This window comes from Fibrella arboris (assembly GCF_041321095.1).
In the GTDB taxonomy this organism is placed as follows: domain Bacteria; phylum Bacteroidota; class Bacteroidia; order Cytophagales; family Spirosomataceae; genus Fibrella; species Fibrella arboris.
In genome coordinates this window covers 230,686-281,406 of the sequence record NZ_JBGGWE010000009.1, presented here as the reverse complement: position 1 = coordinate 281,406, position 50,721 = coordinate 230,686, and the positions used below count along the sequence as shown (strand labels likewise).

41 protein-coding genes are annotated in these 50,721 nt (G+C 54.7%); 21 read left to right on the top strand and 20 right to left on the bottom strand.

Translation table 11 applies throughout. From position 1 onward, the window contains the following. From ACAW75_RS17285 to ACAW75_RS17270, 4 genes are all read left to right on the top strand, one after another. On the top strand, positions 1–313 hold a 313-nt coding region (locus ACAW75_RS17285), incomplete at its 5' end, for a hypothetical protein (protein ID WP_370729995.1). Beyond that, the gene (locus ACAW75_RS17280; protein WP_370729994.1) at positions 303–1,781 is read left to right on the top strand and encodes an MFS transporter; all 1,479 of its coding nucleotides are present in this window, start codon (positions 303–305) and stop codon (positions 1,779–1,781) included. The genes ACAW75_RS17285 and ACAW75_RS17280, both read left to right, overlap by 11 nt. 79 nt (positions 1,782–1,860) lie before the next feature. After that, entirely contained in the window at positions 1,861–3,033 is a 1,173-nt protein-coding gene (locus ACAW75_RS17275; protein WP_370729993.1) for an acetyltransferase domain-containing protein, read from the top strand. 66 nt (positions 3,034–3,099) lie between these two features. After that, positions 3,100–4,293, top strand: coding sequence for an acetyltransferase domain-containing protein (locus tag ACAW75_RS17270; RefSeq protein ID WP_370729992.1), 1,194 nt, complete (start codon positions 3,100–3,102; stop codon positions 4,291–4,293). Positions 4,294–4,469: 176 nt separating this feature from the next. Here the strand turns inward: ACAW75_RS17270 and ACAW75_RS17265 are convergent, their stop codons facing one another. The 3 genes from ACAW75_RS17265 to ACAW75_RS17255 all read right to left on the bottom strand — a co-directional run bounded on the left by ACAW75_RS17265 (position 4,470) and on the right by ACAW75_RS17255 (position 7,175). Beyond that, complete coding sequence (locus tag ACAW75_RS17265; RefSeq protein ID WP_370729991.1) at positions 4,470–4,856, bottom strand: DUF779 domain-containing protein; 387 nt, start codon at positions 4,854–4,856, stop codon at positions 4,470–4,472. 131 nt (positions 4,857–4,987) lie between these two features. Next, positions 4,988–6,502 carry an aldehyde dehydrogenase family protein gene (locus ACAW75_RS17260; RefSeq protein ID WP_370729990.1) on the bottom strand — a complete coding sequence of 505 codons (1,515 nt, stop codon included), beginning with the start codon at positions 6,500–6,502 and terminating at the stop codon, positions 4,988–4,990. A 118-nt stretch (positions 6,503–6,620) separates the two neighbouring features. Then, on the bottom strand, positions 6,621–7,175 hold the full coding sequence (locus tag ACAW75_RS17255; protein WP_370729989.1) for an OsmC family protein: 555 nt from the start codon (positions 7,173–7,175) through the stop codon (positions 6,621–6,623). A 269-nt stretch (positions 7,176–7,444) separates the two neighbouring features. On the opposite strand from ACAW75_RS17255, the gene ACAW75_RS17250 reads away from it, so the two are divergent. Beyond that, a complete protein-coding gene (locus tag ACAW75_RS17250; protein WP_370729988.1) occupies positions 7,445–8,377 on the top strand; it encodes an AraC family transcriptional regulator in 933 nt (310 codons plus the stop codon). Positions 8,378–8,389: 12 nt separating this feature from the next. On the opposite strand, the gene ACAW75_RS17245 is transcribed toward ACAW75_RS17250, so the two are convergent. Together ACAW75_RS17245 and recF are read right to left on the bottom strand one after the other, a co-directional pair. Continuing rightward, positions 8,390–10,561, bottom strand: a complete 2,172-nt coding sequence (locus ACAW75_RS17245; RefSeq protein WP_370729987.1) for a glycoside hydrolase family 9 protein — start codon at positions 10,559–10,561, stop codon at positions 8,390–8,392. 245 nt (positions 10,562–10,806) lie between these two features. Beyond that, a complete protein-coding gene (recF, locus tag ACAW75_RS17240; protein WP_370729986.1) occupies positions 10,807–11,898 on the bottom strand; it encodes a DNA replication/repair protein RecF in 1,092 nt (363 codons plus the stop codon). A 228-nt stretch (positions 11,899–12,126) separates the two neighbouring features. Here recF and pdhA point away from each other — a divergent pair, with 228 nt between their 5' ends. From pdhA to serS, 7 genes are all read left to right on the top strand, one after another. After that, the gene (gene pdhA / locus ACAW75_RS17235; protein WP_370729985.1) at positions 12,127–13,176 is read left to right on the top strand and encodes a pyruvate dehydrogenase (acetyl-transferring) E1 component subunit alpha; all 1,050 of its coding nucleotides are present in this window, start codon (positions 12,127–12,129) and stop codon (positions 13,174–13,176) included. A 135-nt stretch (positions 13,177–13,311) separates the two neighbouring features. After that, positions 13,312–14,004: a tetratricopeptide repeat protein gene (locus ACAW75_RS17230; RefSeq protein ID WP_370729984.1), complete on the top strand. Its 693-nt coding sequence runs from the start codon at positions 13,312–13,314 to the stop codon at positions 14,002–14,004. 175 nt (positions 14,005–14,179) lie between these two features. Further along, positions 14,180–14,674: a 6,7-dimethyl-8-ribityllumazine synthase gene (ribH, locus tag ACAW75_RS17225; protein ID WP_370729983.1), complete on the top strand. Its 495-nt coding sequence runs from the start codon at positions 14,180–14,182 to the stop codon at positions 14,672–14,674. A gap of 112 nt (positions 14,675–14,786) precedes the next feature. Next, positions 14,787–16,130, top strand: a complete 1,344-nt coding sequence (locus ACAW75_RS17220) for an aspartate kinase (RefSeq protein ID WP_370729982.1) — start codon at positions 14,787–14,789, stop codon at positions 16,128–16,130. A 65-nt stretch (positions 16,131–16,195) separates the two neighbouring features. Beyond that, entirely contained in the window at positions 16,196–16,504 is a 309-nt protein-coding gene (locus ACAW75_RS17215; protein ID WP_370729981.1) for a nucleotidyltransferase domain-containing protein, read from the top strand. Continuing rightward, positions 16,501–16,893: a HEPN domain-containing protein gene (locus ACAW75_RS17210; RefSeq protein ID WP_370729980.1), complete on the top strand. Its 393-nt coding sequence runs from the start codon at positions 16,501–16,503 to the stop codon at positions 16,891–16,893. Before ACAW75_RS17215 ends, ACAW75_RS17210 begins: the two co-directional genes overlap by 4 nt. Continuing rightward, positions 16,893–18,185 carry a serine--tRNA ligase gene (gene serS, locus ACAW75_RS17205; RefSeq protein ID WP_370729979.1) on the top strand — a complete coding sequence of 431 codons (1,293 nt, stop codon included), beginning with the start codon at positions 16,893–16,895 and terminating at the stop codon, positions 18,183–18,185. The genes ACAW75_RS17210 and serS overlap by 1 nt, the downstream gene beginning before the upstream one ends. A 59-nt stretch (positions 18,186–18,244) precedes the next feature. Here serS and ACAW75_RS17200 read toward each other — a convergent pair whose 3' ends face one another. The 3 genes from ACAW75_RS17200 to ACAW75_RS17190 all read right to left on the bottom strand — a co-directional run bounded on the left by ACAW75_RS17200 (position 18,245) and on the right by ACAW75_RS17190 (position 21,085). Next, complete coding sequence (locus ACAW75_RS17200; protein WP_370729978.1) at positions 18,245–19,372, bottom strand: hypothetical protein; 1,128 nt, start codon at positions 19,370–19,372, stop codon at positions 18,245–18,247. Positions 19,373–19,417: 45 nt separating this feature from the next. Next, positions 19,418–19,669, bottom strand: a complete 252-nt coding sequence (locus ACAW75_RS17195) for a hypothetical protein (RefSeq protein WP_370729977.1) — start codon at positions 19,667–19,669, stop codon at positions 19,418–19,420. A gap of 135 nt (positions 19,670–19,804) precedes the next feature. After that, positions 19,805–21,085 carry a DUF349 domain-containing protein gene (locus tag ACAW75_RS17190; protein ID WP_370729976.1) on the bottom strand — a complete coding sequence of 427 codons (1,281 nt, stop codon included), beginning with the start codon at positions 21,083–21,085 and terminating at the stop codon, positions 19,805–19,807. Positions 21,086–21,155: 70 nt separating this feature from the next. On the opposite strand from ACAW75_RS17190, the gene ettA reads away from it, so the two are divergent. Further along, complete coding sequence (gene ettA, locus ACAW75_RS17185) at positions 21,156–22,823, top strand: energy-dependent translational throttle protein EttA (RefSeq protein WP_370729975.1); 1,668 nt, start codon at positions 21,156–21,158, stop codon at positions 22,821–22,823. 63 nt (positions 22,824–22,886) lie between these two features. Here ettA and ACAW75_RS17180 read toward each other — a convergent pair whose 3' ends face one another. From ACAW75_RS17180 to ACAW75_RS17170, 3 genes are all read right to left on the bottom strand, one after another. Beyond that, the gene (locus tag ACAW75_RS17180) at positions 22,887–24,152 is read right to left on the bottom strand and encodes an isochorismate synthase (protein ID WP_370729974.1); all 1,266 of its coding nucleotides are present in this window, start codon (positions 24,150–24,152) and stop codon (positions 22,887–22,889) included. 136 nt (positions 24,153–24,288) lie between these two features. Beyond that, positions 24,289–25,245, bottom strand: a complete 957-nt coding sequence (locus ACAW75_RS17175) for a DUF4349 domain-containing protein (protein WP_370729973.1) — start codon at positions 25,243–25,245, stop codon at positions 24,289–24,291. 96 nt (positions 25,246–25,341) lie between these two features. Then, a complete protein-coding gene (locus ACAW75_RS17170) occupies positions 25,342–25,740 on the bottom strand; it encodes a DUF1573 domain-containing protein (RefSeq protein ID WP_370729972.1) in 399 nt (132 codons plus the stop codon). Between the two features lie 305 nt (positions 25,741–26,045). Between ACAW75_RS17170 and ACAW75_RS17165 the strand changes: the two genes are divergently transcribed. The 4 genes from ACAW75_RS17165 (at position 26,046) to ACAW75_RS17150 (ending at position 31,694) form a co-directional block, all read left to right on the top strand. Continuing rightward, positions 26,046–27,350 (top strand): sensor histidine kinase, encoded by a 1,305-nt coding sequence (locus ACAW75_RS17165; RefSeq protein WP_370729971.1) that lies wholly within the window; start codon positions 26,046–26,048, stop codon positions 27,348–27,350. 42 nt (positions 27,351–27,392) lie between these two features. After that, a complete protein-coding gene (locus ACAW75_RS17160; RefSeq protein ID WP_370729970.1) occupies positions 27,393–28,112 on the top strand; it encodes a response regulator transcription factor in 720 nt (239 codons plus the stop codon). An 88-nt stretch (positions 28,113–28,200) separates the two neighbouring features. Further along, complete coding sequence (locus ACAW75_RS17155; RefSeq protein ID WP_370729969.1) at positions 28,201–29,466, top strand: WD40 repeat domain-containing protein; 1,266 nt, start codon at positions 28,201–28,203, stop codon at positions 29,464–29,466. A 170-nt stretch (positions 29,467–29,636) separates the two neighbouring features. Next, complete coding sequence (locus ACAW75_RS17150; protein WP_370729968.1) at positions 29,637–31,694, top strand: beta-L-arabinofuranosidase domain-containing protein; 2,058 nt, start codon at positions 29,637–29,639, stop codon at positions 31,692–31,694. 79 nt (positions 31,695–31,773) lie between these two features. Here the strand turns inward: ACAW75_RS17150 and ACAW75_RS17145 are convergent, their stop codons facing one another. The 3 genes from ACAW75_RS17145 to ACAW75_RS17135 all read right to left on the bottom strand — a co-directional run bounded on the left by ACAW75_RS17145 (position 31,774) and on the right by ACAW75_RS17135 (position 39,236). Then, a complete protein-coding gene (locus tag ACAW75_RS17145) occupies positions 31,774–36,714 on the bottom strand; it encodes an Ig-like domain-containing protein (RefSeq protein ID WP_370729967.1) in 4,941 nt (1,646 codons plus the stop codon). 158 nt (positions 36,715–36,872) lie between these two features. Further along, the gene (locus ACAW75_RS17140) at positions 36,873–38,426 is read right to left on the bottom strand and encodes an ABC transporter permease/substrate-binding protein (protein WP_370729966.1); all 1,554 of its coding nucleotides are present in this window, start codon (positions 38,424–38,426) and stop codon (positions 36,873–36,875) included. A 63-nt stretch (positions 38,427–38,489) separates the two neighbouring features. Continuing rightward, the gene (locus ACAW75_RS17135) at positions 38,490–39,236 is read right to left on the bottom strand and encodes an ABC transporter ATP-binding protein (RefSeq protein WP_370729965.1); all 747 of its coding nucleotides are present in this window, start codon (positions 39,234–39,236) and stop codon (positions 38,490–38,492) included. Positions 39,237–39,465: 229 nt separating this feature from the next. Between ACAW75_RS17135 and ACAW75_RS17130 the strand changes: the two genes are divergently transcribed. The 3 genes from ACAW75_RS17130 to ACAW75_RS17120 all read left to right on the top strand — a co-directional run bounded on the left by ACAW75_RS17130 (position 39,466) and on the right by ACAW75_RS17120 (position 44,345). Then, entirely contained in the window at positions 39,466–42,396 is a 2,931-nt protein-coding gene (locus tag ACAW75_RS17130; RefSeq protein ID WP_370729964.1) for a hypothetical protein, read from the top strand. Between the two features lie 316 nt (positions 42,397–42,712). Beyond that, a complete protein-coding gene (recA, locus tag ACAW75_RS17125) occupies positions 42,713–43,798 on the top strand; it encodes a recombinase RecA (protein WP_370729963.1) in 1,086 nt (361 codons plus the stop codon). Between the two features lie 145 nt (positions 43,799–43,943). Then, the gene (locus tag ACAW75_RS17120; protein ID WP_370729962.1) at positions 43,944–44,345 is read left to right on the top strand and encodes a hypothetical protein; all 402 of its coding nucleotides are present in this window, start codon (positions 43,944–43,946) and stop codon (positions 44,343–44,345) included. Positions 44,346–44,376: 31 nt separating this feature from the next. On the opposite strand, the gene rnc is transcribed toward ACAW75_RS17120, so the two are convergent. Together rnc and ACAW75_RS17110 are read right to left on the bottom strand one after the other, a co-directional pair. Next, complete coding sequence (gene rnc, locus ACAW75_RS17115; protein WP_370729961.1) at positions 44,377–45,144, bottom strand: ribonuclease III; 768 nt, start codon at positions 45,142–45,144, stop codon at positions 44,377–44,379. 147 nt (positions 45,145–45,291) lie between these two features. Beyond that, on the bottom strand, positions 45,292–45,531 hold the full coding sequence (locus ACAW75_RS17110) for an acyl carrier protein (protein ID WP_085412421.1): 240 nt from the start codon (positions 45,529–45,531) through the stop codon (positions 45,292–45,294). 264 nt (positions 45,532–45,795) lie between these two features. On the opposite strand from ACAW75_RS17110, the gene kdsA reads away from it, so the two are divergent. Continuing rightward, complete coding sequence (gene kdsA / locus ACAW75_RS17105; protein ID WP_370729960.1) at positions 45,796–46,605, top strand: 3-deoxy-8-phosphooctulonate synthase; 810 nt, start codon at positions 45,796–45,798, stop codon at positions 46,603–46,605. A gap of 191 nt (positions 46,606–46,796) precedes the next feature. Here the strand turns inward: kdsA and ACAW75_RS17100 are convergent, their stop codons facing one another. The 4 genes from ACAW75_RS17100 to ACAW75_RS17085 all read right to left on the bottom strand — a co-directional run bounded on the left by ACAW75_RS17100 (position 46,797) and on the right by ACAW75_RS17085 (position 50,547). Continuing rightward, entirely contained in the window at positions 46,797–47,117 is a 321-nt protein-coding gene (locus ACAW75_RS17100; protein WP_370730000.1) for a DUF5615 family PIN-like protein, read from the bottom strand. A 29-nt stretch (positions 47,118–47,146) separates the two neighbouring features. After that, a complete protein-coding gene (locus ACAW75_RS17095; protein ID WP_370729959.1) occupies positions 47,147–47,383 on the bottom strand; it encodes a DUF433 domain-containing protein in 237 nt (78 codons plus the stop codon). Positions 47,384–47,420: 37 nt separating this feature from the next. Further along, on the bottom strand, positions 47,421–49,910 hold the full coding sequence (gene thrA, locus ACAW75_RS17090; RefSeq protein ID WP_370729958.1) for a bifunctional aspartate kinase/homoserine dehydrogenase I: 2,490 nt from the start codon (positions 49,908–49,910) through the stop codon (positions 47,421–47,423). A 220-nt stretch (positions 49,911–50,130) separates the two neighbouring features. After that, complete coding sequence (locus ACAW75_RS17085) at positions 50,131–50,547, bottom strand: hypothetical protein (protein WP_370729957.1); 417 nt, start codon at positions 50,545–50,547, stop codon at positions 50,131–50,133. Positions 50,548–50,721: the final 174 nt, after the last annotated feature.

Sequence of the window (50,721 nt, the reverse complement as noted above, 5' to 3'; positions counted from 1 at the left end):
GGGGCGGGGGTGGAGGAACGTTTGGTATGTTGCTACCGAGGTGGTGCCCCTGACGGCCCCCGGTTTACATCCCCGCCCCAATCGTTCCTCCACCACCGCCCCGTCAAGGGCATCACCTCGGTACCCCCCGGCCCCGTTCCGCCACCTCCGCCCCGTCAGGGGCGCAACATCGGTAGCACCGTCCCAATCGTTCCATCCCCCGCCCCGTCAGGGGCACCACCTCGGTGGCAACCTGTTCCTCATCACCCAAACATCGGAGTGGATTGAGGGGTTACAAACTAACCCCTCAATTGATTTATTCCGTGGTAACTGATACAACCCTTTCTCCACCCGTAACGCCTAACAAATGGCTGGTGCTGGCTACGCTGGCCTTCGGTACGTTCATGGCTACGCTCGATAGCAGCATTGTCAACATTGCGTTACCCACCATTCGCCGCGACCTGAACGCGGGCGACAGCGTTGAGTGGGTCGTTCTGAGCTACCTGCTCACCACCACCAGCACGTTGCTCATCATGGGGAAACTGTCTGACTGGCTGGGACGACGACCCATGTACATCACCGGCTTCGGCATCTTCGTGCTGGGCTCGCTCCTGTGTGGTTTGTCGTGGAATATTCTGTCGCTGGTCGGCTTTCGGGTCATTCAGGGGTTGGGTGCAGCCATGATTTTTGCCATTGCCCCGGCTATCATTTCCGATACGTTTAGTCCGAAAGAACGCGGTCAGGCCCTGGGGCTGATGGGCGCTATTGTGGCGGCGGGGTCGAGCACAGGGCCGGTCGTAGGCGGTTTGCTGCTGGGCAAATTTGGCTGGTCGAGCATTTTCTTCGTGAACGTCCCCATCGGGCTCATTGCCATCTGGCGGGCCTCGGTGGTCCTGCCCCGCAGCCCCAAACTACCCCGCCAGCCGTTCGACCTGGTCGGGGCGGGGTTGTTTCTGGTTGGTGTAACCACGCTGCTGACGGGCCTCGACTTTGGCCCCGAAGCTGATTATGGCTGGCAGCACCCGCTGGTGTTGGGCCTGCTGGGTAGTGGATTCGTGTTGCTGGGGCTATTTTTTTATTGGGAAGGGCGCACACCCGTACCCATGCTGCAACTGAGCCTGTTCAGGATCCGGCCCTATACATCGGCGATCCTGGCGGCCTGGCTGGGCTTTGTGGCCTCGGGCGGCAACCTGTTCATTATCCCGTTCTTTCTGCAACAGCTACTCGGTTTTTCACCACAAACAGCCGGACTGGTGCTCTTATCGGGCCCGCTGACGCTGAGCATTGTGGCGCCCATTGGGGGCTACCTGTCCAGCCGGGTCAGCACGCGCTGGCTGGCGAGTACGGGTCTGCTGATAACGGCAATAGGCTACTTCTCGTTTTCGTTTCTGGAAACCGGCTGGAGCTGGCACAACGTGGTCTGGCGCAGTTCGCTGGTCAGTCTGGGGTTTGCCCTGTTCCAATCGCCCAATAGCAGCAGTGCACTCAATGCGGCTCCACTCGCGCAACGGGGGGTGGCCAGTAGTGTCATTGCCTTCATGCGCAACATGGGGCTGGTGGTGGGTATTGCGCTCTCGGCGGCGGTTTGGTATAGCGCCCGAAACTACTACGCCCAAACGTACCACGTCGATGCCATGAGCCCTGTAGCGCAACTAACCGGTATGCGACTGGTCTACTGGGTCATGACCGGCCTGATTCTGACGGCGGCGGCTGTTTCCTTTTCGCGTGGGAAAGCCACTGTGGAACCGGAGCCGCACCACCCCAACGAACCTGGCGAAAGCGTGTCGACGCTGGCGGGGTAAGTACGTCAAAAACAAATTCGGTTCATCCCGTACATCCTGTCAAAACCTTTTGAATCTTGTCGATCCTATTCCAATCGACATGAAACGAATTGCTACAATTGATACGGTTCGCGGGTTGGTCATGGTCATCATGGCGCTCGACCATGTCCGTGATTTCATCCACCTGCCCGCCGTCGCCCAGAATCCGCTGGATTTAAGCACCACGACCGTACCTGTTTTTCTTACCCGGCTAATTACGCATCTCTGTGCGCCAACGTTTGTTTTCCTGGCCGGCACGTCGGTGTACCTATCGCTCAACGCAGGCGAAACGCAGGAAGAACGTCTGCTCGAAAAAAGTCGGTTTCTACGGAAACGGGGCCTCGTATTGATTCTGCTGGAGGTGACGTTGATTAACCTGGCCATCTGGTCCGACATTCAGTATCGGACCCTGATGCTACAGGTCATTTTTGCAATCGGTGCCGGGTTGATCTTATTGTCGTGGCTGCACCGGTTCCAGGTACGTTACCTGGCCGTGATTGCTTTGGCTATCATCGTCTTGCACGATCTGCTCAGGCTGGTGCCGCCGTTCGCCAACGAACCAGCCCGACTGGTTTGGGCGCTGTTGTTCAGGCAGGATTTCTTTGCCATTAGCCCTGACTTCGGCTTGCTGCTGGCCTATCCGGTTGTGCCGTGGTTCGGGATCATGTTGCTGGGCTACTGCTGCGGTCCGTTGCTTAGCCAGCCGCAAGCCGGTCGGAAAGCGTTGTTTCTCCGAATTGGGCTGGGTACTGTAGGCCTGTTTCTGTTGCTTCGGTTGCTGAATAGGTACGGTGATGCCCGTCCCTGGGCGGTTCAAAACGATCAGGTATTTACCCTGCTTTCGTTTCTGAACGTTTCTAAAAATCCGCCCTCGCTGATTTTCACAGCCTTCATGCTTGGCCTCATGTTCGTGCTGCTTTCCTTTTTCGACGGACGTAAAAGCTGGCTGGCTCAGCGGTTGGAGGTGTATGGGAAAGTGCCCCTGTTTTATTACCTCATTCACTGGTATCTGGCGAAGGGAGCCATGATCGGGATGTTTCTGATGCAGGGCTATTCGTTCAGAGATATGCCGCTGGGTACGTTGAACCTGGGTAGGCCGGAAGGGGCGGGGGTATCGTTGCCAATGACCTACGCTGTCTGGCTCATGCTGGTTGTGGCTATGTACCCGCTCTGCGTCTGGTATGGCCGCTACAAGGCTGAACGCCCCGAAGTGACATGGACCAGGTACGTGTGAAAAATAAGCTAGTGGGGAAATCAGATTTCGTGTATGTTGCTGCTCTAAACCCTGTTTTTCAGCAGCATGAAGCGACTCGCTACAATTGACACGGTTCGGGGACTGGTTATGGTCATTATGGCACTGGACCACGTTCGTGATCTGCTCCACATTCCAGCCTTGACGCAGAATCCTACGGATCTGGCCACTACCACCGCGCCCATTTTCCTGACGCGCCTGGTTACGCATCTGTGTGCGCCCACGTTCGTATTTCTGGCAGGTACGTCGGTGTATCTGTCTGTTCAGAAAGATGCTGAACTAGACACAGCGGGTAACAGGGCTGGTCGGAGTCTGGCCGAGCGAGGTCGCTTTTTGTTGAAGCGAGGACTTGTATTGATTCTGCTGGAGGTAACCCTGATCAACTTCGCCTTCTGGACCGACATTCAGTTTCGGTCGATGATGTTGCAGGTGATCTTCGTGATCGGCGCGGGGCTGGTGCTGCTGTCGTGGCTAATCCGGTTCCAGGTACGTAGCCTGCTTATGGCAGGTCTCTTCATCGTTTTCCTGCACGATCTGTTGCTGCTGGTGCCGACGTTTACCAATCCGGCGGCACGGCTGGGCTGGGCGCTGCTGTTCCGACTCGACTTCTTTGCCGTCAGCCCCAACTTCTCCCTACTTGTTGGCTACTCCATCGTACCGTGGTTTGGCATCATGCTGCTTGGCTACGGTTGCGGTCCGTTGTTTGCCAAACCGCTGGCAGAGCGGAAGGCGCAATTTTTAACGATCGGTTTGAGTTCGCTTGCCTTATTCCTGCTGCTGCGCTTCCTGAATATATACGGCGATGTTGCGCCCTGGTCGGTGCAGAAAAGCGGGGTGTTCACGGCGTTGTCGTTCCTGAATGTCAGCAAATATCCGCCGTCGTTATTGTACACAGCGTTTACCCTCGGCATTATGTTCCTACTGCTTGCCCTGTTCGATGGTAGCAGGAACTGGCTGGCTCGTCGGCTGGAGGTGTACGGAAAGGTACCCCTGTTTTATTACCTCCTTCATTGGTATCTGGTGAAAGGGGCCATGATCATCATGATCCTGCTGCAAGGCTATTCGATCAGCGATATGCCGCTTGGACCTATGAGCTTCGGGCGACCAGCCGCCGCAGGGCTAGACCTGCCCGCCGTATACGCCGTGTGGCTGGCGCTGGTCATCGCCCTCTACCCGCTCTGTGCCTGGTATGGCCGCTACAAAGCCGAACACCCCGAAGTGACGTGGACGAGGTATGTGTGAAGGGGAGGAAAGGGAGGAAAGGGAGGATGGAGGAAAGGGAGGATGGAGGAAAGGGAGGATGGAGGAAGGGGAGGATGGAGGAAGGGGGGCTCTGCAATGGATCGTTCTGGTCTGCAAAGCTACCCTCTCCTCCATCCTCCCTTTCCTCCCTTTCCTCCCTTTCCTCCCCCCACAACTTAATTCCCCCCAAGTCGGATGGGCGTTAACTGCGCGAGTTCGTCTTCCTCAAAAAGGCGTGAGCGAATCAGGAAACGAACGCCCATCGGAATCTCGAGCGAGAAACTGGCTCCGCGGCCAGGCGTGACGTCGATGGTCAGGTGCGTGTGTTGCCAGTAGTCAAACTGACTTTCGGCCATCCAGAAATCGCAGCCTTCGATCTCGCCCAGCCACACATCTGACTGCCCAACGATAAAGTCGCCTTTCTCGAAGCACATGGGTGAGGAGCCATCGCAGCAGCCACCGCTCTGGTGAAACATCAACTCGCCATGTTGTGCCTTCAGTTTGGCAATAACATCGGCCGCCGCCGGGGTAATATCAATGCGGGAAATCGTTTGGGTGGTCATAACGAAAGGGGTAAGAAATAAGGCGGAAAGGGAGTAAGAGGGAAAGGAGGAAAGGGAGGCTCTGCTACGGATCGTTTTTATGCGCAGAGCTTCCCCTTCCTCCTTTCCCCCCTTACTCCCTTTCCGCCTTATTAAAAGAATCCCAGTTTTTGTTTGCTGTAGGAGATCAACAGGTTTTTCACCTGGCGGTAGTGGTTCAACATCATCAGGTGGTTTTCGCGGCCAAAGCCTGATTTTTTGTAGCCGCCGAAGGGTGCGTGCGCCGGGTAATCGTGGTAGCAGTTCACCCACACACGACCCGCCTGAATCTGCCGGGGAATGGTGTATAGTTCGTGCGCATCGCGTGACCAGAAGCCCGCGCCAAGACCGTAAAGCGTGTCATTGGCGATGGCAACCGCTTCGTCGGCATCTTTGAACGTCGTTACCGACAATACCGGCCCGAAGATCTCTTCCTGAAAAATCCGCATTTTGTTGTTGCCTTTGAAGATCGTTGGCTGAATGTAATAACCGCCTTCAACACTGTCGGCCGGGCCACCACCGGTCAGCACTTCGGCACCTTCCTGCTTGCCGATATCGATGTACGACAGAATTTTCTCGTACTGATCGTTGCTGGCCTGCGCACCCATCATGGTGTCGGGGTCGAGCGGATGACCGAGTTTGATAGCTTTGGTGCGGGCAATAACGCGCTCGATGAACTTGTCGTAGATGGCCTCGTGGACGAGCAAGCGCGACGGACAGGTGCAGATTTCCCCCTGGTTCAGGGCAAACATCACGGCGCCTTCCACGCACTTGTCGAAGAAATCATCGTCGGCATCACCGACCGATTTCATGAAAATGTTGGGCGACTTGCCTCCCAGCTCCATCGTGACCGGAATCAGGTTCTCCGAGGCGTACTGCATAATCAGACGGCCCGTGGTGGTTTCGCCCGTAAAGGCCACCTTGTTGATCCGCTTGTGTTGTGCCAGTGGCTTACCCGCTTCCGGCCCAAAACCCTGAACGATGTTTACCACGCCCGCCGGCACAATATCTTCCAGCAATTCAAAGAGGATGGCCAGTGAAGTAGGGGTCTGCTCGGCTGGTTTGATCACCACACAGCAACCAGCCGCCAGCGCAGGCGCCAGTTTCCAGGTGGCCATCAGCAGCGGGAAGTTCCAGGGAATGATCTGGCCCACCACGCCCACCGGCTCTTTAATGATCAGCGACAGCGTGTCGGCGTTGAGTTCAGTAGCAGAACCCTCTTCGGCCCGAATCACCCCGGCAAAATACCGGAAGTGGTCAACGCACAGGGGAAGGTCGGCCGCCATGGTCTCGCGGAGGGCTTTTCCGTTTTCAACCGTTTCAACGCGGGCCAGGAACGCCAGGTTTTTCTCGATCACATCGGCGATCTGAAGCAGCACTTTGCTGCGTTCGGCAGCCGACGTTTTACCCCAGGTAGCAAAGGCTTTATGCGCCGCATCGACCGCCAGATCAATATCGGCCGCTTTTGAGCGGGGCATTTTCGCGATCAGGCTGCCATCAACCGGCGAGGTATTCTCGAAGTACTCTCCATCTACGGGGGGTACCCATTTGCCGCCGATATAGTTGTCGTAATGCGACCGGAATTTAGGCCGGTTAGCGTGGGTTTCTACTAGTTCAAGGGTTTCCATATAGACGATCTGAATCAGTTGATAATTGAATCGTCACAAAGTTTGCTTGAATTGTTCAAGTCCAGTTGAGCAATCGTATCGACTGCATGCACAATCCTATCAATGTTTAACGTACCTGTCAGGAAGCCGCCAGGGTGTCGACGGATAACGCCAGGGTCGGCGAATGCTGCAGGGTCTGATAGATGACGCAGTCTCGTTTGGTCAGCTTCACCAGGGTTTCAACCTGCTCTTCGGTAGCATGGGTGTCAAGCTCGAACGTGAGCCGGATCGCCTGAAAACCAACCGGTGCCTCGTTCGCTACGCCCAGCGTACCCCGGAAATCCAGATCGCCTTCGGCCCGAACAACGCCGTAGTGTATGGTGACGCCAATGGCTGTAGCCACAGCTTTCAACGTCACGCCCGCGCAGGCAACCAGCGCCTCGAGGAGCATATCGCCCGAGTAGGCCAGGTCACCCTTACCGCCTGTAGCCGGGTGCAGGCCCGCCTGCACGATCGCCTTGCCCGCGCCCACATTACACGAAACTTTATCGCCCAGCGAGCCTTCGGCCTGGAGGGTGATCATCGCCGTTTCTGGCTGTTGCTGATACTGTTGTTTGATCGGCACCTGTATGGCCCGAAGCTCATCGGTTGTCATTGATAGAATAGGGGTATAGGGCTGTTGGTTAGTAAACATCAGGCAAACCGATGAACAGGGAAATCGGCCGTGGCGGAGCCTGATTTAAACGCAAACCACCGTGATCCGTTTGCCTACTGTATGGAATTAGCTATGTGGTGATCGAGCCGACACGTTACCGGATTGATCTGCGTTATAAAGCAGAATGGGTACGACATTACTAATAAAAAATGTAATAATAATAGTAAGGCGCTGCAGGCAATGTCCTATATTTCAGGTCAGTATTGAAGTAGAGTGCGCTAGCGCTGCTTGTTAATCAACGACTATTTATGAAACGTACACAACTGGCTCCGCTTGATATTTCACGCCATTTACATTCACGGCGGCTGGATCAGGAAGTCGAGAATAGAACAGCGTATACGATCGACACGGCGGAGCTAACTATCTATGAAACACAGCACATTGCCGAAAAAATTGAACTGACCTTCAACAGCCCCGTATTGGCCAGTATGATTCGGGGTAAGAAGGTGATGCACCTGCCCGGTACGCCCTCTTTCGATTTTCTGCCGGGCGAATCGGTCATTGTTCCCGGCCAGGAAATGATGCGGATCGACTTCCCCGAGGCACACAAGAACAACCCGACGCAGTGCCTGGCCCTGGCCATTGCGCCCGACAAGGTGAGGCAAGTCACCGACATGCTCAACGACCGATCACCGCTCATCGATACCGCGCAGGGATGGCAATTTGGGCAGCACAACTTCTTCCTGACCAACGACGAGCCCATTCACCAGCTTATTGCGCGGCTGATCTACATTTTTACGGAAGACAACAAAGCCAAAGAGGTCTTTGCCAATTTCGTGTTGCAGGAACTGGTGGTGCGGCTGATGCAAACGCAGGCACGCACGCTGCTGTTAGGCCCTGAAACGGCCCACGCCAACGTGAACCGGCTGGCCTATGTGGCACAGTACATCAATAAGCATCTGGGCCGGGCTCTACATATCAAAGAGCTAGCTGATGAGGCCTGCATGAGCGAGCCCAACTTCTACCGCATCTTCAAGCAAACGTTCGGCATGACCCCGGTCGATTACATTAATCAGCAACGCATTGCACTGGCATCCCGGTTGTTGAGAACCACCAACCGGTGCCTGGCCGATATCAGTATTGAGTGTGGGTTCAACAACCTGACCTATTTCATGAAGCTGTTCCGGCGCGAAATAGGTACGTCGCCTTCGCAGTACCGAAAGCAGATCCCGCTGGCATAAGGCCTTCGTTCGCTAGAGCACGCTTATTTTCCTGACAACTTCCTGCTGCCCCAGCTGGCAGCGAATCAGGTACATTCCGGCGGGTAATTGCTGAACGGGCAGCTGTACCCGGTTAGTCCCCGCTACACTTGTGTGCCGGACCTGGTTGATCGCCCGCCCCAACACATCGGTGATGGTAAAGACACAAGCACCCGGTTGTTCGGCCGTAAATACAACCGTTACCGAACTGCTGGCCGGGTTTGGGTACAGGTTGAAAAAGCTGTTTTCTGGTTCTGTTGCCGTTATGACAACCACCGGAGTAACAGGCAATTCATACTTCGTTGGCGTATCGACAAACCGTGACAGCGCCTTAACGTAGGCTGACTGGTAATAGATGCCTGGCTCGGTTACGGACCAGCTGGCATCGGGCCAAATGGCGTTCCAGTCGCGGTAGCTTTTCTGAGCAGGCTGGTTACAGGGCGGGGTCAATGTACAGGTTCCCTGACCGGGTTGGTAGCTTTTGTTGGGACCGCCGGGTACGTATCCCGGCGGTGGGCCACCTTTGGCCGAGACCTCTGCTTCGGCCCAATCGGTTTTATCACTAAACCACGAATGGTATATGCGTGTGGCTGATTTTTCGGCGCCCAACTGCCGCATGTTGGTCAGGTACACGAGGTTCAGCGGGTTCACTCCGTGCAGCGCATGAAGCAGGTCTTCGGCTCGCTGCCGATAATAGTCACTACCCGACGGGTCTACTTTGTACTGAACCAGATCGAAGTTGATGTTGGCAAAATCGGCCCTGATCTGGTTACTGCCCCAATGGTATTGTGCCTCCGGCATATACGCCCGATACGGATCTGCCTGCGCTGTCGGCCGGTAGAGGTCAAGCTGTTTACCATCGCTTAGCTTGCGGCCAATGATCGTTTGAGACACACTGGTTGTTGCCCCAGCCAGTTGGGTGTAGTACAGCAGCGCGTCGCCGTGAATGGTTTCGTATGGCCCCCACCAGCCCAGCACACCAATGAGCCGGTAATTATCGTCGACAATCTGCCGGTAACGTACCTCGCCGGTCAGCGCGTATAAGTAGATAGCGGCTGTGACGCGTGCTTTTTTCTGTTCGGTTTCGTCCCAATCGGCGTCACCTGCTTCAATGGTACCGTCGTCGATGTTCGTGTTTTTGGTGGGTGTGTTTTCGTACCAGTCGAAACCCAGCACTGCCAGCCTGCGCAGTTCTGCCGCATAGGCTTTCTGCGACGGGATTTTGTCATACACAATGGCGGCATGGGCAAACATACCGGCCATAGCGATAGCCGCTGCCGTTGATTTTTCGGGATAATAGTACCGGGGCCGAGTGTCGGTGCTGGGGGGCAGGCTCGACCCCGGCGCGTTGGCTACCAGGCCCATTTTTATAATCGCTGAACCGTCGGTATGCTGCATTTTTCGGAGCCAGTCGAGCTCCCATTTCACCTCGTCGAGCAGATCGGGCACACCATTCCCGCTTTCGGGTAAATTCAGGTCATCGGTCCAGATGGTGGGTTTCTGGTCGTAGGCGTCGAGGAGCTGATGAACGGGTTTGGCGGCAAAGGTCGTGTATTTATTATAGTCACCGGCATCCCACCAGCCGCCCGACAGGTCGCGGGCAGTAGCGGCGTTGGTCCGATCGCGGATAGAACGGGCAGCAAGGTCCTGGTTTGCCCCAACAAACGAGGCCCCATCGGCCCAGCTGGCACCGGCGAACTGGGCTTTCTTCTCGACGTTGCAGCGGTTATAGAAAAACATCCGCACGGCCGTTCTGAGCAGGTTGGTATACACTTCGTCGTGAATCTCGAACCGGAACGAACCGGTCTGTTGGCCTGCATCATAGACATAATAGCTGCCCGGCGTTTGCACCGACGAGAAATCGAACCACCAGGCCTTGTCGCCCGATGTGGCGTCGGTGCTACCATTGTTCCAGACGGCCAACGTACCCCGGAAAACGATGGCATCGTCCTGCCAGCGACGAAGCTCATACTGATTAACACCCGTCGATGGGGCAAAAGCCTGGCTGGCATTGAACCCCTGCACCGGGCTGCTGATCACCGCAACCTTGCCTGATGACGGCCGGTAGCCAAACTGATCGATATGAATATTGTCGGCTGTACGGACCGGTGCTGCCAGGGCTGACAAACTGGCGATGAGCAAACAGAAAAGAAGACGTGGAATCATGGAGTAAGCAGGTGTATGCCTGTAGGCTTGAGGAAACAGGCACGCAGTAACACCACGTGCCTGTCTGGTAGTAAACCTATGAAGCAATGAATGCTAACTGACTAAAACAGAGGAAAGCCCATTCCGGTACTTAGCGGTGGTAAAGTTGCCTTTTATTGAGACGCTATAGAATGGGTTAAACCCTAGTTTGTTACAGTATAGGGTTTTTACCAAGGGCGACCGTTGTGCCGCTGGCTTAAAACAGCCTAACCCTCTTTCCCGATTCGGAAATACCGGACATCGCTCTGCACCGACGCCAGCAGGTGCTGGGTACGTTCCGGGCGGGCATCGGTGATGAACAGCTGCCCAAAGGCCCCTTCATCGACCCGCTGGATGAGTTTGGCGATCCGGCCATCGTCGAGCTTATCGAAAATATCGTCGAGCAACAAAATGGGGCGGGTTTGTTTTTCCGCCTGCAGCAGGTCGAACTGACCTAGTTTGAGCGCAATCACAAACGTTTTCTGCTGCCCCTGCGACCCAAAGCGTTTCAGCGAGATACCATCGATAAGAAAGTCGAAATCGTCGCGGTGAACGCCCATCGTGGTGCGCTGCATGGCCACGTCGCGGCTCCGGTTCTGCACAAACAGATCGTCGAACCCCATTTTATCGAGGTCTGAATCATACAGAATCGTCACGGCTTCGCGCCCGTCGCTCAGGTACGTATAGTGCGCCTGTACGCTGGGCAGCAGGTCGGCCAGGAACTGTTTACGTCGGTCATGAATACGCTGACCTATATACAGGAGGGGCTCGTCGTACGTATCGAGTAGGTCGTGATCAACGTTGCGGCGGTCGGCAAAGAGTTTGAGCAGGCTGTTCCGCTGCTTCAGTACATGTTGGTACTGGAGGTAGTCTTGCAGGTATTCGGGGTCAAGTTGCGACAGAACGCCATCGACAAACTGGCGGCGGTCTTCGCTATGCTCACGCACCAGATCCGTATCGTTAGGGGCCATAAGCACCACCGGAAACCGGCCAATATGCTCACTGACACGTTCGTAGGGCTTTTTATCAGCCAGAATGGCCTTGCGTTGCCCACGTTGCAGGCTGATGGTGATCTGAGTAGGTCGGTCGTGCTTGACGAAAGTGCCATCGAGAATGAAGTAATCTTCGTTGTGGGTCACGCTGAGCGCATCGAGCGACTGAAAAGCACTTTTCGACAGCGCAAGGAAGTAAATCGCATCGAGCAGATTGGTTTTCCCACTACCATTCTGCCCCACAATCACATTGACCTGCCTGCTGAACGTGAAAAGCGCATCCTCGTAGTTTTTAAAATTGGTCAGGCTTAATTTGTCGAGATACATAAAATTGGGGAGGAAAGCAGGAAAGGGAGGAGGGGAGAAAAGAGGGATGACAAGTTTGTCGGTATGATATCAACAATTCCAGTATCTGCAATCCTATTCCTCCTTCTTCCTTTCCTCCTTCCTCCTTTGTTTGTACTTTTGCAAGCATTTTGCCCGGAAATAGCAACAAAGATACATCCCCTTTGTTCGGCAGATAACAGGGCAATCTACCCTCTACTTAGGATACACATGGCAACCGTCAAAGACAAGGCTCCAGCCGCTAAAAGCAACGGCAAAGCAACTCCGACCAAAACGCAGCACCCCAAAGAGCGGTACATGTATTGGTATGAGTCGATGCAACTTCAGCGTAAATTTGAAGAAAAGGCTGGCCAGCTCTACGGGCAACAGAAAATCAAGGGCTTCTGCCACCTCTACATCGGTCAGGAAGCGTGTTCATCAGGATCGTATTCTGCCCTGACCCCCGATGATAAGTGGATCACGGCCTATCGTGACCATGGCATTCCACTGGCGCTGGGCTCTGATCCTAAAGCCGTTATGGCCGAACTGTATGCCAAGCAAACGGGGTCCTCGAAAGGCAAAGGCGGGTCGATGCACATCTTCGACAAGTCAGTGAATTTTGTGGGTGGCCACGGCATCGTTGGCGCGCAGATCCCAATGGGCGCTGGCATCGCCTTCGCTGAAAAATACAACAAAACGGGCAATCTCTGCATCTGTTTCTTTGGCGACGGAGCCGTGCGTCAGGGCGCTTTGCATGAAGCCTTCAACATGGCGATGTTGTGGAAACTGCCCGTCATTTTCGTGGTTGAAAACAACGGGTACGCCATGGGTACGTCGGTAGCCCGTACCTCGAACGTAACCGAGCTGTATACCATCGGCGAATCCTACGATATGCCTGCCGAACCCGTTGACGCGATGGAAGTAGAAGCCGTTCATGAAGCCGTTAGCCGCGCTGCTGAGCGTGCCCGTGCTGGTGAAGGGCCAACTTTCCTGGAGTTCCGTACGTACCGGTATCGGGGCCACTCCATGTCTGACCCGCAGAAGTACCGCAGCAAAGATGAGGTGGAGCAGTATAAACAGCGCGACCCGATCGAAAACGTGCGTCAGCATATCCTGACCAACGGACTGGCAACGGAGGCGGAGCTGGCGGCCATTGATCAGAAGATCAAAGCCACCGTTGATGAGTCGGTGAAGTTTGCCGAAGAATCGCCTTACCCACCGGTCGAAGAAGCGTTCAACGATGTGTACATGCAAAAGGACTATCCATTTTTAGTGGAATAGTAAAAAGTGGTTTGGTATTTGATAACGCTGGATGACAAAGGGGCTTATGGCGCCTGGCTACCTGATTAAACTTCGGACGGCAGACGTTGAACATCAAACTATTTTCGTACTTTTGCCCCTCAAATTGCAACTTGTATGAGCAAGAAAAACGCGGGTTTAGAATTTCTTGAAGATCCCGACGCACTGGCAGGCCGTTTAGAAAGGGCCGAAGATTTTTTTGAAACAAACCGTAACCTTATTCTAGGCATGGTTGGTGGTCTGGTGCTGGCTATTGTCGGCTACTTCGGCTACCAATATTTCCAGGGTGAAAAAAACCTGGAAGGGCAGGACAAACTGTTCAACGCGGTGTACAAGTTCGAGCAGGATTCGCTGCAGCTTGCCTTGAATGGCAAAGGCGCGACACCTGGCCTGCTGGCCGTTGCCGACGACTACAGCGGTACGAAAGCAGGTAACCTGGCGCACTTCTACGCGGGAACTGCTCTGCTGAAAGAAGGCAAATACGACCAGGCTATTGAGCAATTGAAAGATTTTAGCTCATCAGACCTGCTGGTGCAGGCGCGTGCTTATTCACTGATTGGCGATGCTTACTCAGAAAAGAAAAGCTATGCCGAGGCCGCTGAATACTATGAAAAAGCAGCCGAGTACAAGCCGAACAAATTTTTTACGCCAGGCTACCTGTTGAAACTGGCTATTGCCCAGGAGAGCGCGAAAGCCAACGATAAAGCTATTGAGGCTTATCAGCAAATCCTGGATAAATATCCTGAGACGTCTGAAGCCGTTAGTGCCAAGAAATATAAATCCCTGCTCGAAGCGCAAAGCGGCGAGTAGTCAACTAGGTACGTATCAGTACGAGTACACAGAGGGACGAAGCCGTAACAAGGTTCGTCCCTTTTTTAGTTAAAAAAGTTTACTGTCTTCTGTCTTCTGTTGCGCGGCTAGTTCACGGTTTTAGGACTAGCAGCGCAACAGAAGACAGAAGACAGTAAACAGAAAACTTTTTATTATGTCTTCTGCCGATAAAAATCTTAGTGTCTTCACAGTTGATAATCTGCCTGATATCAGCGGGCGCCGCTTTGCCCTTGTTGTAGCCGAGTGGAATGCCGAGGTAACAGAGGCCCTGTTTCAGGGCGCCTACGACACCCTCATCAAGTACGGTGCTACGGCCGAGAATGTACTGCGTGGCAACGTACCTGGCAGCTACGAGCTGACGCTGGCCGCCCAATGGTTTGCCGAACGGGCCGATATCGACGCGGTAATCTGTATCGGTTGCGTCATCCAGGGCGAAACCAAGCACAACGATTATATCAACCATGCTGTGGCACAGGGCTTTACTACCGTGAGCCTGAAGACGGGCAAGCCTGTCATTTTCGGTGTGTTAACTCCCAACAACCAACAACAGGCCCTCGACCGGGCTGGTGGCATCCATGGCAATAAAGGCGACGAAGCCGCCATGACGGCCATTAAAATGCTCGGATTAAAAGAAACCATGAACAAATAAGTTTTCTGTTCACTGTCTTCCGTTTTCTGTTGCGCTGCTAGTTCTAAAACCGTGAACTAGCAGCGCAACAGAAAACGGAAGACAGTGAACAGAAAACATAAATTTCACCTCCATGCACGTTTGGAAATTTGGCGGAACCTCAGTTGGAAAACCTGAGCGGATGCACTCGATTCGTAACCTGATTACGGCCGATCCGACCCGGAAAGTTGTTGTGCTGTCGGCGTTGTCGGGTACGACCAATGCGTTACTGTCTATCGGCGAATCGCTGAAAAGTAACGCCGAAGACGAAGCCTTCGAGAAGATCGAACACCTGAAAGCACACTACGACAGTTTTGTCCGCGAGTTGTTCAAGACATCGGAAGGGTTGGCGGCTGGTCAGCGGATTATCTCGAACGAATTTTCATTCCTCCGCTCGTTGACACGCATCAAACCGTTTACGCTAAAGCAGGAGAAAGAGCTTGTTGCTGAAGGTGAATTGTTGAGTACGCAGCTTTTCTCGGCTTACCTGACCGAAGAAGGAGTGCCGTCGGTGCTGTTACCCGCTCTGGAGTTTATGCGGATCGACGCTGATAACGAGCCTGAATTGGCCGTGATCGATCAGAATCTGCGTGAGATGCTGCCGCCACATGCCGATAAGCAGATCATCGTGACGCAGGGCTTTATCTGCCGCAACCCACGCGGCGAGGTCGACAACCTGAAGCGCGGTGGCTCTGATTACACGGCTTCCCTGATTGGCGGCGCCATCCGGGCCGACGAGATCCAGATCTGGACCGACATCGACGGCATGCATAATAATGATCCGCGCATTGTAAAGAAGACCTTCCCGATTCGGGAACTGACGTTCGATGAGGCGGCTGAGCTGGCCTATTTCGGGGCTAAAATTCTGCATCCATCCACCATTACACCAGCTAAAATGCGGGGTGTGCCGGTGCGTTTGAAAAACACGATGGCTCCCGGAGCGCCAGGTACGTTGATTACCGACAAAGTCAGTGCGGATAAGCAGAACGGACACGTGTTCAAAGCCATTGCGGCCAAAGACAACATTACGGCCCTCTATATCCACTCGACCCGGATGCTGAATGCGTATGGCTTTCTGCGTCGTATCTTTGAGATCTTCGAGCGGTTCAAAACGCCGATCGACCTGATTGCCACGTCGGAAGTATCTGTGTCGGTCACGATCGATAATACGGAGAACCTCGCCGCTATCCAGGCTGAGTTGAGCCAGTTCTGCGAGCTGGAAGAACCCGACTACAATCAGACCATCATCTGCATTGTGGGTAATTTCAGTTCCGACCATCCGGGCATTGCCCTACAGGTGTTGAAAGCGCTGGAAGGCATTCCGATCCGTATGATTTCGTATGGTGGCACCGAGCACAATATTTCGCTGCTCATGCACGGCCAGTACAAAAATGAAGCCCTGAACGCGCTGAACGACAGTCTGTTTCTAAATGCCTAAATGCCTAACTTTAGCTAGCCATCCAGCGTAGGTACGTCTGCGCTGTATGCTACAACATTACTGCTATGACTGACGCCGAATTCCTGCAAGCTGTAAAGCGATCCGTTCACGAGATCGACCCGCAGGCCGAGGTGTGGCTGTTTGGCTCCCGTGCCCGTGGCGACGCCCGCCCCGATTCAGACTGGGATTTCCTGATTTTAACAGCCGTTGATCTAAGTAAGGGAAACCGGTGGCAGTTCAGCGATCACTTAACCGACTTATCACTTAAATCAGGGCAGGTGATTAGTTCGGTTGTTTATCCATATCAGGAGAAAGCGCGATTACGTGTTACCGATTTGTATAAGAATGTTGTAAGAGAAGGGCACCGTTTATGAATAGGTACAGAACCGATCTGATAACATACCGCCTCGAACGGGCGGATGCTCTTCTACAGACATCGAGAAATCTTGTCGATGACCAGGATTGGTTCAGTGTTGTGAACAGACTTTATTATGCAGTTTATCAAGCTGTTTCTGCGCTGATGGTGCATACAGAAATTCCCATCAACTCACATGCTGGTGCAAAGGCTATGTTCGACCTGCATTTTGTTAAAACCAGTAAGGTCGAGGTTAAATGGAGCAAACTTTATAGCCGACTGTCTGATGCCCGTCACAGTAGTGATTACGGTGCATTTATTGACTTTACCGCCGACGATGTGCTTCCTTTGCTTCCCCAAACCGAAGAATTCATCGACGTAATTAAGCGTCTGATCACCACACACTGATGTTACAAATTCCATTCATACGCGAGAATAAAGACCTGGTTATGGCTGGTCTGCGGAAACGCCATTTTGCCGATGCCGAGACCACGGTTGACCAACTGCTGGAGCTTGACCAGCAGCGCCGCGATACACAGAAAGAGCTGGACGATAAACTGGCCCGGCAGAACGCGATTGCTAAAGAAATTGGTCAGTTGATGAAGACCGGCCAGAAAGAAGCCGCTGAGGCTGCCAAAGCGGAGACGGCTACCCTGAAAGAACAGTCAAAAACATTGGGCGAACAACTGACAGGTATTGAACAGCAGGTACAGGCCCTACTGGTAACGGTTCCCAACATTCCGCACAGCAGCGTACCTGAAGGTCGTTCGGCTGATGAGAATGAAGTGGTACTTGAATGGGGGGACAAACCAACGCTTCATGCCGGTGCCGAACCGCATTGGGAACTCATCAAACGCTTTGGCCCCGGCGGTAGTCCCATGATTGATTTCGAGTTGGGCAACAAGATTTCTGGCGCGGGATTCCCCGTTTATAAAGGTAAAGCTGCCCGGCTGCAGCGTGCGCTGATCAATTTCTTCCTGGATCAGGGACTGAATGCAGGGTACTCGGAAGTGCAACCGCCGATCGTGATCAACGAAGACTCTGGGTTTGGTACAGGCCAACTGCCTGATAAAGAAGGGCAGATGTACTATGCCCCGGAAGACAGGCTGTATCTGATTCCAACCGCCGAGGTTCCCATCACCAATTTATACCGTGATGTACTGGTAAACGAGGCCGATCTGCCCATCCGCCACATCGGATACACGCCCTGTTTCCGGCGCGAGGCAGGGTCCTGGGGCGCACACGTGCGTGGTCTGAACCGGCTGCACCAGTTTGATAAGGTGGAAATTGTCCGGATCGAAAAGCCAGAGAATTCCTATTCCGTCCTGGAAGAGATGAGCCTGCATGTACAGGGGCTGTTGCAGCAGCTGGCGTTGCCTTACCGGGTGCTCCGGCTTTGCGGGGGCGATATGGGCTTTACCTCGGCGCTGACGTACGACATGGAAGTATGGTCGGCCGGGCAGGGGCGTTGGCTTGAAGTGAGCTCGGTCAGCAACTTCGAGACGTACCAGGCTAACCGATTAAAGCTTCGTGCTAAACTCGACGGCGGCAAACCTACGCTGTTGCACACATTAAATGGATCGGCGTTGGCACTGCCCCGCATTCTGGCGGCTTTGCTGGAAAATAACCAGACAGCCGAGGGTACGATCCGCATCCCCGCCGTACTGGTGCCGTACTGCGGCTTCGATCTGATCGATTAGGTACGTATTAAGGATTCGATGCTCCTTTACATCGGAGCATCGAATCCCTCTTTTCTGATCTAGAGCTTCATGTGACGCTCGGCCGTGTGATGAAAGGCTAACTGCTGCTTCAGTTTTTCGGCCTCTTCAATAATCCGTTCGCCGTCTTTGGTGTCATAATCGTTCTTAATCAGTCCGTTCGCTTCGGCAATGGCTTTGTCGGGCTGATCCAGTAACAAATAAATGCGGGCCAGGTTGAAGTAGGCCGAATAGCGCATTTTGCGGTCTGCCTTCTCATCCTTAGTGTATTTCGATTTCAACGAGTCAAAATACTCGATCAGGGGTTGCATATCGGTTGACAACTGGGTGAGCGGCTCCGTCGCTTTCATTGTCTTTGTCAGGGTTACTACCGCCTTTATCGCTTCCTGCTGCACCGTGTACTCCGGGTGTTTATCGCTGTCGAGAATCCAGAGATGTTCGCGATTGGTCACCGGGATGTATCCGTAGAGTTCCGACACCCGATAGTTCACCGTGTTGATGCATTGATTTACATAGTCGTTCAGCAGGTTGCGGCGAACGGCATCCTGCCCGGCCCTAAAGGCGGCTGATGCATCTACCGCAGAACGGTATTCGCCCGACCGGTATGTAAGGCTTCGTAGCAGGCCTGCATCTATAACAGTGCTAATGCTGGCGTCGGCGGCATCGCTGCTGGCTTTGGTTAGAAAACGGTTGGCAGGTGCCTCGGTCTTTGTTTTAGCGGTTGCGTTGGCTTTGGGGCCTTTCACTACGTAATTGCCCCGCCCATCGTAGGTGGCAACGATACGATAGTAATAATTGGTGCCGGTCACCTTACCGTTTCGATCCTTAACTTCTTCGGTACGGGATTCGACCTCCGACCGGGAGAACCGGAAATCGTTCAGGGTAATCGTGATGCCAACAGTAGGGGATTTTTCGACCTTCTGGTAGCCCGATACGCCTATTTTCTGGTAAATAGCGTCTGGTGAATATACATCTGAAATAACGGGAGTTGCTTCTACACGTACGCCGAAGGTGCGTTGGTCCGGAGCCACATACTCAGAAGGAAACTGGATGCACTGGATCTCGTATTGTGATTTGTCGAGATCAACTTTTTGTGCATTGGAAACATAAGTTGACAGCAACAGGCAAGCCAGGCCGATGCCGACAACACCACGTAATGGTGTACGCATAAATAACGATCGTTTGGTGAAAGAGGTCACAAATGTAACTACTTGTCAACAATCGCACGAATAATTGGCGTAGCCTGGATAATGTGGTGAAAGTCGGCCGGCAACGCTGATTACGCGGTCAAGGGGGATGTGCTGCCCGTCGGCCAGATCGAGCGTGTCGAAGCCGGTCTGATTGCTTACGCCCAGCACGAGCGCATCGGTTTTGATGAACTCGTTGAGGTCAGTGAGGTATTCGATGCGGACAAATTTCCGGGGCTCGATAGCCGCGCGGAAATCAGACAAATCGGTGGTGTTCATAGTTAGAAGGTCAGTGATGGTGAGCGTAGTCATTTGCTGGATGACCCATTCGCCTATCAGTAAAACAGCGAAAGCCGGTCAGATAGTTTTCGCAACTACCTAACCGGCTTTCGCCATACCAGCAACGTACCCGGGCTATTCTGCCGCCGCCAGGGCGCGGTGAAAATCACGCAGGATAACCTCTTTCATGGCGATCTTACGTTTCTGCGTATTGATCTTGTTCAGAATCTGCTTGTCTTCAGGATTCTCCGGGTCGAGGCTGTCGATATCCTGCATCGAAAACTGGAGGTCGTTTTTTTCCCGCTTCACCAGGTATTCCAGCTCGCGAATCTTCGTCCGTAGTTGTTCGGCCTGGCTTTTCAGGCTAAACGCCGGGTATTTCCGGTCCAGGACACGGCCGAGGTAGCTAAGCTCAAAAATCTTGTCGCAGGCGGCCCGAAAACGCTCGTTCACCGCTTTGTCCTGCATCTTGAACGGCACCTTGATTTCCTTCCAGGCATTGAGCAACTCTTTGGCCCGGTTGGCCGAATTGAAGATCTGTGAATCGGGTACTTTCGACAGCGACTCGGCTTCGTCGGCCATTTTCATCTGCTGTTCGATACGTGGGTCGATCCGTTTTTGGATAACGATACCCTTCGCGTTGTTATATTTTTCGAAGACGTACTGCACCGTTCGCTTGAAGCGCTTGTGTAGTTTACCGCCTTTTTTAATAGGTACTTCACCAATATTTTTCCAGGCATTGTTGAGCCGACGAACCTCCTGGTAAACGATGTCCAGATCAGGGTTTCGCACGGCCCGCTCAACCAGCCGGATCATCTCTTCATACTGATCGAGCCGCTCCTGGATGACCTTGTTCTGCTCATTAAAGAACTCACGACGCCGTTGGAAAAAGTTGTCGAGAAGGCCCTGAAACTGCTCTTCTATTTCGGCCTCGACACTTTTATCTACCGGCCCGGTCTTGATCCACTTTGTCTTGATTTCCTGGAGCGCTTCGGCGGTGGGTTTCCAGTCGTCACTACCAGCAATGACCTCAGCCTCAGCGATAAGTGCCCGCTTGATTTCCAGATTTTTTAGCTGATTGATGTGGATCAGCCCCGACAGAACGTCTTCGAGCTGATCGAGCCGGTCGAGCAGGGGAGGAAAATCGCCAATGGCATCAAAGCTGATCAGTTTGCGACGTAACTGTAGCAGTTTAGTCAGATAAGAGCCTTTGTTTTGTGCTTCGGTAACCTCTTCTTCCAGTTGAGCAACCTTGCTCTGGGCGATAACAAAGCGGTTTTTAAAATAATCGAGCGCTTCCTGCTCTGTTCGTTTCACTTCGCCGATCTGGCGGTCTGGATAGTCGAGGTAGCCCTTTAAAAATACCTTTCCGTCTTCGACGTAACCGTATTCGTCTACCAATGAAGCATTTTCCATTTTTCCTTACTGAAGGGTTCTTGCGAGGGTTAATTACCGATATTTGCCCAACCACAAACATAGGCAAAAAATGAGCCAGGAAACGATTATCTTTTCTATGGCGGGTGTAAGTAAAATTATTCCCCCCAACCGACAAATCCTAAAGAACATCTACCTTTCCTTCTTTTACGGCGCGAAAATAGGCGTACTGGGGCTTAACGGTTCCGGTAAATCTACCCTGTTACGGATCATCGCCGGCATCGACAAAAGCTACAATGGCGAGGTCGTTTTCTCGCCCGGCTACTCTGTCGGCATGCTCGAACAGGAGCCGCAACTCGACCCGGCCAAGACCGTTCGCGAGGTGGTAGAAGAAGGCGTTCAACCGATCGTTGACCTGCTGAAAGAGTTCGACCAGATCAACGAAGCCTTTGGCGACCCGGACGCTGACTACGAGAAACTGGGTGCCCGGCAAGCCGATGTGCAGGAAAAGCTGGATCATGTCAACGCCTGGGAACTGGATACCCGCCTCGAACGGGCCATGGACGCGCTGCGTACGCCGCCGTCTGATGCGTTGATTGCGAACCTGTCGGGGGGCGAAAAACGGCGGGTGGCCCTGTGCCGTCTGCTGCTTCAGGAGCCCGACGTGCTGCTGCTCGATGAGCCGACCAACCACCTCGATGCCGAGTCGGTCTTATGGCTGGAAGAATACCTGCGGCAGTACAAGGGGACGGTCATTGCCGTAACCCACGACCGCTACTTCCTCGATAACGTAGCGGGCTGGATCCTGGAGCTTGACCGGGGCGAGGGTATTCCCTGGAAAGGAAACTACAGCTCGTGGCTCGACCAGAAACAGCAACGGTTAGCGAAAGAGGAAAAAACCGAATCGAAACGGCAGAAGACGCTTCAGCGCGAGCTGGAGTGGGTACGGATGGCCCCCAAAGCCCGGCAGGCGAAGTCGAAAGCGCGTTTGGGAGCGTACGAGAAGATGCTCGATGAGGATGCTCAGCAGCGCGAGAGCAAGCTGGAAATCTTTATTCCACCCGGACCGCGCCTGGGTAACAAGGTGATCGAAGCGCAGGACGTAGCTAAAGCGTTTGGTGATCGGCTGCTTTTCGAACACCTCGATTTTAAACTACCACAGGCGGGTATTGTTGGTATTATCGGGCCAAACGGAGCGGGTAAAACGACACTTTTCAAACTGATTACGGATAAGTATAAACCCGACGCAGGTACGTTCGAAGTGGGCGAGACGGTGAAGGTGGCCTACGTGGATCAGGAACACGATGGCCTCGACCCCGAGAAAACGGTGTATCAGACCATTGCCGATGGCAACGACTGGATCATGCTGGGGGGCAAGCAGTCAAACGCCCGGGCGTATTGCAGCCGGTTCAACTTTGCCGGGGCTGATCAGGAAAAAAAGATAGGTACGTTGTCGGGTGGAGAGCGTAACCGCGTTCACCTGGCCATGACCCTGAAAGAAGGGGCAAACCTGCTGCTGATGGATGAACCGACCAACGACCTGGATGTGAATACGTTGCGGGCGCTGGAAGAAGGCCTGGAAAACTTTGCCGGTTGTGCCGTCATCATCAGCCACGACCGCTGGTTCCTCGACCGGGTGGCCACGCACATCCTCGCTTTTGAAGGTGATTCGCAAGTGTACTGGTTTGAAGGCAACTTCTCAGACTACGAAGAAAACCGTCGCAAACGGCTGGGTAACGACGCCACGCCGAAGCGCATCAAGTACAAGAAGCTAGCGTAGGTAGCCAACTAGTAAAAGAGCCGGATCAAAAGTCCGGCTCTTTTTGCGTACAGTTAAAGCGGATCAACCCCGCATGCCGCGAAGCAGAGTCTGGCATTTCATTTCGGTTTCGAGCCACTCTTTTTGTGGGTCCGAATCTTCAGTCAGGCCAGCACCGGCAAAGAGCGTGGCCGTTTTGCCTTCCAGCGACAGGCAACGGATATGCACGAACAACTGACTAGCCCCGTCGATGTTGACCGGACCAACAAAACCGGCATAAAAACCCCGGTCGTGGCGTTCATGGGTGTGAATGAAATCGAGCGCTTCGGGGCGGGGCATGCCGCAAACGGCCGATGTGGGGTGCAGCAGCCGGAGCATGACGGTGCCGAGCTGCGGGAAATTCACCGCTTTGGTATCGACCGAATAGTGCGAACAAAGGTGCATCAGGTTGCCTGCCTGCGCTGTTTTAGGCCCTTCTTCGATGTATTCGCGTAATCGGATTTTCTTGAAACAGCCAATGATGTACCGGCTGACCAGTGCCTGTTCTTCAATCTCTTTCTGCGACCAGAGGGCATCGGCTGTGCGCTTCATTGTCCCGTCGGGCAAATAGGCCGATTGGGTGCCGGCCAGGGCCACTGTCCTGAATATACCATTGGCATCCATGCTGGCCAGGCGTTCGGGCGTGGCCGACAACCAAACCTGCGCCGGTCGGCCACCGGTGCCTTCGGGCAACCATACCGCTGAAATGAAAGCCGTTGGGTAAGCGGCACACAGGCGGTCGAACAGGGTAACCACATCGGGTACGCTGCTAAAGTCGATTGTTTTCGTCCGCGACAACACAACTTTCCAGAATTTCCCCGCCTTCATGGCTGCTACAGCCTCTGCGACATTGGCTTCAAAAGCAGCCTGTGCGGTGGGGTTAGGTAGTTCTGTGAAGGTGACAGCGGGGTTTGCCGTACTCGTTTGTTGAGCTGTCAGGTACGTGGCTTCGTCGAAAGCACGGGTGGCGACAGTACTGCTGGAGTCGCGGTAGGTAAGCTGACCATTGGCGTCGAGTACAACGTGGCGGTCGGCCTGTAGATAAAATGCCCGGGCAAAATCGTCGTCGGCGGTCCCGCGTCCGGGTGCATCGAACAACCCAATGGCAAAGCCGGGTGGCCGCTCGTCAAGATCAATGGGTTGTTGCTCGGAAAGGGGGGCGCCGAGATGAACGATCAGGTGTTTCTCTGCCTGATTGGGCATCCGCCAAAGGGCTGCGGGATGACCGGTCTGACGGGCGGTTTTCCAGAGATGGTGGATGGTAACGTCTAAATGAACCGTGGTGTTAACGTCGGCGGATGAAGCAGTCATGAGCGCAAATAGGCACGAAATATACCTTCTGCTTTCTTAACAGTTTGTCACGGGGTTTGGTGCTGCAAAACGCAGCGGTCTTGTCGATCAGCGAACCACCGGCTCAGCAACTGATCGACAGGGCCACTGCTTCTGCTTACTGCCCAACGGCTAGCGGACGTTTAAATCGACCGGTAACGTACCTGGCTGAGAAGTAAACGGCCACGCAAAACAGCATGATGCCCCAGCCTTCGAGCAGTAAGAGGACGAACGTTGCCAATATATGCCCCCCGGCGACGAGTGCGGCGGCTGCTTTTGTCAGAAAGCCGGGTTCATACAGCCGTACCTCATCAACGTTAGGGAGCACCCTCTGCTGAATTGACTGCCGTTGGTAGATGTTCAGCGTGATTGTGCTAAACTGAAGCTGATCGACCAGCGCGAGGTCGTTGATGGTGGCCTCGTCGGTTTGCTGCTGGTGGTTCAGCCGATTCTCTTCCGTGTCGTTGAGGTCGCCCAGCCGTTGATTCCCCCTGTTGACGGCGGCGCGAAGGCGTTGGGTATAGGCTGCAGTGCGTTGTTGGGTCTGGGCGGCAGCCAGGCGCTGCAACGCCACATCGTCGGACTTTATCTCCCGAAAATCCAGGTACTCCGACAAGCCGACAAGCGCGCGGAGGGTGGTGTCGAGGTGGGCGTTGGGGACGCGCAGGGTCAGGCTGTTGCTAACCGTAAACCGGGTGGTTTCGAGCAGGGAGTCGGCACTGATCGCTACCGTTTCGGTATCGTCTTTCTGGCTGTCGAGTCTGGTGAGTGTGATAAAACCACCCTGCCGGGCTGTAATGGTTTCGATCTGGTTGGTGGCAGTCACCACATTGTTGACCCGGAATTTGACAGCGGCGGTACGAATAAACTGATGATCGGGAAGGTTGATCTGGCCAGCCGGTGCGCCTGGTAACGGAGCGGGTGCTTCCTGGTCAGGTTCGTCGGTGGCAGCTGGCGCCGGTACGTTATTGAGCGCCGCATCAGGTCGAGTCATCTTCGCTTCCTGCTGCGATTGACAGCCAGCTAGCCAGAACAGCGTCATGGCCAGCAGAATGGGTTGGATAAGGGGCTTCATCGGGCTTTTTGGGTGGATGAACAGCGGGCTCGCCTTCCATAATTCGGTCTTTCATCCCCCTACACGGTGTCTGACACCGTGTAGGGGGATGAAGGCCTAGCGCGTACCTGCTGCGTTGCTGTTGGCTACCACTTCTCCTTTGAACGTGAGCGTAACGGGTCCACCGTCGGCATTGGATTCGACGTAGACTGATTTGCTGAAGGCACCAGGGGCGGCCGCGTTGAAGGTGGCTTTAATCTGCCCGGTGGCGCCGGGCAGCACGGCCTCTTTGGGCCATTCAACGCCCGTGCAACCGCATGAGCCCTTGGCGTAGGTGACCAGTAGCGGCGCTTCGCCTTTGTTGGTAAAGGTATACGAAACGGTGACGGGTTTACCCTGGCGGATTTTACCAAAATCATGGGTGGTACTGGTCCAGCCAAATGCCGCTGCCAGCGTGTGGGCAACTACGGTTCCGGCTACGAGGAGAGCCGATAAAAGGAGCGTTAACGTTTTCATAAAGAATAAATTAAGCGATGGTTTCAGGCCCGCCGGGCTTTCCGGCGGGTTGCTGCACCAAAAGTAGTTCAGGCCTGAAGCCCCCGTGTTAATGACTGGTTATCAGTTGTTAATGAAATGTTAAAGGCCGTGCAGCGCGTGAACGAGTGTGAGAATGAAGGCGTGGACCATGTACTTTAGTTGGCTAAAGAGTGGAAGAGGTATAGAGTGCCTATAGATTAGAGCCTGCTGGCTAACGACCAGCCCCTTGACTCTTTTGCTTTTTCTGACTCACGATCTAGTTACTCTTTCACGCTTTACTATATATGTCCCGTTCGTTGATTCGGCTTCTTGTCGTGCTGTCGGTGATTGCCATTGTGGGTATTCTGACCGTACAGGCCATCTGGTTACGCCGGGCCTATGCCTTGGGTGAGCGGCAATTTCGGCAAACGGCTTTTGTGGCGCTGCTGGAAGTAGCCGATGAGGTGGCCCGGCTGAATAAGATCAGGCAGACAAGGGCGGCCGTTACACAGCTTTCCTCTGATTATTTCGTAGTCCGCACCGATGCGCCGATCGACCCGATTCTGCTGGAACACTACCTGCAGAATGCTTTCCGGCGACACCGGCTCCTGACCGATTTTGAGTACGGTATTTACAACTGCGAAAGTGAACGAATGGTCTACGGCGCCTACGTAAGCTCGCAGCAAGGCAGCACCCGACAGGCCGGCAGGCGCATTAGCCGGACGCGAACACTGCCTAAGATTCAGGACTACACCTATTATTTCGAGATTCGATTTCCGGGTCAGGCGGGCGTAGTGGCCGGCCAACTCGATGGCTGGATTGCCTCGTCGGTAGCGGTGGGGCTGGTTGTGCTGCTGTTTGGCTACACGCTCTGGGTAGTGCTCCGGCAGCGTCGGCTTACCGAGATTCAGCGTGATTTTATCAATAATATCACCCACGAACTGCAAACACCGGTATCGACCCTGCGCATTGCGGCGGGGGTATTGCAACAGCCCGACATTAGCCAGCAACCCGACCGCCTGCGGCAGTATGCCCGAATTGTGAACGAAGAAAGCCTGCGACTGCAACAGCAGGTGCAGAATGTGCTGCACCTGGCCCGGCGGCAGCAACGTGGCTTCGCGCAGGAACGTACCCCGCTCGATCTGAACGAAGTGATGACGGCGCTGGCCGCCCAGTATCCATCGCTGATTCAGCTCGACCTGCAACCCGATCCCGCACCGCTGCTAGCCGACCCGTATGCGCTTGACACGCTGCTGACTAACCTGATCGATAACGCCCGAAAATACGGCGAGGCGCCTCCCTGCGTTGTCTTGCGCACCCGAACAGAGGGGAAACGGCTGGTCTGGTCGGTAGCCGATAATGGTATCGGCATTGCCAAAACGCATCACAAGGCCGTTTTTCGCCAGTTTTACCGCGTACCTACCGGCGATGTGCACGATGTGAAAGGCTTTGGACTAGGGCTTTATTACGTCTGGCAGATGGCCCGCGCTCATGGCTGGTATATCCGTCTGTTGAGCGAACCGGGACAGGGCAGTACCTTTGTGTTTAGTAGCCCGCTGGGTACGTTGCCACAGGCAACTGACACACCTGTTGCTGGCCTGCACGGATAACGTACCTGACTAACCTGACCATTTAAAACAACCTGCCTGTTCTTGAGCACCCGCGCCCGGATCCTGTACGTCGAAGATGACATTAACCTCAGCTTCGTTACCCGCGACAACCTGGAGGCCGCCTGCTTCAACGTGCACCACTGCACCACAGGCACCGAAGGCTGGCTGGCGTTTCAGTCGGCGCCATTCGATCTCTGTCTGCTCGATGTGATGCTGCCACAGACGGATGGTTTTACCTTGGCCCGGCAGATTCGCGCCGTGAACGCCGACGTACCTATTCTGTTCCTGAGTGCCCGCGCTGACCGGGCCGATCGACTGGCCGGCCTGCGCCTCGGTGCCGACGATTACCTGACCAAGCCGTTCAGCATTGATGAATTACTGCTGAAAATAGATGTGTTTCTGAAGCGGAGCCGCACTACCCTGTCGCCTGCCATTCTTCCGGTACGTGTTACCCAGCCGCTCCCCGCTATAGGAACGTACCTGTTCGATCGGGCCAACCTGACCCTGAATCGGGCCGGCTTAACAGATGCCCTAACGCAGCGCGAAGCCGATGTACTGGCATTCCTGCTCGACCGGGCCAACGCTGTTGTTCGGCGCGACGAATTATTACGGGCTATCTGGGGCGACGATGATTACTTCATGGGCCGTAGTCTGGACGTGTTTATCTCGCGGTTACGCAAACGCCTGTCGGCCGATTCGGCGGTTCGCATCGATAGTGTGCATGGTGTGGGATTTCGGCTGGTTGTTCCCGTTAGTCCATAGACAATAACCGCTCGTAGAATCGTTAGGTAATCTGATTCCTACGGGTATCTTTGTGTTTCACCTAAACAGCGTTTTTTACCGATTACACATGAAAAAAGTCAGTTTTCTCGCTGCTTGGCTGATGCTGGCGGGCATCACCACAGGCACCGCTTTTGCGCAGGCACCTATTCAATTCAACGCCCGGGCGTTGGTGGCCATTTCTGACGCTGACTTATCGGCCTCAGCCCTGATCGACGGCAACCGCTACACCACACCCGGCACCCGTGATCAGCTCACGTACATTAGCTTCCCCCTGAACCGTAACGGGCAGAGCATCGGCACGTCGAACACCCTGTCGAACTCGATGGCGCTCACTGATAAAGTACTGGCTATTGCACCGAACGGACGGCTTGGTTTTGTGGTTGAGGGCCGTGGTCAACTGAGCGACAGCCTGGCTACCATCAAAGGAATTACCGACTTCCCGGCCACAAACTACATGTTTGCCGTAGACTTAAGTTCGCCCCAAAAACCACTGGTCAAGTACCGGCTTCCGGTTGGCGCCGGTGGCGCTCTGACGGCGGTGGCGCTGGCCCCCAATGGCACCAGCCTTATTGTGGCTTCGACCGAAGCCGGGAAGGAGTTGAAATTGATCGATCTGGATGCTAGTTCAAAACCAAAGTATGTGCTGACCTCGGCTTCGCCCGTACCAGGTGTTGCCATTACCGACGTAACGTTTCATCCCAGCGGGCAGTTTGTCGCCTACACAACCACGGCCGGTGAAGTGGGGCTGATGAAATATGTTGTCGATGAGAAGACCAAGAAACCGTACACCGCTGCACATGGCAAAGCGGTGAAAGTGGGTACACAACCAGGTTCCGGCAAATTTACGCCCGACGGAAAGTACTATGTGGTGGCCGACAGCAAAGACAACAAAGTCTTTGTGGTTGAATTCGGTACCGACGAAGCGCCAGTCGATGCTAAAATCGTTTCGCAGGTAGCTACCAGCGAAGTGCCCGAAGCGGTAGCTGTAAGCCCGGACGGATCTGTTGTGGCGGTCGTTAGTTCGATGCAATCGGGTCAGCCGTTTACGAATGCCGCAGCCGGTAAGAGTGAAATAGCCCTGTTCGCTTTGTCGGGTGGGCAACTGGCCGCTGGCGGTAAAACCCAGATCGACGGCGTAATGCCACAGGCCGTGGAGTTTGATAAAACAGGCGATAACCTGGCGGTGGCCGTTCCCGAATACCTGGATTATGGTCTTCGTAACGGAGGCATCGAGTTCTACAAAGTAACGAAAGGGGCTCAACCCAGCCTGACCAAACAGCCGGGTCGTATTAGCGTTACGCGTGGCGTTCACGCCATCCGTGTCGTTAACTAGGCGAAGGAAGCAGACCAACAAAAAGAGCGGAATGGGGCAACCCGTTCCGCTTTTTTGTTGGTCTGCCCGCGCACATAGACCGAACGCATCGGCGACATACCCAGCCTGGGGGGTAGGTAGCACATAAAGTTGGTTTACCAGTATAGTTTACGTAATGTCATCGCTCATCTATGCGCCTACGCTGTCTCTGGCTGTTGATATGCCTCAGCCCCCCACTCACCGTTATTGCTCAGGTACGTTCCCCGAAATCGCCACCATTTGCCGGGTACGTCAACAATCGATTACCGCTACGGCCAAACCCATACGTTGAACTACCGCTGGGCGCTGTCGCTGCACGTGGATGGTTACACGAAATGCTGCTTCGTCAGAAAAAAGGAGCTACCGGCCAGCTCGATGACCTGTATCCGCTCGTGATGGGCAAACGAAACGGCTGGCTTGGCGGCGATGGTGATCAGTGGGAGCGGGGTCCCTACTGGATCGACGGGCTGGTGCCGCTGGCCTATTTATTACACGATAAAGAACTGATTGCCAAAACCAAGCCCTGGATCGAGTGGGCTATAAACAGCCAGCAGCCCAACGGCTATTTTGGTCCGCTGAAAGATTATCCCAACGAGCCCGGTATTCAGCGCGATAATTGCCAGGACTGGTGGCCCAAGATGGTGATGCTAAAAATTCTAAAGCAATACTATATGGCTACCAGCGATCAACGAGTGATCACGCTGATGACCAACTATTTTCGCTATCAGTTGCAGGAGCTGCCCACTCATCCGCTCGATCACTGGACGTTCTGGGCCAGATTCCGCGCTGGCGACAACCTGATGGTAGTATACTGGCTCTACAATCAAACCGGCGATAAATTCCTGCTCGATCTGGCCGAACTGATTCACAAACAGACCTTCGATTTCACCAACGGTTTTCTGAACACAAACATGCTGGCCGAGCGGGGCAGCATTCACTGTGTGAATCTGGCGCAGGGAATCAAGGAGCCGCTGATTTATTACCAGCAGCACCCCGACGCCAGGTACGTCGACGCGACCAATAAAGGGCTGTCCGATCTACGGCGTTACAACGGAATGGCGCATGGCCTATATGGCGGTGACGAAGCGCTGCACGGTAACAACCCAACGCAGGGGTCAGAATTCTGCTCGGCGGTAGAAATGATGTTTAGTCTGGAAAGTATGCTCACTATCACGGGTGACGTGGCCTATGCCGACCAGCTAGAGAAAATTGCGTTCAACGCGCTACCTGCTCAGGCTACCGATGATTTTATGGGCCGTCAATATTTTCAGCAGGCTAACCAGGTGATGCTCACCCGACAGATGCGCAATTTCGGCGATAACCACGGCGGCACGGACCTATGTATGGGATTATTGACAGGGTACCCCTGCTGTACGGCTAACATGCACCAGGGCTGGCCCAAATTCACCCATAACCTGTGGTATGCTACCAGTACAGCCGATGGGGAAACTGCCGGGCTGGCTGCACTGGTCTATGCGCCCAGCGAAGTGAAGGCGCGGGTAGCCGATGGGACCGAAGTAACCCTGGTAGAAGAAACGAATTACCCCTTCAACGATACCATCTCGTTTACGGTAAGGACTGAAAAGAAGGGAAAGGCGGTCAACTTCCCGTTGCATCTGCGCGTGCCGGCCTGGTGCAAGAAAGGAACGATTCGGGTAAATGGACAGCTTTTCAGTGAAGCTCAGGGCAACCAGATCGTGCCGGTAAGCCGTAGCTGGCAATCGGGCGATGTGGTCACGCTGACCTTGCCTATGCCTGTTTTTACGAATACATGGTATGAGCGTTCGATCTCCATTGAACGAGGCCCGCTGACCTATGCCCTGAAAATGGGCGAAGAGGCCAAAACGGTGGTCAACGATAAAGACCCGATCAGCTACGGAACTCAGTATACCGAAGTGCGCCCAACCACTCCCTGGAATTATGCACTGGTAGAGACGCCCGCAGCCCAGCTAGACCAGGCGGTGGTGAATCTGACAAACGGGAACCCCATTATCTTTCCCTGGAATCTGAAAAATGCACCCTCCGAAATCAGGGTAAAGGCCCGGCGATTACCTTCCTGGAAACTCTACAACGACATGACCGGCCCTATTCCGTACAGTTTCATTTACGGGGTTGAGTCGGCTCCTGATGAAGAAACCATTACGCTGGTGCCGTATGGCTGCACAGTGCTGCGTATAAGTCAATTTCCGGTGGTCAGAAAGCGCAACTAGGCACAACCAACGTACCTGAAACTAAAAAGGGCTGAACTCGCATTGAGTTCAGCCCTTTTTAGTTTCAGGTACGTTGGTATTAGAGCTTCATTATTTTCCGGACAGTCCGGTGCTCGCCTACCTGAACGTTCAGCAAGTATAGCCCGGCGGGCTGCTGACTGAGGTCAAGTACGGTTTGCCGGGTGTCTGTCTGCCGGTTCAGGACAGGCATACCCGTCAGGTCACGAAGTGTCAGTTGGGCGGGTGCCTGGGAGGTCAATGGCAGGTCGATCGCTACTGTGAGCAGGTGCTGCGTAGGCACCGGATAAAGCGATACGGTGTTCAACAGCGGATTCTCTACGGCCAGCAGTGGGAGCACCGTGACCAGCGCAGTACCCGATACGGGACCGGCACTGCTACAGTTGTTGCTTACCGCCGTCAGGAAATAGCTCGCCGTTTTGGGGGGCACCACCGATAAGATATGCGGGTTGGCATTGGTCTGGAAGGTGCTGGTTGTCTGCTGGGTGCCATCAACAGTATAGCTGTAGCTGACGGCCCAGGGTCCGTCGCCACCCAGCGCAATGCTCAGGCTGGCCGGGCTACCTTCGTAGACATCCTGCATACCGGTCAATACGGCAGACGGTAGCCCGCGAACCGTTAGCACCGTAGGGCTACGCAGCCCCGGTACTTCAGCGCCGGGGTTGGTGGCCAGTACCCGCACAAAATAAGGCCCGCCTTTCAGGGTGGCCGGGAGCAGTGCATTGAGCGAAGGCCCTGCACTCGCCTCTGATACGTCGACGTAGTTCTTCGACGTTGTATCGGCTACCTGTACTTTGAAGGCATTACCTGCGTTGAACACACCCGTTGTGGTAAAGGTAACGGCAAACCCGGTGCCCGCGCAGACCGTTCCGGCGGTGAGCGCCTGGGTACTGATGGTTGGAATAGTAACCGCAACGGTGGCCGTGGCAGGGTTACCCGGCAGCCCACTACCGCAAACATTCGACACGCTGGCTACCCGGTACGTGGTGGTTTGCAGAGGCTTCACCGATACCGATGACAGGGTATCGTTGGCGATCCCCGAAGTGCCATCGGTGAGGGTATAGGCGTAGGGCGGTGAGCTGGTGAACAGGAGCTTCAAGGAGGCCGACTGGCCGTAATTGACGGTTGTAGAGCCAAGTAACCCCAGGGTTGGGTTGGTATTAATCACCAGCCGGATAGTGCTGCGTGGACTAACACAACCACCGCTCGAAACCGAGTAGACCTGGTATTTTTCACCGCCCTTGGTGGCATTGGCCGTGGGGGGAGTTGGGTTAACCTCACTGGCGGGTAGCAACTGACCGTTCGGGTCAAACCAGCGGAGCCCCGGACCGGTGGCTTCCAGCGGACGGGCCACATCGTTACGGCAGTACGTCACCAGCGACGACGATACTACCGGGGCAGGGTTAGCCTGCACTGTCACGCGCAACAGGGCCTTATCGCTAACGCAGTTGTTGACAGTCTGGGTTACCCGATAATCAACGGCATAGGTATTGGTAACGGCCGGTGTGGGCACGAATCCTTCCGGGAAGGCATTATCATCCACAAAATACCAGCGAAGGTTTTGGCCCTGAGCCGATAGGGGTTGCACCGTCTGCTTGGGTTGATCGGGGTTGTTGCTGCTTTCGAGGCAATACGTAACGGCCTGTGTGGCGGGTGGGGCCGGTTTGGGCTGAACAACCACCGAGTAGTCAATCTTTGGCCCTTCACAACCCTCTGTCGATTGCGACACCCGGTATAAGAAGGTACGCGCTACATCGGTATTGATAACGGGCGACGTCGAACCGAGCGGACTGTTATTGGCGTCGTAATACTTCAGATCGCTCCCATTGGCCTGAAGGGCGCGACCGGGCGCAAACTGACAAAGCTGAAACGGCGTAATGCCTGGCAGGCCCGGCGTTGATTTTACCCGCGCCGTCACGGTCACCCGATCACTACGACAGCCACTCAACTCCTGCAATACCTGATACGTGTACGTCCTTACGGCGTCGTTCTGCGGCGTTGGGCCCGTTGCGGTTTCCCGGCCGTCAACTACCCAGATGATCGAGGCGTTATTTTCGGGGGTGGCGGTCAGCGTTGGCGCGCTGTATGTCTGGCAAAACTCCACATTGGTAGTGGTGCTCGGCAAAGCTGGCTTACGCTTCACGGTGACGTTGATCTGTTGCCGGAGGCTTTCGCACCCGTTAATGGTCTGTGTCACGAAGAACTGCTGGGGTGTGCCTACGTTAGCCGCCGCCGTGCTGGGCGTAGGGGCCTGCCCGGTACCCGATCCGCCCGTGGTCGTGGTATACCAGAGCAACCCCTGCCCCGAGGCCACGATAGATGTTGCGGCATCTTCCGCACAATAGTCGCGGGGCTGGGTGAAGGTAGGGTTGGCCGGAATCGCATACACAGGGACGCTGTAGGTAGCCTTTGGCCCTTCGCAGCCATCGATGGATTGCGACACTTTGTACACCACCGTGGTGACCTGACTGGTGCTTGGCGAGGGAGCCGTAGCCCCCAGCAGCAGGTCATTACTATCGTAATATTTTAAGTCTGAACCCGAGGCCTGAAGCGGGCGTGACTCGCGGTTAAAGCAAAGCGAATAGGCCGTGAGCGTTGGCTGGCCGGGCGTTTGTTTTACCGTAACCGACACGGTAGCCTGGTCGCTGCGGCAGCCGTCGGCTATCTGTAGCACCTGATACGTGTAGGTACGGGCTACCGTATTGGGAACAGCCGGAGGCGTCGTTGTTTCGACCCCGTTGTTTACCCAGATGAGCGACGCACCGCTCTCGGCCAGGGCCGACAGACTCGACGCTGGCGAGTTCTGGCAGAAGGCCGGGCTGCTGATATTGGTGGGCAGACCTGGCTTGCGTTTCACCGTGACGGAGAGCGACTGCCGCCCGCCCTCGCAGTTGTTGACTGTCTGCGATACGTAAAATTGCTGCGGCGTACCTACGTTGGATGCTGCCGTGCTGGGCGTAGGGGCCTGTGAAACGCCGGTCCCACCAGAGGCCGTGGTATACCAGAGCAGGTTCTGACCAGTTGCCGAGAGGGGGGCAGGTGACTCGCCGGCGCAGTAGGTCCGGGAAAGAGCCGATGTGGGCAGGCCAGGCAGGCTGTTTACCGTAACGGTGGCTGTGATGCGGTTACTAGGGCACCCGTTAACGACCTGACGGAAATAAACAGGTACGTTGCCACCCGCTGTTGAAATGGTAAACGTGCTGCCCGTTGTGGTGGCTGTTGGCGCCGACGCCGACGCGAACCATTCAATACTCTGGCCGGTAGCGGTAATCGTCTGCGTAGCACCCGTTCCTGAGTTTTGGCAAAATGGCCCGTTGCCCGTGGCGTTCAGCGCCGGATCGCCCGGCTTGGGATTGACCGTCACGGTAAAGGCCGTGCTTTTTGGCCCTTCGCAACTACCGATGAGCTGACTAACCTGATACTGTTTAGTGCTGGTTGGCGCGGAAATAGACGCGGTGGTAGTCGTGGTGTTGTCGGTCAGGTTGTACCACTTCACCGAGGTGGCCCCGCCGGTTGCCGTGGCTGTCAGCGTGCCGGGTGTATTGTCGGCGCAATAGGTAGCCGGTGGCGTGAACGAAGGGGCCGAACTGGGAGTTGGGTTGATCGTGATGGTGGCTGAAATGCGATTACTGGCGCACCCGTTGACGACCTGTCGGAAATAGACAGGTACGTTGCCGCCTGCCGTAGAGATAACAAAAGTGCTGCCCGTAGAAACTGCCGGTGTTGACGTATTCGACGCGAACCATTCGAGGTTCAGGCCAGTGGCCGTGATGGTTTGCGTGGCGTTGGTCCCTGAGTTTTGGCAGAACGGCCCGTTACCCGTGGCGTTCAGCGCCGGATCGCCCGGCTTCTGCGTAACGGCTACGGTAAAGGCCGAGCTCTTTGGCCCTTCGCAACTACCGATGAACTGACTGATCTGATACTGTTTGGTGCTGGACGGGGCAGGAATAGTTGAGGTAGTAGCCGTGGTATTGTCGGTCAGGTTATACCATTTTACAGAGGTGGCCCCGGCCGAGAGGTTCGCGCTCAAAGGGCCCGGAACGTTATCTGAACAGTAAGCCGAAGACGGGAGGTTCGTGGATGGCGCTGTCGTTGGCGCGGCATTGACGGTCACCGTAGCCACTGTTGTGCTTGAGCCTGCGCACCCGCGGCTATCAAACTGGCTGATGGTGTAGGTGTACGTGCCCGTTGTTTGTGGGGTGGTGATGCTGGCACCTGTCTGTGTACCACTCGATGAGACCCATTGAATGGTGGAGGCAACACCCGTACTGGTTGGCGAGGCTATCAGCTGGGCAGGCCCCTGACCCGGACAGAAAGCAGCCGGTGGCGTAAACGATGGTCCACCGGTAGGCGCCGAGGTGGTTACCGTCACCGCTGTTTTGGCGCTTTTACAGCCATTGATTGTCTGGGTTACGTAGTAGGTGACGGGCGTGCTCGTGGTCGGTACGTTGTAGGTGCCTCCTGTAGCAACGACCGGTGCGGCTGCGGCCGAGCCATTGTACCATTCAATCACGCCAGTACCGCTAGCCGTGATGGGCTGTGAACCCGAATTTGGGCAGAACGTATACAACCCCGACTGGCCGGGCGTGGGTGTGTTGGTACCGATAATGACCGCACTAGGGGTTTGGTTACTGGTGCGGACGGGGGTGGTCGATACTACCCGAAAACGATAGTTGGCGCCGTATGTAACGGTACCCAGGTTTCCCGAAACGGTTAAGGTCGACGCACTGGTTGGGGCAGATGCCAGACTGGCTACCACCACTGGACTGGCAGAAAAAAGGCCATTTTCGTCCGACTGTTGCAGCGAGAAAATATTGCCGGCTGTGAACACGCCCGTTGTCGAAAAGGTGAGCGAAACGGTCGAGTTAGAGCAAAGATTTGTGGCGGGGGATATGTTCGACGTAACGTTGATTGCCTGCGCATTGGCCAGATTGATGGCGGCGAGGCTAACCAAGATCGTCATCCACCCAGCCAGATAACGGCGAGTAAAAGACCAATCCATACTGAAAATTTATGAGTTAGAAGTAATTACAGCCCTAAAGGTAGTGGATTTAACCAGAGCAGAAGTTTAAGCTTCACCCTAAAGCCTACCCAAAATCGTAGTTTAATCCAATAAATGAGCCTTATGTCATCTTTGATCAAAAACCAGACCAGATCGCGCTACCGTGGCTGGCTGACGTAGGCTGTCAGGGCAGAGATCGAGGGTATGGCCAGGGCCTGTGCGTCTGAACGGCGCATCATCAGGCAGTAGGCGTTATTGAATCCAAGCGGTTTTCGCCATTGCAAGCCGTACCGTTGGCTAAAGGCCTGACCAACATAACGGTAAACGGCATCGGGGTTGCCGCCCAGCGAGTCAAGCGTTGGTTGTTTCGGTTGCAGAATGACCAGTAGGCCGGTGCCCGTATATTCAGGGTAAAAGTCGATGGCACCGGTACGCAGGGCGTCGAAACAGAGTTGCGTTCCGCCAAAACCGGTCTTCGACTGCACACTCAGCGATGTGTACCCTTCAATCAATTGCCGGTAGATTTCGGCCAGAATATATTGCTCCGTAAAGACTTTCGACCCCATCACCACCTGCCCTTGCCGGGCCCCGGAAGGAGTGCGTAGTAGGCCTGCCCGACTCAGAAATTCCCGCGCTACCTGCCCGGGTGACTGGTGCAGGTAATCGGCGCGGTAATTCAGGTCGGTCATGATTGAATCGGTGAGGCGCCCGGCGAGCCGATCCAGCGTGGGGCCGAGTTCCGGGTACGTTCGTAAAGTTGCTTCGCGAACGAGCGGGGCGGCGGCATAGGGAGGAAACGCGTGTTTGTCGTCGTTGAGGACCACCAGATCGAACGCTTTAATGCGCCCGTCGGTAGAGTACCCGCTGATCACGTCGACTTTTCGGGTGCGTATCGCTTCATACATCAGGTTCTGGTCGAGCAGCCGATTCGAGATACGGAGGCCATACGTTTTTTGCAGTCCCGGATACCCATCGGCCCGTCCGCCGAACTCATGCGCAAACCCCGCCAGCAACGTTGTCTGGCCGGTACGGGGCAGCAGATAGGCCGATGAAAGGAGCGGCAACAGCAGCAGCCACAGGCGGGTTCGGCCGCGCAGTTGTCCCCAGTTCACGCGTTGCAGCCGGGCCAGTGCCCAGTCGAAAAGCACGGCGAGTAAGGCCGCTGGAATGGCCCCCGCCAGCATCATGTTGGTGTTGTTGAGCGCAATGCCGCCGAAGATGAATTCGCCCAGCCCACCCGCCGCCACATAAGCGGCCAGGGTAGCTACCCCCACGTTGATGACCGTTGCCGTGCGTATACCTGCGAAAATAACGGGTAAGGCCAGTGGCAGTTCAATCCGACGCAACACCTGCCCGTTGGTCATGCCCATGCCCCGTGCGGCTTCGGTGAGGGTTGGACTCACTTCCGTGATGCCCACGTATGTGTTGCGGATAATAGGCAGCAGTGCGTACAGAAACAGGGCCATCAACGCTGGTCCCGCACCAATGCCCAGTAAGGGAATCAGAAAACCAAGGAGTGCGATGCTGGGCACCGTTTGTAATACGCCTGCTACCCCCAGCACCGCCGATGCTACCCGTCGGCGTTTGGCAATGACGATCCCCAGTGGCAGACCAATAAGCAGGGCCAGTAACAACGAGCCAAACGTTAACCCGATATGGGTCAGGGTCTGCTCGAGCAGCTTAGCCGCGTTTTCGCGTAGAAATGTGAGCATAGTTCAGTGGGCAGTTAGCAATGGCTTCGCTCAGGCATATGAGCCGTGTAGCAACGCTGTTGGTCATAGCGCCATGTATTCGTTGACGAAGCTGGTGGCGGGCTGGTGGCGCAGTTCGTCGGGTGTGCCGAGCTGAACAACCCGGCCAGCGTCCATCAGGGCAATGCGGTCGCCAAGATCAACGGCTTCGCGCACGTCGTGGGTGACCAGCACTATTGTTTTCTGTTGCAATGCGTCGAGTTCCCGAAACTCGCGCCGAATGGCGGCCCGCGTGATAGGGTCGAGCGCACCGAACGGTTCATCCATCAGAATAATCGGCGGGTCGGCGGCCAGCGCGCGGGCCAGTCCGATACGCTGCCGCTGCCCGCCACTAAGCTGATCAGGAAAGCGGTCGAGGACCGTATCGGGCAATCGGAGCATGACCAGCAGTTCCTGGGTACGTTGCCGGATGCGGGTATCGTCCCAGTTCAGCAGGCGGGGCACTACGGCAATGTTGTCGGCTACGGTATAATGCGGAAACAGCCCCGCATCCTGAATCACGTACCCAATGCGCCGGCGCAACATATGTGGCTCCTGCTGCCCAACAGCCTGGCCATTGATCATGACCTCGCCCGAGTCGGCATCGATCAGTCGGTTGATCATCTTCAGGGTAGTGGTTTTGCCGCAGCCCGATGTACCCAGCAGCACCAGTGTTTCGCCCGTTGGAATGGTCAGCGTGAGGGTATCAACGACTGCCCGGTCGTGGTACCGTTTCGTCACGTTGGTCAGGGATATGGCGGCGGGCCTGTCAACCGATTTGGGTAGTGTCATAGTGAAGAGGAGGGGGCGGCTTCCGTTTGGTGGTGGCTGCCAGGTGAGTAACCCATTGAGCAGGCATCCGGTTTAATGGCACCCAAAAAAGCGGATTACGCAGACGCTGTATCACCGCTGGGTACGTTGTCGGTACGTTCAGTAAAAATAGCCGCCACAACGTAAATAGGCTACGTGCATGGGGTCGTACCTTGCTGCCGCAGCCTGTTACGTATCCCTGTTTCGCCCTATGCTTACCCTTCGTGCCCGCCTGGCCCAGTTTGTGGAGCAACAGGCCGCTAACCGCGTATTCTGGCTACTGATCACGGGCCTGACAAGCGCGCTGATCGGTTTTATTGAGCGGCAGTTCAACGGGAGCGATATCCACGCGCTGGCCGGTCAGTATTTCGATACGGGCGTTACCCCAACGGTACTCATCAGAGACTGGCCACCCGAGCGCCAGTGGCTGGCCTGGCTGGAACTGGCCGTCGACACGCTGCTGTTTCTACCAGCCTATGTGGTGACGCTGGCCATCTGGTGCCGTTATTTTTCGGACAATAGCCTGTTTGTCACCAACAAGTTCAGGCCGTTGCTGAAACTGATCATGCAATGCGCCGGCTTATGGATTCGCCGGCTGCTGGTGGTAGGAGCACTGGCCGATCTTATCGAGAACGGAACAATGGCAGGCTGGTTGCTCGATCAGCCGGGGCTCTTGTCGGGCGGGGGCATGCTGGTTGTGCGGCTGCTGAAGTTTTTGCCAACGGGGGCGGCGGTATTTTTTATCCTCCTGCATCCACTGGGCATCATGCTCTCCGTTCGGGAGGCTTTCTTCGGGCTTATCGGCATCGATCGCTACAATCAGGATGCCGTTCGACACCGCTTGCTCTACCACATTGATCGGCGGCGGCGGACCGATCTGGACATTCGGCATGCCGTGCATCGGTTACGGGCGCAAAAAACGACCACGGCTGTCTCGTCGTTATCCGTTGGCCGGTACGTCAACACGCTTTGGAAAGGCTTTCTGAATGTTCAGTTCGTGGTATACCTGCTGCTGTTCATGTTCGGCGTTTTCCAGCTTGATCAGTTCGACGAGCTGTTCTACTTCCTGCTGACCGAGCGGCGTGGCGTGTGGGTGGTGTTGTTCACGTTGCTGGCCCTTTGCCTCTGGAGTGGCATGGTATACGTCAGCAGTAAAATCCTGTTGTTCATTCAGCCCAATTTCTTCGACGGTGTAGACCCCGACAAAGTAGATTCAACCGCCCGGGCGCTCGACAAGATCGGGAGCGAACTGCGACTGCTGCGGAACACCCCCCTCTGGCTGTCGCACGCGCCCTTCCTGCTGCTGTTTCTGACGCTCGCGCTCAACTTTAGCCGACTGGCCTCCATTGAGCAGAGAACGCCTGATTTTGCCTTCAAATACGCCAGTATTCTACTGGCATTATCGGCGGTCTACGCCCTGTTTTCGATCGTAATCTACCGTATCCATTACTACTCCGACAAAGAAAGCCGGCCCGAACGGCGCTGGTCGTTTGCCCTGTTCAAAGCCGATTCGCCCGCCAGTGATTATGCCCTGCTCGTTGATCGGGCACCGTATAGTATTTTGTATGGTCAGGGCGTGTTGGTCATCCTGTTATTGCTGTTTATCCCATCGTCGACGGGGCTGGCGCTATCGAAAGGCATTGGCCTGTACGCCATCGTGATGATCTGGCTAACCGGGCTGGCCTACCTGGGTACGTTGCTGTATCAGTTCAACCAGCTGCCCAAATATCCGGTGCTGGTCGGGCTGTTGCTGGCCGTGCTTATTTTTTCCCGGTTCAACGACAACAGCGCTATTCGGCAAAGTCCGGTCAGGGTGAACTCCGCAACCGGCGAGCCCGACACCACTGCCCGTCGGCCCAGCGTAGAGGCGTATTACACCCAATGGCTAAAAACCAGGCATGCCTTTCGGGATAGCACGCCATTGCCCGTGGTGGTGATCGCTACGGCGGGTGGTGGAATCAGAGCAACGGCCTGGACAACCGAGTCGCTGATTGCGCTCAATAAACAGATTCCCGGCTTCGACCACCACGTGTTTGCCATTAGCGGGGTATCGGGGGGTGGGGTAGGGGCGGCCACCTACGTGGCCATTCTGGCCGGGCAGGGCACGGTTCCGGTTAGTCAGTCGCTGGCTTCGTTTCCCGATAGTATTGTGTCGCGCCTGCGGAATGTAGTCACGGAAGACCTGGTGTCACCTGCCGTGGCATCGATGCTGTTTCGGGGTAGTCTGCACAATTTTATGCCGCTGCCAGTTCCCTCTATTGATCGGAACCGCTGGCTGGAAGATGCCTGGGAGCAACGCCTGCTGACTACGCAGCATATGCCTAACGATGCCGTTCGTGGTCAGTTGACCGAGTCATTCCTATCGTTATGGCCCAGTGCCGCTACGCTAGCCAGCGACTCGCTGAGCATACCATCGTTGTTACTGAACGGAGCCGTAGCCGAAACGGGCCAGAAAATCGTGATGAGCAACCTGGACCTGGGCAATACCAGCGACCGGCTGAACCCGTTCTACGATGTGGCCGACCTGTTTGCCAGTACCAGTCACGATGTGCCCTACAAAACGGCGACCTTTCTTTGTGCCCGCTTTCCGTTTGTCACAAGTGGCGGCAAGGCAACGGGCATGTTGCCCAACATCACGACCGATTGCGACCAAACGAGCTACCACATTATCGACGGCGGTTATGCCGAAAATACGGGCATTGTCACCGCCGTGCAGTTAATCAAAAAGCTGCAGCGCGTCAGTGACAGTCTGGCCCTGCCCATGGCCAGGCCTGCTCCGCTTCGGCGGCCGGTGGTCTATTATCTGCTGTTTCTGCCCAACTATGCCGCTTCCGAAGCCAAAGGGTCTGTCAGTACGTTCCGGTTTCTGGCCGAACCCGTTAAAGGGTTCCTAAATACCTGGGACCGAAACGGAGTCAGTCTCGACCAACTGATTGGCCGCACGCTCCAGCGCGACAGGCGGGCATTGAGCTTCGATTATGCCAGTCTGATGCTGAACACCAAGAAGCACCGATACCCCCTGGGCTGGTATATCTCGCCCACGGCCGTCGGTAAAATGAGCAGTCAGGCGCAGGCCGATGTGACCAGTCAGCTAAGGGTGTCGTCATCGGTATTCGGGCAACTGAAACGGCAGATTCGCTAATGGTCTGTATCAACTTTGCTCCCCGCCTTAAGGGGAGCCCGCTGACACAGGGACATTCTTTACGCGAGGTTATCCAGCCGCCAGCGGGCTTCTTTCTGAGCGGGGACAAAGCGGGCAAAAAACTGATGTTAATTTAATTTTTAACTTATTGACTTCTAGTTAATTAACCCTGGTGGATGCGAACTTGTTGGAGCGCTGTCACAAGCCATCCAGACCTGGTTCAGGTACGTTGCCGATGCCATGATTTCATTGTAAAAACTGCTTGGAAAAGCCGCAAAAAAGTCGTAATTTTATTGAGTTAAACAACCCCGTAAACATGGCAAAATCCGATTCTGCTACGGCCACAGCAACTGCTAATGACAATAAGCTGAAAGCCCTTCAAACCACAATTGAAAAGTTAGATAAAGCCTTTGGTAAAGGTACCGTGATGCGGCTGAGCGAGAGCAAAGTCGTTGACGTACCGGTGATCTCGACTGGCTCGCTGGGCCTTGATCTGGCCCTGGGCATCGGTGGTTTACCACGCGGCCGGGTCGTTGAAATATACGGTCCTGAATCGTCGGGTAAAACTACCCTGACGATGCACGCCATTGCCGAAGCACAAAAAGCCGGTGGCCTGGCTGCCTTCATCGACGCCGAACATGCCTTCGATCGTACTTACGCCGAAAAGCTGGGTATTGACATAAGTAACCTGTTGATTGCCCAGCCCGACAACGGCGAGCAGGCGCTTGAAATTGCCGAACACCTGATCAGCTCGGGTGCCATCGACATCATCGTTATCGACTCAGTGGCGGCGCTGGTGCCCAAAGCGGAAATCGAAGGCGAGATGGGCGAAAGCAAGATGGGTCTGCAAGCCCGTCTGATGTCGCAGGCCCTGCGGAAACTGACCGGTACGATCAACAAAACGCAGTGCTGCTGTATCTTCATTAACCAGCTGCGGGAGAAGATCGGCGTGATGTTCGGTAACCCCGAAACAACAACCGGTGGTAACGCCCTGAAATTCTACGCCTCAGTACGGATCGACATTCGCCGGATCGGGCAGATCAAAGAAGGTGCCGATAATGTGGTTGGTAACCGGACCAAAGTGAAAGTGGTGAAAAACAAACTGGCGGCTCCTTTCAAAGTCGTTGAATTCGATATCATGTATGGTCAGGGTATCTCGAAAGTCGGTGAAATCCTTGATCTGGCTGTTGAGATGGAGATCGTGAAGAAATCAGGGTCATGGTTCTCATACGGTACCAGCCGCCTGGCTCAGGGCCGCGATGCCGTGAAAGACCTGATTCTCGATAACCCTGAGTTGATGGCTGAACTGGAAGGCAAAATCCGCTCGAAAATCGCCGATGACGAGGAAGCCCTGGTTGATCCGCTGGGCGGCATCGAAGACGAAGGCGAAATCGAGGATTAATCTGTCAGTCGCAACGTACCGACAAAAAAGGCTGTCTCCTACCTGGAGACAGCCTTTTTTGTCGGTACGTTGCTGGCATACGTGATGGCCTGTGCGACTAATTAAATTGGTCAGGCACGTACCTACAACATAGCCTCGTCCTATTATGGAAGAAGATGAGTTTGCCCTGGAAATAAGCGTTACCTTGTACGGCGCTGAATTTTCGCCCCGTAAACTTCTATCAATGAGTACGTTGGTATTTTCGTATCATCATGAGAAAGGAGACGAGTTTCGGCGGAAAACGTATGTGGGTATTTACGGAAATGGCGCTGCCCGGCTCACGGTGTCAGTAAAGTCGCTGGCTGAACGGGATAGCCAGTTTGACAGATTGCTCGACATGGTTGTCGATAATTACCAGGCCATTCAGGCAAGTGGTGCTACCGACATTGACATTCTGGTAGCTGTTTTTCGCTCGATACAGGGAAACTGGGCCGCCACAGCAGCGCACATTCAGAAGATAGCCTCAGTTAACGGTTCGCTTGCCGTAACGTATTACAGGAAAGACTAAAGCCCCGTGGCTGGCGCCAGCAACGTATCCGTTATTTCAGCTGTAATTTATTGAAGGCTTCTTCGGCGGCAGACTGTTCTGCTTTTTTCTTGCTGTAGCCACTACCGGTGGCGAACGGCTCGTCGTTAACGATCACCTGGGCAATAAATTCACGAAACTGGCTGCTGCCCTGCTCCGAAATTATTTCGAAACGGAGGTCTTTGCCTTCCCGCTGCGCCCATTCGATCAGGCGGCTTTTGAAGTTACCATTGTTGTTCACTACGGCATCGAGGTCGTAGTGGGTCAGCAACTTTTTAAGAATAAAGCTCCGGGTGAAATTGAAGCCTTTATCCAGGTAAACGGCGCCGACCAGCGCTTCAAGGGCATCTCCGTACATCGACGTCCGGGCGGGCATCAACCGACCGCGTTGCCCATCGTATTCAATCAGATTGTCGAGACCAATCTTCCGCGAGATCGTATTGAGCATTTCGCGGTTGACGATCCGCGACCGGATCTCAGTCAGGAATCCTTCGTCTTTGAAGGGGTATTTCTTAAAGAGGTATTCGGCAATGACCATTCCCAGTACCGCATCGCCAAGGTACTCGAGCCGTTCGTTCGACTCACGAAAGCCGGTAATGCGCGACTCTTTCGAGGCCGACGTGTGCAGGACGGCCAGTTGGTAAACACCTATGCGTGAGGGCGATTCGCCAATAATGTGCGCAATAGCCTGGCGCAGTTGCCGACGTCGGTTCTTCTCGTCGGAAGAGCTAAACCAATTGGCAAAGGGTTGCTTGAAGAAGCTGGGCAATGCGAGATCCACAAAAAAAGCGGCAAAAAGGTCGAAAAGAGCTGACGGCTGAGCGGGGCCAGAATCGGCTGTAGTCAATACGCCAGAGCGGCGTAAGAAAAGAGAGATGACCGGGATTAGCCTGTTGGCTAATACCCGGCCATGCTGAATGCGTTGAGCTTACTTGCCCGTGTTCTCGTCCAGGTATTTGATCGCCTGACCTACCGTGGTGATGCTCTCAGCCTGATCGTCGGGGATTTGTACGTTGAACTCTTTTTCAAATTCCATAATCAGTTCGACCGTGTCGAGCGAATCGGCACCAAGGTCGTTCGTAAAGCTTGCTTCCGGCGTAACTTCCGACGGATCAACACCTAATTTATCAACGATGATTTGCTTTACTTTTTCAGAAGTCTGAGACATTTCGGTAGTCCTTTTGTGTTAAAAAACTTCGCAAAGAAAACACTTTACCAACGGAAAGCCAAACAATTTTTGCACCCTACCAACGTTTACTGTACTTTTCTGGGTACGTATAACCGTCTAGTAATAAGTTTATTACCTGCAAATAATTAACATTTCCGGCTGGTTGCTCTACTAAACTCCACTGATTCAATAGTGTATGGTTAGGCCCGCTTCGCATTGTCAGCCTTGTACCTTTGTCGGGTTATATCGTCAAATTTGATCGTCATGCAGATTCCCAAACTCAAACATACCGACAGTAACCGTTTTTTCCTGATGGCCGGCCCCTGTGCTATTGAAGGCCGCGATATGGCCCTGCGTATTGCCGAGCGGATTGTGGGAATCACGGATCGCTTACAGATTCCGTACATCTTCAAAGGGTCGTACCGGAAAGCCAACCGGACCAAGCTGAATTCATTTACCGGCATCGGCGATGAACTGGCCCTGTCTATTCTGGAAGAGGTTGGCCGCACCTTCGACATTCCGACGGTAACCGACATTCATGAGTCCCACGAGGCGGCTATGGCGGCACCACACGTCGACGTATTGCAGATTCCGGCTTTTTTGTGCCGCCAGACTGAATTGCTCGAAGCGGCTGCTAAAACGGGCCGAGCCGTTAACGTGAAAAAAGGACAGTTTCTGTCGGGCGAGAGTATGGGCTTTGCCGTTGAAAAAGTAAAAGCGGCCAACCCTGAAGCGGTCGTTTTCCTGACCGACCGGGGCAATTCGTTTGGCTACGGCGATCTGGTAGTTGATTATCGGAACCTGCCGGCCATGCAGGCGCATGGCGTGCCCGTCGTGATGGATTGCACCCATTCGCTACAACAACCCAACCAGGCGTCGGGCGTGACAGGGGGCAAACCAGCGCTGATTGCGACCATTGCCAAAGCCGCCATTGCGGTAGGGGCCAACGGTCTGTTCATTGAAACACACATGAACCCTGCCGAAGCCAAATCGGATGGGGCCAACATGTTACCACTCGATCAACTGGAAACGCTGCTGGAACGCCTCGTGCGCGTTCGGGAGGCTATTCTATAAGTAAATGATGAGGGGTAAGCGAACGTAGCGCGTGCAGCTAACCGCCTCGCTGTCGTCGAAGTAAGTCAAAAGGCCCCATTTTCCCGACACTCCTAACGAGGAGAGAGCCGGAAAATGGGGCCTTTTGACTTACTAACCTTATCCCAGATAGCTCCCGATGCTGACCAGATCGGCGAAGACACCAGAGGCCGTTACTCGTGGACTAGATAAGCTTCGTTTGTTAACTCGATAAATGAATGACTACTAAAAAGAACGTCTATTTCGTCGATAGTAGCACGAAATAAATCGAGTAGCTTACGATTCTTTATGTTGCCAGTAGTTAACAACAAAAGCTGTGGTGGTACTTTATGGAGGAGATAACTATCTTGGAAATCAGTGTCTTTAGTTATGACTATCCTATTCTCTTTAGTTGCCAGCACGCGGATATATTGATCTCCAGTACGTTCCCGATCAGGTAGGTCGTCAGTATGAACTACATCAAAATGACGTTGCCTTAATACTACTGCTAGCAGATACGGGAGTTAGGCATCAATAAGGTACTTCACGCTAGCATACGGTGAATGCTTTTTACATCAGAAAGTCGGGCAGCGTAGGCAAAACAAGCTCTTATATCTGCCTCTTCCAGGGCCGGATAATCTGCCAGAATCTCTTCCGTTGTCATGCCGGCAGACAGCAAATCTAGAACCATCGTTACCGGGTAACGCATGTTCCGAATAGTAGGCTTACCATGACAGATGTCCGGGTTTAGCGTAATTCGTTGTAGCAGATTCTCGCTCATGATTGGTTGCACTCATTAACACGAAGATAACCTAATCTTACCCCAGATAGCTCCCGATGCTGACCAGATCGGCGAAGACACCGGAGGCCGTTACTTCGGCACCGGCACCAGGGCCTTTGATCACCAGCGGGCGTTCTTTGTAGCGTTCGGTCGTAAACGAAATGATATTGTCGGCGCCGGTGAGTTGGTAAAAGGGGTGTTCGGGACCAACGCCACGCAGGCCGATCACGGCCTTGCCGTTCTCGAAGGTGGCAATCATTCGCAGTTTTTCGCCATTGGCGGCGGCTTCGTTCAGTATACGCTCAAAGTAATCGTTCTCGGCTTTAAGGGCGTCGAAAAAGGTGGGGATCGTAGGCGCATCGAGGCAGGAAGGGGGGAGAATGTTTTCTACCGTTACGTCTTCCGGCTCCAGTGGAAACCCGGCCTCACGGGCCAGAATCAGGATTTTACGGGCCACGTCCTGGCCGCTGAGGTCGTCGCGTGGATCGGGTTCGGTGTAGCCTTTTTCCTTGGCTTCACGCACCACGTCAACGAACGACGTACCTGGCCTGAACGTGTTGAAAATATACGATAACGTACCGGACAGAATTGCTTCGATCTTCAGGAACCGGTCGCCGGAGGTGAGCAGGCCCTGAAGTGTGTTGATGATGGGCAAGCCCGCCCCCACGTTGGTTTCGTACAGAAATTTTACGCCGCGATTCAGCGCTGTGCGTTGCAGGCGGCGGTACTCGGCATACGAACCGGAATTAGCCACTTTATTGGGCGTCACCACCGAAATGTTGGCGTCGAGCAGCGATTCGTAATGTTGCACAATGTCTTTGTCTGACGTGCAGTCGATAAAGACCGAGTTGGGCAGGTTGTATGACTTTATTTTCTCGAAGAAAGCTGGTAACGACGTGGTTACACCGTCTGTTTGCTGAAACTCTTTCCAGGTATGCAGGTCCAGCCCGTTCGGATTCAGCACCATTTTCCGGGTGTTCGACAGGCCGACTACGCAGATTTTCAGCAGTTTTTCCTGCCGCAGGAACTCGGCCTGTGCGTTGATCTGCCGCAATAGCGTTTGCCCGATCAGACCGGTACCGACCAGAAATACGTTCAGTACGCGGGCTTCCGACTGGAAGAAAACGTTGTGCAGGGCATTCAGCGCTTTCGACAGGTTATTTTTCGTGACCACGACCGAGATGTTGATTTCCGATGATCCCTGCGCCACGGCCACGATGTTGACCCCGTTTTTGCCCAGCACCGAAAACAACTTACCGGCAATACCCGACGATTTACGCATGCCTTCGCCTACGGTGGCAATGATGCTCAGGTCGCGCTCGATGCTGATGTTGTCGATATGTCCGCTGGCGATTTCGGTCGCAAACTCATCGTCCAGAATAGCCCGAACCCGGTCGGCGCCTTTCGGGTCGATGGCGAAGCAGATGGAGTGTTCCGACGAGGCCTGCGAGATCAGGATGACGCTGATTTTGTGTTGGGCCAGAATGCCGAACAGCTTGGCCGATACCCCCGCCACGCCGATCATCCCCGATCCCTGCACGTTGACCAGCGCCACATCGTCGATACTCGAAATACCCGTGATCGTGTACTGCCGACGGTCGGCGGTCCGGCTTACCAACGTACCTGGATGGTCGGCATTAAACGTGTTGAGTACGCGGATCGGGATATTACGGGCAAAGGCGGGCTGGAGGCTGGGCGGATAGATCACTTTGGCCCCGAAATGGCTCAACTCCATGGCTTCCGCGTACGTAATCGTCGGAATATTGAAGGCGTTGGGCACCTTGCGCGGGTCGGCGGTCATCATGCCGTCAACGTCGGTCCAGATGTCGATCACCTCGGCGTTGAGGGCTGCCCCCAGAATACTGGCGGTGTAGTCGGAACCGCCCCGGCCCAGCGTGGTTGTTTCGCCTTTTTCGGTCGACCCAATAAAGCCCGTCACAAATTGAACGGGCGACGACCCCGCTCCGGCGGGGCTGGCTCCCCCTGAATGGCTCCCGAAGAACCCCTGAATCAGTGGATTCGTGAGCGTATAATTCACTTCGGCATGACCAAACTGACCATCGGTTTTGATCAAATCGCGGGCATCGCAGAACGCGGCGGGAATACCCGTCGATTTAGTGCATTCAGCCACGACCAGGTTCGATAGCCGTTCGCCGAAACTCATAATGAGGTCCATCGTGCGGGGCGTCAGTTCGCGAATGAGCGATACGCCCCGGAGCAAATCCTCCAGCTCATTGATCACCCCGCGAACGGCCGCAAATACCCGGCTTTGCTCTTTCACCGGAATAATGGCCTTCACGACGTTGAAATGCCGGTCTTCGATGCGCCGAACCAGTTCCATGTAGTCGATCTGGCCATTGGTCGCCATCCGGCCAATTTCGATGAGCTGATTAGTAACGCCGCCCATGGCCGACAGCACAACGACAATGGGTGTTTCCTGACTGCGGTGGGTAGCAACGATGCGGATAACCTGCCGGATGCTCTCGATGGAGCCAACCGACGTACCGCCGAATTTAAGAATATGCATGAAGGCGAACGAGTAAGCTACAAAAGAGTGAAAGAAGGGGAGAGTGAAAGAGTGACCATTCTCTACAGTAACAAACAGCCTGTTCGTAGGTGTTTTGAAGAGTCACTCTTTCACTCGTCCATTCTTTCACTCTTTACATGAAGCAAGCGCAAATATAAGGCCACAACGCTGGTAAGTGCCCAGTACCAGCGTTTTCTGCTGGGAGCGACCCGAAAACTGCTTAGGATGCGGATCGCCGACGTACCTGCCCACCCGCCCCTACTGCAATCGGTGCTATATTTGATGTGCTGATTTTTACCAACATAATGCCCGCCAGTCCACTCACGGATCTTTGAATCCGAGGGCGTTTGCTCAAAATAATGCAATTTGTAGCCCAGTCATTGGTGAGTAGAAAAAGCTTGACCCCAACGCAAACAACTCGAAAATAACCTTTGACAAGCCGCCGACCGCCTTCGGGTCGGCTCGGATCCGAAAGCTTCCGAATAATCAACGCCCTTGCCGGGGCGAAACCCACTACCTTGCCGACCTGCTTGCCCGCTACCGCCAACCGGTCAGCGAAATTAGCAACCGCGCCAACGCCCTCTAGTCTGGCTTCGATGCCACCAACGCTCATTACGGGCAGGCCGAAGAAGCCCATTCAGGTCGCAAGCCAGCAATTAGCCGACTTCGACCCGCCCACAGCCTCACCGTGCAACGTACCCAGCAAGCCAAAGTAGGCCAAACCGCCCGCGAGCTAAAGGGCGAACGGGGATGTAGCAACTGAAAAGACCCCGGTGGGGCCGGGGTCTGAGAGTACATTGTATGTCATATG

Bases quoted from the DNA above. Each gene is read 5' to 3' on its own strand.
- ACAW75_RS17270 (WP_370729992.1), top strand. From the start codon at position 3,100: ATGAAGCGACTCGCTACAATTGACACGGTTCGGGGACTGGTTATGGTC.
- ACAW75_RS17150 (WP_370729968.1), top strand. From the start codon at position 29,637: ATGCGCCTACGCTGTCTCTGGCTGTTGATATGCCTCAGCCCCCCACTC.
- ACAW75_RS17155 (WP_370729969.1), top strand. From the start codon at position 28,201: ATGAAAAAAGTCAGTTTTCTCGCTGCTTGGCTGATGCTGGCGGGCATC.
- ACAW75_RS17085 (WP_370729957.1), bottom strand. From the start codon at position 50,547: ATGGGCTTCTTCGGCCTGCCCGTAATGAGCGTTGGTGGCATCGAAGCC.
- recA (WP_370729963.1), top strand. From the start codon at position 42,713: ATGGCAAAATCCGATTCTGCTACGGCCACAGCAACTGCTAATGACAAT.
- ACAW75_RS17275 (WP_370729993.1), top strand. From the start codon at position 1,861: ATGAAACGAATTGCTACAATTGATACGGTTCGCGGGTTGGTCATGGTC.
- ACAW75_RS17130 (WP_370729964.1), top strand. From the start codon at position 39,466: ATGCTTACCCTTCGTGCCCGCCTGGCCCAGTTTGTGGAGCAACAGGCC.
- ACAW75_RS17165 (WP_370729971.1), top strand. From the start codon at position 26,046: ATGTCCCGTTCGTTGATTCGGCTTCTTGTCGTGCTGTCGGTGATTGCC.
- ACAW75_RS17260 (WP_370729990.1), bottom strand. From the start codon at position 6,502: ATGGAAACCCTTGAACTAGTAGAAACCCACGCTAACCGGCCTAAATTC.
- thrA (WP_370729958.1), bottom strand. From the start codon at position 49,910: ATGCATATTCTTAAATTCGGCGGTACGTCGGTTGGCTCCATCGAGAGC.
- ACAW75_RS17140 (WP_370729966.1), bottom strand. From the start codon at position 38,426: ATGCTCACATTTCTACGCGAAAACGCGGCTAAGCTGCTCGAGCAGACC.
- ACAW75_RS17255 (WP_370729989.1), bottom strand. From the start codon at position 7,175: ATGTTTACTAACCAACAGCCCTATACCCCTATTCTATCAATGACAACC.
- ACAW75_RS17135 (WP_370729965.1), bottom strand. From the start codon at position 39,236: ATGACACTACCCAAATCGGTTGACAGGCCCGCCGCCATATCCCTGACC.
- ACAW75_RS17110 (WP_085412421.1), bottom strand. From the start codon at position 45,531: ATGTCTCAGACTTCTGAAAAAGTAAAGCAAATCATCGTTGATAAATTA.
- serS (WP_370729979.1), top strand. From the start codon at position 16,893: ATGTTACAAATTCCATTCATACGCGAGAATAAAGACCTGGTTATGGCT.
- ribH (WP_370729983.1), top strand. From the start codon at position 14,180: ATGTCTTCTGCCGATAAAAATCTTAGTGTCTTCACAGTTGATAATCTG.
- ACAW75_RS17215 (WP_370729981.1), top strand. From the start codon at position 16,196: ATGACTGACGCCGAATTCCTGCAAGCTGTAAAGCGATCCGTTCACGAG.
- ACAW75_RS17195 (WP_370729977.1), bottom strand. From the start codon at position 19,669: ATGAACACCACCGATTTGTCTGATTTCCGCGCGGCTATCGAGCCCCGG.
- ACAW75_RS17095 (WP_370729959.1), bottom strand. From the start codon at position 47,383: ATGAGCGAGAATCTGCTACAACGAATTACGCTAAACCCGGACATCTGT.
- kdsA (WP_370729960.1), top strand. From the start codon at position 45,796: ATGCAGATTCCCAAACTCAAACATACCGACAGTAACCGTTTTTTCCTG.
- ettA (WP_370729975.1), top strand. From the start codon at position 21,156: ATGAGCCAGGAAACGATTATCTTTTCTATGGCGGGTGTAAGTAAAATT.
- ACAW75_RS17245 (WP_370729987.1), bottom strand. From the start codon at position 10,561: ATGATTCCACGTCTTCTTTTCTGTTTGCTCATCGCCAGTTTGTCAGCC.
- ACAW75_RS17200 (WP_370729978.1), bottom strand. From the start codon at position 19,372: ATGCGTACACCATTACGTGGTGTTGTCGGCATCGGCCTGGCTTGCCTG.
- ACAW75_RS17265 (WP_370729991.1), bottom strand. From the start codon at position 4,856: ATGACCACCCAAACGATTTCCCGCATTGATATTACCCCGGCGGCGGCC.
- ACAW75_RS17170 (WP_370729972.1), bottom strand. From the start codon at position 25,740: ATGAAAACGTTAACGCTCCTTTTATCGGCTCTCCTCGTAGCCGGAACC.
- ACAW75_RS17180 (WP_370729974.1), bottom strand. From the start codon at position 24,152: ATGACTGCTTCATCCGCCGACGTTAACACCACGGTTCATTTAGACGTT.
- ACAW75_RS17210 (WP_370729980.1), top strand. From the start codon at position 16,501: ATGAATAGGTACAGAACCGATCTGATAACATACCGCCTCGAACGGGCG.
- ACAW75_RS17230 (WP_370729984.1), top strand. From the start codon at position 13,312: ATGAGCAAGAAAAACGCGGGTTTAGAATTTCTTGAAGATCCCGACGCA.
- pdhA (WP_370729985.1), top strand. From the start codon at position 12,127: ATGGCAACCGTCAAAGACAAGGCTCCAGCCGCTAAAAGCAACGGCAAA.
- ACAW75_RS17145 (WP_370729967.1), bottom strand. From the start codon at position 36,714: ATGGATTGGTCTTTTACTCGCCGTTATCTGGCTGGGTGGATGACGATC.
- ACAW75_RS17250 (WP_370729988.1), top strand. From the start codon at position 7,445: ATGAAACGTACACAACTGGCTCCGCTTGATATTTCACGCCATTTACAT.
- ACAW75_RS17175 (WP_370729973.1), bottom strand. From the start codon at position 25,245: ATGAAGCCCCTTATCCAACCCATTCTGCTGGCCATGACGCTGTTCTGG.
- recF (WP_370729986.1), bottom strand. From the start codon at position 11,898: ATGTATCTCGACAAATTAAGCCTGACCAATTTTAAAAACTACGAGGAT.
- ACAW75_RS17220 (WP_370729982.1), top strand. From the start codon at position 14,787: ATGCACGTTTGGAAATTTGGCGGAACCTCAGTTGGAAAACCTGAGCGG.
- ACAW75_RS17190 (WP_370729976.1), bottom strand. From the start codon at position 21,085: ATGGAAAATGCTTCATTGGTAGACGAATACGGTTACGTCGAAGACGGA.
- ACAW75_RS17120 (WP_370729962.1), top strand. From the start codon at position 43,944: ATGGAAGAAGATGAGTTTGCCCTGGAAATAAGCGTTACCTTGTACGGC.